The organism is Anaerocolumna sp. AGMB13025, from assembly GCF_029689925.1.
Lineage (GTDB): Bacteria > Bacillota > Clostridia > Lachnospirales > Lachnospiraceae > Anaerocolumna.
This window is the reverse complement of the sequence record NZ_CP121445.1, coordinates 235,344-293,014: the sequence shown is the minus strand read 5'-3', so window position 1 is coordinate 293,014 and position 57,671 is coordinate 235,344. Positions and strand designations below refer to the sequence as shown.

Annotated in this window: 49 protein-coding genes (2 of these 49 cut by a window edge); 17 read left to right on the top strand and 32 right to left on the bottom strand. The window is 37.7% G+C overall.

Translation table 11 applies throughout. The annotated features are described in order from the left end of the window. From QA584_RS01170 to QA584_RS01130, 9 genes are all read right to left on the bottom strand, one after another. Nucleotides 1–54, bottom strand: partial view of a WG repeat-containing protein gene (locus QA584_RS01170; RefSeq protein WP_278272697.1) — the 5' portion only. Its footprint begins 1,620 nt before the window's first position; 54 of the gene's 1,674 nt are visible here — the first part of the coding sequence; the start codon lies at nt 52–54; the stop codon falls past the left edge of the window. A gap of 797 nt (nt 55–851) precedes the next feature. Further along, nucleotides 852–1,193, bottom strand: coding sequence for a hypothetical protein (locus QA584_RS01165; RefSeq protein ID WP_278272696.1), 342 nt, complete (start codon nt 1,191–1,193; stop codon nt 852–854). A 2-nt stretch (nt 1,194–1,195) separates the two neighbouring features. Then, nucleotides 1,196–2,182, bottom strand: coding sequence for an ABC transporter ATP-binding protein (locus QA584_RS01160; protein ID WP_278272695.1), 987 nt, complete (start codon nt 2,180–2,182; stop codon nt 1,196–1,198). Nucleotides 2,183–2,199: 17 nt separating this feature from the next. Further along, nucleotides 2,200–3,234, bottom strand: coding sequence for an ABC transporter ATP-binding protein (locus QA584_RS01155; protein ID WP_278272694.1), 1,035 nt, complete (start codon nt 3,232–3,234; stop codon nt 2,200–2,202). Between the two features lie 121 nt (nt 3,235–3,355). Then, a complete protein-coding gene (locus tag QA584_RS01150) occupies nt 3,356–4,273 on the bottom strand; it encodes an ABC transporter permease (RefSeq protein WP_278272693.1) in 918 nt (305 codons plus the stop codon). Between the two features lie 15 nt (nt 4,274–4,288). Further along, the gene (locus QA584_RS01145; protein ID WP_278272692.1) at nt 4,289–5,245 is read right to left on the bottom strand and encodes an ABC transporter permease; all 957 of its coding nucleotides are present in this window, start codon (nt 5,243–5,245) and stop codon (nt 4,289–4,291) included. 99 nt (nt 5,246–5,344) lie between these two features. Next, the gene (locus QA584_RS01140; RefSeq protein WP_278272691.1) at nt 5,345–7,102 is read right to left on the bottom strand and encodes a peptide ABC transporter substrate-binding protein; all 1,758 of its coding nucleotides are present in this window, start codon (nt 7,100–7,102) and stop codon (nt 5,345–5,347) included. Nucleotides 7,103–7,711: 609 nt separating this feature from the next. Beyond that, on the bottom strand, nt 7,712–7,897 hold the full coding sequence (locus QA584_RS01135) for a hypothetical protein (protein WP_278272690.1): 186 nt from the start codon (nt 7,895–7,897) through the stop codon (nt 7,712–7,714). A 149-nt stretch (nt 7,898–8,046) separates the two neighbouring features. Continuing rightward, complete coding sequence (locus QA584_RS01130; RefSeq protein ID WP_278272689.1) at nt 8,047–8,322, bottom strand: CD3324 family protein; 276 nt, start codon at nt 8,320–8,322, stop codon at nt 8,047–8,049. Between the two features lie 552 nt (nt 8,323–8,874). Here QA584_RS01130 and QA584_RS01125 point away from each other — a divergent pair. Both QA584_RS01125 and QA584_RS01120 read left to right on the top strand, forming a co-directional pair. Beyond that, on the top strand, nt 8,875–9,507 hold the full coding sequence (locus tag QA584_RS01125; protein WP_331487809.1) for a helix-turn-helix transcriptional regulator: 633 nt from the start codon (nt 8,875–8,877) through the stop codon (nt 9,505–9,507). A 325-nt stretch (nt 9,508–9,832) separates the two neighbouring features. Continuing rightward, entirely contained in the window at nt 9,833–11,620 is a 1,788-nt protein-coding gene (locus QA584_RS01120) for a methyl-accepting chemotaxis protein (RefSeq protein ID WP_278272688.1), read from the top strand. A 241-nt stretch (nt 11,621–11,861) separates the two neighbouring features. On the opposite strand, the gene QA584_RS01115 is transcribed toward QA584_RS01120, so the two are convergent. Then, nucleotides 11,862–14,096 carry a WG repeat-containing protein gene (locus QA584_RS01115; protein ID WP_278272687.1) on the bottom strand — a complete coding sequence of 745 codons (2,235 nt, stop codon included), beginning with the start codon at nt 14,094–14,096 and terminating at the stop codon, nt 11,862–11,864. A gap of 393 nt (nt 14,097–14,489) precedes the next feature. Here QA584_RS01115 and QA584_RS01110 point away from each other — a divergent pair, with 393 nt between their 5' ends. Continuing rightward, on the top strand, nt 14,490–15,203 hold the full coding sequence (locus QA584_RS01110) for a ferric reductase-like transmembrane domain-containing protein (protein ID WP_278272686.1): 714 nt from the start codon (nt 14,490–14,492) through the stop codon (nt 15,201–15,203). A 182-nt stretch (nt 15,204–15,385) separates the two neighbouring features. Next, nucleotides 15,386–16,093, top strand: coding sequence for a beta-glucanase (gene bglS, locus QA584_RS01105; RefSeq protein WP_278272685.1), 708 nt, complete (start codon nt 15,386–15,388; stop codon nt 16,091–16,093). A 921-nt stretch (nt 16,094–17,014) separates the two neighbouring features. On the opposite strand, the gene QA584_RS01100 is transcribed toward bglS, so the two are convergent. The 11 genes from QA584_RS01100 to QA584_RS01050 form a co-directional block, all read right to left on the bottom strand. Continuing rightward, a complete protein-coding gene (locus QA584_RS01100; RefSeq protein WP_278272684.1) occupies nt 17,015–18,766 on the bottom strand; it encodes a DUF2326 domain-containing protein in 1,752 nt (583 codons plus the stop codon). Continuing rightward, nucleotides 18,753–19,001 carry an ABC-three component system middle component 6 gene (locus tag QA584_RS01095; protein ID WP_278272683.1) on the bottom strand — a complete coding sequence of 83 codons (249 nt, stop codon included), beginning with the start codon at nt 18,999–19,001 and terminating at the stop codon, nt 18,753–18,755. Before QA584_RS01095 ends, QA584_RS01100 begins: the two co-directional genes overlap by 14 nt. A gap of 33 nt (nt 19,002–19,034) precedes the next feature. Further along, complete coding sequence (locus QA584_RS01090) at nt 19,035–19,961, bottom strand: ABC-three component system protein (protein ID WP_278272682.1); 927 nt, start codon at nt 19,959–19,961, stop codon at nt 19,035–19,037. A 486-nt stretch (nt 19,962–20,447) separates the two neighbouring features. Continuing rightward, nucleotides 20,448–21,434 carry a hypothetical protein gene (locus tag QA584_RS01085; protein ID WP_278272681.1) on the bottom strand — a complete coding sequence of 329 codons (987 nt, stop codon included), beginning with the start codon at nt 21,432–21,434 and terminating at the stop codon, nt 20,448–20,450. Between the two features lie 230 nt (nt 21,435–21,664). Next, the gene (locus QA584_RS01080; protein ID WP_278272680.1) at nt 21,665–22,540 is read right to left on the bottom strand and encodes a hypothetical protein; all 876 of its coding nucleotides are present in this window, start codon (nt 22,538–22,540) and stop codon (nt 21,665–21,667) included. Nucleotides 22,541–23,375: 835 nt separating this feature from the next. Then, the gene (gene rpsR, locus QA584_RS01075; protein ID WP_442870345.1) at nt 23,376–23,660 is read right to left on the bottom strand and encodes a 30S ribosomal protein S18; all 285 of its coding nucleotides are present in this window, start codon (nt 23,658–23,660) and stop codon (nt 23,376–23,378) included. 59 nt (nt 23,661–23,719) lie between these two features. After that, a complete protein-coding gene (locus QA584_RS01070) occupies nt 23,720–24,160 on the bottom strand; it encodes a single-stranded DNA-binding protein (RefSeq protein ID WP_278272679.1) in 441 nt (146 codons plus the stop codon). Nucleotides 24,161–24,181: 21 nt separating this feature from the next. Next, entirely contained in the window at nt 24,182–24,469 is a 288-nt protein-coding gene (gene rpsF, locus QA584_RS01065) for a 30S ribosomal protein S6 (protein ID WP_278272678.1), read from the bottom strand. Nucleotides 24,470–24,883: 414 nt separating this feature from the next. Then, entirely contained in the window at nt 24,884–25,936 is a 1,053-nt protein-coding gene (locus QA584_RS01060; protein WP_278272677.1) for an NAD(P)H-dependent flavin oxidoreductase, read from the bottom strand. Nucleotides 25,937–26,213: 277 nt separating this feature from the next. Beyond that, nucleotides 26,214–27,458: a mechanosensitive ion channel family protein gene (locus tag QA584_RS01055; RefSeq protein WP_278272676.1), complete on the bottom strand. Its 1,245-nt coding sequence runs from the start codon at nt 27,456–27,458 to the stop codon at nt 26,214–26,216. Between the two features lie 260 nt (nt 27,459–27,718). Next, nucleotides 27,719–28,873, bottom strand: coding sequence for a tocopherol cyclase family protein (locus QA584_RS01050; protein WP_278272675.1), 1,155 nt, complete (start codon nt 28,871–28,873; stop codon nt 27,719–27,721). A 727-nt stretch (nt 28,874–29,600) separates the two neighbouring features. Between QA584_RS01050 and QA584_RS01045 the strand changes: the two genes are divergently transcribed. Continuing rightward, a complete protein-coding gene (locus QA584_RS01045; protein WP_278272674.1) occupies nt 29,601–30,515 on the top strand; it encodes a sugar phosphate isomerase/epimerase family protein in 915 nt (304 codons plus the stop codon). 478 nt (nt 30,516–30,993) lie between these two features. Beyond that, complete coding sequence (locus QA584_RS01040; RefSeq protein ID WP_278272673.1) at nt 30,994–31,869, top strand: ROK family protein; 876 nt, start codon at nt 30,994–30,996, stop codon at nt 31,867–31,869. 134 nt (nt 31,870–32,003) lie between these two features. On the opposite strand, the gene QA584_RS01035 is transcribed toward QA584_RS01040, so the two are convergent. Beyond that, a complete protein-coding gene (locus QA584_RS01035; RefSeq protein WP_278272672.1) occupies nt 32,004–32,153 on the bottom strand; it encodes a hypothetical protein in 150 nt (49 codons plus the stop codon). A gap of 379 nt (nt 32,154–32,532) precedes the next feature. Between QA584_RS01035 and QA584_RS01030 the strand changes: the two genes are divergently transcribed. The 7 genes from QA584_RS01030 to QA584_RS01000 all read left to right on the top strand — a co-directional run bounded on the left by QA584_RS01030 (nt 32,533) and on the right by QA584_RS01000 (nt 40,595). Beyond that, nucleotides 32,533–34,164 (top strand): transglutaminase domain-containing protein, encoded by a 1,632-nt coding sequence (locus QA584_RS01030; protein WP_278272671.1) that lies wholly within the window; start codon nt 32,533–32,535, stop codon nt 34,162–34,164. 177 nt (nt 34,165–34,341) lie between these two features. Continuing rightward, entirely contained in the window at nt 34,342–35,043 is a 702-nt protein-coding gene (locus QA584_RS01025) for an aspartate/glutamate racemase family protein (RefSeq protein WP_334306019.1), read from the top strand. A gap of 53 nt (nt 35,044–35,096) precedes the next feature. After that, on the top strand, nt 35,097–36,620 hold the full coding sequence (locus QA584_RS01020; protein WP_278272669.1) for an amino acid adenylation domain-containing protein: 1,524 nt from the start codon (nt 35,097–35,099) through the stop codon (nt 36,618–36,620). A gap of 181 nt (nt 36,621–36,801) precedes the next feature. After that, complete coding sequence (locus tag QA584_RS01015; RefSeq protein WP_278272668.1) at nt 36,802–37,029, top strand: acyl carrier protein; 228 nt, start codon at nt 36,802–36,804, stop codon at nt 37,027–37,029. 27 nt (nt 37,030–37,056) lie between these two features. Continuing rightward, a complete protein-coding gene (locus QA584_RS01010) occupies nt 37,057–38,634 on the top strand; it encodes an MBOAT family O-acyltransferase (RefSeq protein ID WP_278272667.1) in 1,578 nt (525 codons plus the stop codon). 332 nt (nt 38,635–38,966) lie between these two features. Then, nucleotides 38,967–40,049 (top strand): SGNH/GDSL hydrolase family protein, encoded by a 1,083-nt coding sequence (locus QA584_RS01005; protein ID WP_278272666.1) that lies wholly within the window; start codon nt 38,967–38,969, stop codon nt 40,047–40,049. Nucleotides 40,050–40,073: 24 nt separating this feature from the next. Further along, on the top strand, nt 40,074–40,595 hold the full coding sequence (locus QA584_RS01000) for a hypothetical protein (protein ID WP_278272665.1): 522 nt from the start codon (nt 40,074–40,076) through the stop codon (nt 40,593–40,595). A gap of 20 nt (nt 40,596–40,615) precedes the next feature. Here QA584_RS01000 and QA584_RS00995 read toward each other — a convergent pair whose 3' ends face one another. Further along, complete coding sequence (locus QA584_RS00995; RefSeq protein ID WP_278272664.1) at nt 40,616–40,807, bottom strand: DUF951 domain-containing protein; 192 nt, start codon at nt 40,805–40,807, stop codon at nt 40,616–40,618. 534 nt (nt 40,808–41,341) lie between these two features. Here QA584_RS00995 and trhA point away from each other — a divergent pair. From trhA to QA584_RS00980, 3 genes are all read left to right on the top strand, one after another. Then, nucleotides 41,342–42,013: a PAQR family membrane homeostasis protein TrhA gene (gene trhA, locus QA584_RS00990; protein ID WP_278272663.1), complete on the top strand. Its 672-nt coding sequence runs from the start codon at nt 41,342–41,344 to the stop codon at nt 42,011–42,013. 401 nt (nt 42,014–42,414) lie between these two features. Further along, a complete protein-coding gene (locus tag QA584_RS00985; RefSeq protein WP_278272662.1) occupies nt 42,415–42,810 on the top strand; it encodes a Fur family transcriptional regulator in 396 nt (131 codons plus the stop codon). A gap of 686 nt (nt 42,811–43,496) precedes the next feature. Further along, nucleotides 43,497–44,039 carry an NADH peroxidase gene (locus QA584_RS00980; RefSeq protein WP_278272661.1) on the top strand — a complete coding sequence of 181 codons (543 nt, stop codon included), beginning with the start codon at nt 43,497–43,499 and terminating at the stop codon, nt 44,037–44,039. A 378-nt stretch (nt 44,040–44,417) separates the two neighbouring features. Here QA584_RS00980 and QA584_RS00975 read toward each other — a convergent pair whose 3' ends face one another. The 9 genes from QA584_RS00975 to QA584_RS00935 all read right to left on the bottom strand — a co-directional run bounded on the left by QA584_RS00975 (nt 44,418) and on the right by QA584_RS00935 (nt 56,830). Continuing rightward, nucleotides 44,418–45,587, bottom strand: a complete 1,170-nt coding sequence (locus QA584_RS00975; RefSeq protein WP_278272660.1) for a glycoside hydrolase family 130 protein — start codon at nt 45,585–45,587, stop codon at nt 44,418–44,420. Nucleotides 45,588–45,832: 245 nt separating this feature from the next. Then, nucleotides 45,833–47,005 (bottom strand): AGE family epimerase/isomerase, encoded by a 1,173-nt coding sequence (locus QA584_RS00970; protein ID WP_278272659.1) that lies wholly within the window; start codon nt 47,003–47,005, stop codon nt 45,833–45,835. 504 nt (nt 47,006–47,509) lie between these two features. Beyond that, on the bottom strand, nt 47,510–48,517 hold the full coding sequence (locus QA584_RS00965; protein WP_278272658.1) for a hypothetical protein: 1,008 nt from the start codon (nt 48,515–48,517) through the stop codon (nt 47,510–47,512). Nucleotides 48,518–48,874: 357 nt separating this feature from the next. Beyond that, on the bottom strand, nt 48,875–49,858 hold the full coding sequence (locus QA584_RS00960) for a sialate O-acetylesterase (protein ID WP_278272657.1): 984 nt from the start codon (nt 49,856–49,858) through the stop codon (nt 48,875–48,877). Nucleotides 49,859–49,909: 51 nt separating this feature from the next. Then, complete coding sequence (locus QA584_RS00955; RefSeq protein ID WP_278272656.1) at nt 49,910–50,788, bottom strand: aldose 1-epimerase family protein; 879 nt, start codon at nt 50,786–50,788, stop codon at nt 49,910–49,912. A gap of 20 nt (nt 50,789–50,808) precedes the next feature. Then, a complete protein-coding gene (locus QA584_RS00950; protein WP_278272655.1) occupies nt 50,809–51,447 on the bottom strand; it encodes a hypothetical protein in 639 nt (212 codons plus the stop codon). Nucleotides 51,448–51,617: 170 nt separating this feature from the next. Next, nucleotides 51,618–53,753 (bottom strand): hydantoinase/oxoprolinase family protein, encoded by a 2,136-nt coding sequence (locus QA584_RS00945; protein ID WP_278272654.1) that lies wholly within the window; start codon nt 53,751–53,753, stop codon nt 51,618–51,620. Between the two features lie 333 nt (nt 53,754–54,086). Beyond that, the gene (locus QA584_RS00940; protein WP_278272653.1) at nt 54,087–55,364 is read right to left on the bottom strand and encodes a citrate transporter; all 1,278 of its coding nucleotides are present in this window, start codon (nt 55,362–55,364) and stop codon (nt 54,087–54,089) included. Between the two features lie 89 nt (nt 55,365–55,453). Beyond that, on the bottom strand, nt 55,454–56,830 hold the full coding sequence (locus tag QA584_RS00935) for an FAD-dependent oxidoreductase (RefSeq protein WP_278272652.1): 1,377 nt from the start codon (nt 56,828–56,830) through the stop codon (nt 55,454–55,456). A gap of 333 nt (nt 56,831–57,163) precedes the next feature. Between QA584_RS00935 and QA584_RS00930 the strand changes: the two genes are divergently transcribed. Then, nucleotides 57,164–57,671, top strand: the 5' portion of a protein-coding gene (locus tag QA584_RS00930; protein ID WP_278272651.1) for a MurR/RpiR family transcriptional regulator. The gene runs 350 nt beyond the window's last position; the window shows 508 of its 858 coding nt (coding positions 1–508); the start codon lies at nt 57,164–57,166; the stop codon falls past the right edge of the window.

Here is a 57,671-nt window from a genome sequence, read left to right as displayed (position 1 = left end):
GATTATCCCACTTAGGAGTATAGCCCTTCTTATGTAAGTTTCATATCGTTTCATTTCTTGTGCCTCCACCTTTTGTTTTTTCTGTTTTAATAAAAATACTTACTATACTATATTATAATCATATCAATGGAATTTTCATCTTAAGATAATTTTAACATTATTAAGATTTCATTTCAGAGCTTATATAAATCTTAAGCCTGATTAACTTCTCACACCATATCGTTCTTTCAAATAGCAGTATTTTAACTTACAAAGACAATTATAATCTTATTTACAGGGATTTCATCTCAAGAGAATTAAATATTGTTTAAGATTTTATATCAGAAATGTGATTGGAACGTAACAAAGTCCGTACTATTATAAATAGAGTAAACCAGGAAAGTGCTGAATTCAAGTATTAGAAGGTAAATCCTATACTTAATAAATACAGTCCGGGAAGCCCTTTAACCCTTACATCCTATTAGATAATTACAAAACTACAATGATAAAATATACCATGTAAATTAATACTTGATCCAGCATCATCTGCCCTGCCAAAAAGATTCAACATTGAAAAAAGTATTCATTAACATGGTATCGGTACAACATCGGTAAATATATTAGAAAGAGTCTGGCGCTGACGCGCGTCACTTTAGTGACAACTTCCAATAGCACGTCATGCGCATCCCGCCCGGAGGGCCTTTTCTTTCATACGAGGGAAGTTCGTAGAATTTTCCTATGAAAGAACAAAGTGCCAGGTTTACTGACACTTTCACGCCTGAGTGGATTACGCAGTAATAAACTTCCTCTCCGCGAGGTGTGCATCCATAGCGGAGCGTTTTTATGAAATAGGACGCAATTTTAACTGAAATTTATAACAACCCATCAAAAACAGAGGCTGCCCCTAATAAGTCCAGACATAAAACCCCCATCACTGTTTTATATCCTATTATCCGAAAATGCTTCCTCCAGCTTTCTATTTCAACAAACTGTTCCGGTTTCTTTCCTTTTGACAACAGCATTCCAGCTAAAAGAAACATTCCAAGGGAAGCAAGGATAAGCAGTCCGTCCTTCCCCACCTCCAGACCGTTTTCCACCTGGAAGCTGCCAAAAAGAAAACCACCCAGAAAAAGCAGTAACCCCATTGCCGCAGAAACTGCCAATCCAAATATTATCGCTTTTATCAAGTCCATAAATAACCCTTTTATCTTCATTCTTATAACTTCCTTTGCTGATCACAGTAATGGCAGGCTACAAAATGCTGATTCCCGATATCCTTAAGCTCCGGCATTCTCTCATCACACACAGGCATTGCATAGTTACATCTCTTGCGGAATTTACAGCCGGGTTTTGTATTAATCGGACTTGGAACTTCGCCTTCTAACTTAATTTTATTCTTATCCCGTTCCTGTTCAATCTCAGGGTCAGGAATGGGGATTGCGGAAAGAAGGGCCTGGGTATAAGGGTGATTCGGGTTTGCATATAATTGTTCAGAAGTAGTTAGTTCTACTAAAGTTCCAAGATATAGCACGGCTACCCGGTCTGATATATGCTTTACCATAGATAAATCATGGGCTACAAACAGATAGGTAAGACCCATTTTCTTTTGTAGCTCCACCAGTAGATTTACAATCTGGGCCTGAATGGACACATCCAAAGCAGAAATTGGTTCATCTAATACCATAAACTCCGGCTGCACAACGAGTGCCCTGGCTATGCCAATCCGCTGTCTTTGTCCGCCGGAAAACTCATGGACAAAGCGGTTTGCATGTTCACGGTTTAAACCTACCATCTCCAGGTAATTATAAATCATATTCTGGCGCTCGGTCTTGCCTGAAGCCAGATGATGTATATCAATTCCTTCCCCAATAATATCAGACACTGTCATACGGGGATCTAAAGAACCGTAGGGATCCTGAAATACCATCTGGACTTTTTTCTTAAATTCAAAACGCTCCTTACCCATTAAGGTATGGACATCCTTCCCCTTATAAAGCACCTGTCCGTCGGTTTTATCATATAAGCCAATACAGGTCCGCCCGCAGGTAGTCTTTCCGCAGCCGGATTCCCCAACCATTCCAAGGGTCTCTCCTTTATATATATCAAAAGAAATATCATCAACGGCTTTTAATACAGAGCCTTTCCCCACATTAAAGTATTTCTTTAAATGCTGTACGGAAAGGACGATTTCCCTATCTTCCATCTCAAAACTCCTATCTGTCAAAATTGTGACCTTACGCCTCTTAAGTCAGGCATGTTTATCTCTGGAGCCATCGCATGATGCAGCCAGCACGCAGCCTGATGTCCTTCGCCAAAATCCGTATTCTCCGGCATGGCTTCCCTGCATATCGGCATACAATAACTGCACCTGGTGCAAAAGGGACAGCCCACCGGAGGGTCTAAAAGATCCGGAGGTGTGCCGGGTATGGACATGAGTGTCTGTTTATTTTCCAGGTCAAGTCTTGGGACCGACTGAATCAGTGCCCAGGTGTAGGGGTGTTTTGGGGTATAGAATATATCCTTGGCACTTCCGCTTTCAACAATCCTCCCGGAATACATAACTGCAATTCTCTGCGCGATATTGGCAACTACACCAAGATCATGAGTAATCATAATAACAGAAACCCTGCGCTTTTCCTGTAAATCCTTAATGATATCTAAAATCTGCCCCTGAATGGTTACATCTAGTGCAGTGGTAGGCTCATCACAGATAAGCAGATTTGGATTACAGGCAAAAGCTATGGCAATCATGACTCTCTGGCGCATGCCTCCGGAAAATTCGTGAGGGTATTGCTGCACCCTTTTTTCCGGTTCAGGAATTCCCACTCTGCGAAGCATTTCCACGGCTTCCCGAGCAGCTTCCTGCTTATTCATCTGCTTATGGGCCATAAGGTTCTCCATAATCTGTTTCCCAACTCTCATGGTGGGATTTAAGGAAGCAAGGGCATCCTGAAAAATAATGGAACACTCTCCGCCCTTATATTCTTTCCATTGACTCTTATTATATTTTAAAATGTTCTTTCCATTATACCAGATTTCACTGCCTGCTTTCAGCTCTCCCTGAGGACCTTTAATCAGTCCCATAATGGCTTTCGCAGTCACAGACTTACCACACCCCGATTCTCCCACAATAGCCAGAGCTTCTCCTTTATTCAGATAAAAAGAAACGCCTCGTACTGCTTTTACCTCACCGGCATAGGTATGGTAAGAAACGTTTAAATCTTTCACTTCCAGAATATGTTCATTTCCATTCATTTACTCTGTATCTCCTTTCCGGCTAAAAATCTTTATAACTATTAAGATTAGCGTACTAAAAGCCCTAAATTGAATTAATAAACCAAAACCGGGCTTTTGTAACCCAATTCCAGTTCATTCCTTATCTGCGAAGCTTCGGGTCCAGGGCATCCCTAAGACCGTCTCCGAGCAGGTTAAATGCCATAACGATTATGCACAGGAGTAGACACGGGAAAAACAACTGATAAGGATAAAAATCCATAGACTGCTGCCCCATAGAAATCAAAACTCCCAGACTGATTGCCGGCGATTTTAAACCTATACCAAGAAAACTTAAGCCTGCCTCGGTAAATATAAAGCCGGGAATTGCCGTTGAAGCATCCAGAATGAGGATTCCAAGCATATTAGGAATATAGTGCTTAAAAATAATACGTATCGGTTTTGCTCCCAGCACTTCTGCCGCATAAACATACTCGGATTCCCTTAACTGCTTAATCATACCCCTGACCTGTCTTGCGGTATTGCACCAGGCGGTAATACTTAAGGCTACCAAAAGGGAGAACAGGCTGTTACCTAAAACCATCATAATTAAAATAGTGATAAGGAGGTTAGGAATGGAATTAATAACTTCAATAATACGCATTAAAACCTCATCTGCCCATCCGCCAAAATGTGCCATTACAGCACCGTACATGGTACCAAAAACCAACTTTAATACCGTTGCCACCAAAGCTATGATAATAGACGCCCTGGCACCTGCCCAGATACGGGAAAATAAGTCTCTTCCCAGGTTGTCCGTACCAAACCAGTACTTAGCGGTGGGAGTCAGATTCTTCTGTGCCACATTCATGGAAACATAATCGTATCCCCGTATTAAAGGACCAATTATAACCATTATTATCATGAAAATAAGTATTACTATAGAAACCATTGCTATGGGGTTTTTCTTTAGCCGTCTTAAAGCATCCTTCCAGTAAGAAATAGCCGGACGGGTGATTTTATTGATATCTTCTTGTTTGTAACCAACAATTTTAAATTTCTCCGGTGATAATTCTGTCATAGTTTCCCTCCTCCCTTAGCTGCTTTTGCCCATCAGTCCAATACGAGGATCCACAGCTACATACAGCAGATCCGTTATAAAAAGGACGATAATGTACAAAGCCGCCAGAATAACTGTCTCTCCCATTATAATAGAAAGATCCTGATTATTTACCGCAGTTACATAGTACTGCCCGATTCCAGGAATAGAAAAGATACTTTCAATAAAAAAGGAACCGGTTATGCACATTGCAACAGACATAGGAAGCTGAGTAATAACCGGAATAAAGGAATTCCGAAGGATATGCTTTCGTATAATGGTACCCTGGCTGAGTCCTTTGGATTCGGCCGTCAGTATATAATCCTGCCCGATCACATCTAACATAGAAGTTTTTAATAGTCTCGCATAAGAGGCTATATAACTGAAACACCCCGTCAGGGTAGGCAAAACCGTATACTGCCACCCGCCAAACCATAAATCTTTACCCACCGGCCATCCGATGGTTGGAAACCATTTCAGATTACCTGCAAATATCTTCTGCAATAACAGTCCAAATATCAAATGAGGCACCGATATCATCAATACCGAAAAAACCACTACCAGATAATCAAAAAACGTACCTCGTTTCATAGCTGCTAAAATACCAAGAAGCAGACCAACCGTGATTCCTACAAGGACTTGTTGGATTCCAAGGCGAGCCGAAACCGGCAGCCTGTCATGAATTAACCCCTGTACCGTCTGACCTGCATAGACAAAAGATTCTCCAAAATTACCGGATGCAATTCCTTTCATGGTTATTACATACCGTTCCATCATGGGTTTATCCAGCCCATATCTTTTGTATAAATTTTCTTTTACCGTTGGTCCCAGTTTCTCTGCTCTCTGGGTTAAGGGATCCCCTGGGACCGCCTCTAATAAAAAGAACGTAGCCGTAGCAATTAAAAACAGCGTAAGTAACATTTCCGCCAGCCGGCGTATTAAATATTTCCCCATTGCAGCACTCCTTTACAGCCAAATGATGTCTTATGTTTAACGGACAGCAGAAAAAGGGCTGAACATCTAAGCCCTTTTCTGCAATCTTAATGTATAGTTTTATTTACCAGAAATCGATGTTTTGTATACTTCCTGGCTTGCTCCAAAGGAAGAGGTATGAAAGTCTTTTACCCAGTTCTGGATATAATAATGTTTATCGGCGTAATAAAGAGGTGCTGCCCCGCAATCTTCCACCAATAACTTATTCTCAAGCTTCTGATAGATTTCAAAACGTTTTGCATTGTCCTTAAGACCGGTGAGGGAATCTAACAACGCATCATAGTCTTTATTGGTATATAAACCATAGGAATGATAAATTCCGGTTCTAAAGATATCAAGGTAATCCAGCGGATCATTGTAATCACTGTACCAGGCAGAAATCATAATATCAAAATTAAAGGCATCTCTTTCTGAGGTAAAGAGGGAAGAATCACCTACGGTATTCAGTTCCACTTTAATTCCCAGATTCTGTTCCAGGGATTGTTTCAGGTATTCACGTTCTGTCTGATTCTGAGTTGAGGAACCATAGGTAAGTAGTACAATAGAAACATCCTTAAGCGGGGTCTTTACGCCAACCTCATCCAGACCTTTTTGAAAGAGTGCCTGAAGTTTATCTTTATCTCCTGCATATTCTTTATATTCAGCACTAATAGGTTCTGCTGCCTGGGAGCGATAGGACTCTCCGTTAAAGGTAATTGCCGGTGAAATCAGACCATAAGCTGGTGAATATCTTCCATAAACCGCGCCAACCATTTCTTCTCTGTTAATACTGTAAGAGATTGCTTTGCGGATATTTACATTATTCATTAATCCGGATTTACCGCCGTTCTTAAATTCATAGCTTAACACTGCAGTTCCTGGATACTGGGTAGCAAGAGTCTGTATTTTACCTGCTTTTGCTTCTTCATCATACTTCTTGATGTAATCACCGGATCCGTCAATGACATCTAACTGTCCGTTATCAAACATAGTAGCCGCTGTTGCATCTTCTGCAACATCAAACCAGTTAACCTTATTAAGTTTTACATTGGCTGCGTCCCAGTAATAATCATTCTTCGTCCAGGTCATCTTATTGTCTTCTACCAGTTCAGATAATACATAAGGTCCGTTATAAACACTTAATCTCCAGTCTTTGCCCCAGTTGTCACCGGCGGCTTCCGCAATGTCTTTACGGGTCGGATAAAGAGGTGTTGCTACCAGTTTTGATTCAAAAGTAGGATCTGCAACTTTTAATTTAACTAAAAAGGTATAATCATCCTTAGCTGTAATTGCCACATCCTCCAAAGAACCAGTGCCGTTATAATATTCTTCTGCACCGACTACATTAAAAATAAAGGCTGCATAACTATATCCTTTTTCAGGATCAATTAAACGGTCCCAGCCGTATTTATAATCGTTAGCCGTAACTGGTTTGCCATCAGACCATTTTGCATTCTGTCTCAAATGGAAGGTATAGGTAAGTCCATCTTCTGAAACATCTATGGACTCTGCACCTGCTAGCTCAAATTTGTCTCCGTCAGGTCCTCCTACATCACGCAGCAGACCTTCATAGCACTCTGCCATCATCCAGCGCCAGCCCATGTCCTGGACGTCATAATTATTACCAAAGGAAGAGGCTCTTAAATTAAGCTCCTGTACCCCGCCATCAGTAGTATCTGTCGTAGCAGCAGTATCTTTTGTATCGGTTGTACCGGCTGTCCCTGACGTATCCCCTCCTGCTGTTGCTACTTCCGTTTCACCTTTTCCGCAGGCGGTAAGCATACCAGTAACTAAAATTCCTGCTAGTATCAAAGACAGATACTTTTTCAATTTTTTCATACTTTTGTCCTCCAAGTCAGTAATTCATACTATTCATACCTGTTTAGTAGTGTATGATTTGTTATCCGTAGTATATGCTTTTGGATTTACTTTGTCAATAGTAAAAGGCTTATTAAGTTATTTTTAGGTAAGTTAAATATTAATCACTTTAAAATATAGTGATATTAGTGCAATGTACCCAACACGGTTACCTTTTCCGTCAATTATTTGCTGGAATGAATAGGGCGCTTATTATCTTTAGAAAGAATTATTATTGTTACGATTATTTATATAAAGAATATGTTCTATTTTTACATTTAGTACTTGTTGTCATAAGTAAAAGATAAACTTATATTTGAAAACTGTAATACAAACTATAGCCACAGCTTCTGCCTTGTCAAAGACTTTAGGAAATAGCTGAAAAAAACAGCCGCCATATGACTTTTTAGTTTCATATAACGGCTGTTATTTTGGTTATTAAGTAAATAATGATGTAAAAATAGTTGCGTACCTAAACTAAATTGCAAACCCCTAAAATTTATCTTGTTAAAGCTAAGGTATGAGTTATATTAAGCTTTCCTTTACTGCACTTGAAAATTGTCCGAATCTATATCGAATCTTTACAACCCTTTACCGTGGATTAACTGAATCAATTTTTTTATTTTTACATCTTTTACATACGGTTGCTTTACTTCCATCCTCAGCAATTAGCGGATATAATACTTTAATCCTTTTTGTTTTGCAAACCGGACATGTTCCCCTGCCATGGGACGGTAAATTCCATAATGTTTTACCTCTATGGGGTTTTAATGCCATACTGTTTCATTCCTTTCTCAGAAAAGTCGTATCATCTTGTTGATACCTGCATCATCGCGTTGATACCTGTATCATCACGTTGATACCTGTAATTAACTATATAAGAAAGTTTTAATAAAAGCTATTACACGTTCTTTTCTGTAAAGAACTTAAACATAATATTTCATCTGGCTTAGAATCCGTCTGATACTTTGTTCTGACAAGTAATATTCCAGGGCTAGTTCTTCTGCGGTTTTTCCCTTTTTATATTTTTTATAAATTTCTTGATTTCTTTCCCGTAATAAACGTCTGGCTCCGCTCTTTTCCCCCCAGGTTCTCTTTTCTCCATCCTTGCGGGGTATATATAAATAATCACCATCAACGTATTCTTGTAATATTTTTATCAGTTCATCAGGCAAAATATCCTGGGCTTTTATATATTTCATATCTCTGCTCCTCTAATAATCACTTAATTATTGATGAAGCAAAGACCAAAAAAACTGCAGCCTGGCATTATCCCCCGCTGCAGTAAAGATTTAATATAAAATCCGATTTATAAAAATCCATATGTCAATCTGAGACCAGACAAGTGAAAACATAACAACTAGACCCTCCTTTCAGGATAAGGCTAATAAGGCGTTATATTATCACCAGCTACTATAGTATCAGATCTCCGAGCAAAGCATCGCCGACTATTTTATTTGTGGTCTTTGCGCGGAGATAAGTTTTCGGTCAACAGCTTTTAAAGATTTCATATGGAATTCCTCCTGAATAAATATTTTAAGGTAATTGGTTTTAATTCACATATTTCTATTATAGCATAAGCTTACTTTAATGCAAGTTCATAAATAGTTCTGTATTGTTTTTGATTACCCCCATTCAAAGGGTATCTTATATAGCAAAAGGAGTGTATAATTATCGTGTCAAAAACTTTTTACATATAATTTAGGGTAATGCAAAAGCCCTTAGATAGAACATATTTTAAGAATGTCATAAGATTGGTTCAGGTCAGGAGAACCAATCTATCAGGAAGGAGGCATTCTAAACTGAAACTGAATACTCAAATTAAAAAATACCGAACAGCCATGAATTTAACACAGGATGAGTTAGCTGAACAAATTTATGTAACCAGACAAACCATTTCTAATTGGGAAAATAATAAAAACTATCCTGATATTCATAGTCTGCTCTTGCTCAGTTCATTATTTAATATATCTCTTGACCAATTAATTAAAGGAGATATTGATATTATGAAAACAGAAATTAAAGAAGCAGATCTGAAAAAATTTGATCGAAATTCCAAGATTTTTATCGTATTACTTATTACAACCTTATTTTCGTGTGTACCATTTGCACTGTTATGGAACTACCTGGGATTATTAATCACCTTAATCCTGTTCTGCATTACCTTTTTCTACGCCCTGAAAGTAGAAAAGTTTAAAAAAGAAAATGATATCCAGACCTACAAAGAAATTGTAGCGTTCACGGAAGGTAAACGCCTTGACGAAATAGAAAAACAACAAGAATATGGTAAACGGCCTTATCAACAAGCTTTTTATATATTAGGAAGCGCTCTGCTGGCCTTCTTAGTTTCCATATCATTAGTATGGCTCTCTAAACACTTACTATAATAGCTTTAAAAAACTTCTTTCCAGAAGGAACGCTGTTCTTATATATTACTGAGTTGCAGCGTTTCTTCCTATGGAATGGGCTGTGCCATATCCAGATATCGCTTAATAAACTTATATCCTGCATCTGAAATCGAAGATTTTACTTCTGATTCCACTAATTTAAGTAATCATTAATCTTTTATACCTTATTAATAATAATTTCACATTTAACTGTAGAATAATGCTGGATAAATTTTCACTTTCAGTTATAATAGGAGTATACTGCAAGTTATACTTAAAGAAAAAATTGCGTCTGCTATCCATCAGATGCAGGATCGGAGCACACATGAAGCTTAACATGAATATAACACGCAAATTAATAGCAGGAACATCCTTAACACTGATCGTAGCACTGCTGATAATCTCTATCGTTGACTATATTATAGCCAACAAAGAAATGAACCGTTCCAATGGTATTTTATTAAAGAATTCCATTGAAATCTCCCTTTATGAAATTCAGAAGAATTATAATGATACCATAGGCGAGAATAGCCGGATGTCCGAGGAGGACGCCAAAAAATCGGCTCTAAATACCATAAATGAGCTTATGACCGGTAAAGAAGCTTCCCAGGCACTTGCTGATGCAGCGACAAGTGCAACGGTATCCGCAGAAGATATGGATCCGATATTAAGCCTTGGTAAAAACGGATATTTCTTTATCATTAATTCCAAGGGTGATATTATCACACACCCCTTTTTAACAGATAATCTTTATGACTTACAATCCAAGGACGGACGTCCTGTTATAAAGGACATGATCGAACTGGCCAAAAAGGGAGGCGGAGAATTAAAATACTCCTTATCCTCCACAAACAGCTCCGTTTCCGAGGGCCGAACTGTTTATACCATGTATTTTAAAGAATGGGACTGGGTGGTAGCCGCCGTTATTTATGATTCCGATCTTTTAAGAGGACCTGATATTATCTTTAAAACCAATATCCTATCCCTGGCAGCCATCCTTGTTCTGGCCATGATATTTATTGTAATCTTTGCCAATAGAATCACTTCACCAATCAAAAAAATTGCTAAGTCATTAGGACGCATCTCAGAAGGTGATCTGACCGTAAGTAAGATACATACCAAAGCAAAAGATGAAACGAAACTATTAAGTGACAGTGTGAATCTTCTCATAGACCGCTTTCACGAAATTGCCACATCTCTTGCCAGGTCCAGCAACAACTTAAGCAATTGTTCCTCAGAATTAAAAGCTTCCTATGATACCTCCACAGAAGCAAGTTCAGCCATAGCAGCTTCCATTGTACAGATTGCAGCCTCCAGTGACAGTCAGGTAGGGGATATCTACGAAGGTGTACAGGAGATGAATTCCCTGGGCGAGAATATTAAAGAAAGCGCTAAAATGAGTGAAGCCGCCAGAGAAAGTGCAAAACTTACCCTGGCACTTAAGGATACCGGTGTTGAATCCGTTGCAGCCTTAAAAGAGGCCAGCGAAGAAAATCATCACTCTTCCTCCCAATTAGAAACAACCATTGAAGCCATGTACCGCCAGACTCAGGAAATTGGAACCATTGTTACGGTAATAGCCCAGATTGCAGACCAAACCAATCTCCTGGCTTTAAATGCAAGTATTGAAGCCGCCAGAGTTGGAGAAGAAGGAAAAGGCTTTGCCGTCGTTGCCGGAGAAATCAGAAAGCTCGCGAATGAGACCTCAACCGCAGTGGAGACAATTACGCATATGGTGACTGAAGTACAAAGTCACTCTGCACTGGCTGAAAATTATGTGAAGAAAAATGCCTTAAGCGCAGAAAAAATCAATGAAACCGTAGAAAAGACAGAAACTTCCTTTTATCAGATTGCTGAGGAATTAAAGGCTTTGGTTGACAGTATTAACCACATTGCGGAATACAACACCTCCATCAACGGTAAGAAAGATGCCTTATCCCGTCTGTTAAAGGAATTATCCAAACAAGCAGAAGAAGTATCCAGTTCCATTGAGGAAATCAACTCCTCTACAGAGCAGCATAATCTTGTTATGGGCAATATTGCAGAAAGTGTAACCACCCTTTATGAAATGGCGGAAAACATCAATAGCATAACTGCTGTCTTTACCATATAGCATAAATGCGAAAGTATTAAGCCCCAAAAGGTCTGATAGGCTCCCTCCTAAGTGACAAGTAAAGTAATAAAACTAATCACTTAGGAGGGAGCCTATCATATAGTTGTCCTTGCACGATTTTTATATAGATGGATATTCCTTTTGAAGTAAAAATGTTGAAATATATCTTCATATAAATCATCAATATACCCTGACATTTTTAATAGAACCCTTTATTTGCAATAAGAATAGACTAACTTTCCTATCTAATTAAGTCATTCTGGTTAGTAATAAAATCTTCCATTAATTCATATCTTTTCTCAATTTTGTTATATTCCTCCCGGGTTACCTGTTTACCATTAACCTGATATTCGGTTACTGTATCTGCCTGCAAAACGGTGTCCTTATTATATGGCTTGTCGTTATCATCATAAAACAATTCTGCCTGTTTCATTAAATCACTTTTTTTATAATTCTCAGTTGATTGTGTGATACACTCATACGAAGCAATTTTTTTCGTTTTTTTGTTCTGATAATCATAAATATCACAGCCACTTGCATTTCCCATAAACCCGCCGGCATGATTGACACTGCCTACAAGGAGCTTATTTGTTTCGGTATCTTTAAAAATGCTTACCAGATCACCGCCTAAGGTACCGCCGCATTCATATCCCGTCACCAGTTCCTTAAGCTTGCCATTTTTTTCGGAATAAAGCCCACTGTAGGATAAGTGACCGGGGCCTCTACCAATTAGAGGTACCGCAACACAATAAAGCAGGGACTCTCCACTTCCATCTAAATCATACAATTTAAGATGAATAATACAATCCTTTATATCATCCCCCACAGATATCTCACTGGTTCTATTATCGCCGGCAGGAATATGAAAACTACCGGTTTGATAAAACTTACTATATGGCTTTATTCTGGGGGTGATTACGTTTTGCAAAAGCAGGTCTGATAAGTCCGCAGTCTGTTCCGGTCCTGTTTCAATCATATATTCTTTCTGTACATCACCGTAAACCGTAGCCACAAAGCTGCTGCTTGAGTTATACACCGTGTTATAACCTCTAATTGAAATAGAATCGTAAATTGGCGGAACTTTTTCCTTACCGGCATTGTCTATAATTCCATATTTGCCGTCTGTCTCAACGATATAAAAGTTCCCGGCTTCATAAATATTATCATATTCTTTATTTAGAATAATCTTTCCGCTGGCATCTGCCAACACATAGGTACCCTTTTTGTTAAGTGCAACGGTTCCGTTATGAAACATCTGAATATAATTATAGTTTAATGGAATTACTATATTCCCGCTCTTATCAATAACACCGCATTGATAGCCGCCGCCAGTAACTACGACTGCCTTCCCCTTAATAAATGATGAGGCCAGGTCATAAACCGGTGGTATAACTTCTTTAAAATCCCTACCGTCTAAAAATCCTGTCTTGCCTTTTAACTGAACCGTTATCATTCCATCACTGTTTTCACTGCCGTCATAGATTCTGCCATCGTAGGTTATTATACCGTCATAGGTAATATTGTCATAATTAGCCGTAGTCATTTTATTACCATTGAAATCTATAATCTCCGGCTTATCACCTTTATAAACTATGGCGGCATCTTCACTGGGCAGTATCGTTATCGTATCATACAAAGGTTGAAATATTAACTTCCCATTCTTATCAAAGCAACCATATTTGCCCTTAACCTTGTAGGTAATAAACCGACCATCATAGGATATCTCATCATATTCCACCGGAACTATCTCTGTACCAGTTTTATCTATAAGTCCATATTTTAGACCGATACGGACTTTTGCCAGACCATCCTTAAAATAATCTGCATCATCATAGATTGGTTTAATTACTATAGTACCGGTTTTGTCAATATAACCGTATTTGCCATTGTCAAAATAATATGCCAGGCCCTCTTTAAAAGAGCTGACACTGTCACAATTTAAAAGAAACGCCACCTCCCCGTTTTTATCTATAAAACCATACTTATCTCCTTTTGCAAAATATGCCAGGCCTTCGGAAAAAGGGGCTGCTTTATCATACTCAAGGGATATGCTTGTACTTCCTTTGTCATTAATGAAACCATACTTACCGCCTAGTTGGACACAGGCCAGCCCTTCGCTTAATGGATAGGCATAGTCGTATTGATATGGAGTTATTTCTACTCCGCTATCATTCATGAAACCATATTTCTTACCATTATAGATGCAATATACCCCTTCCGATTTTACGGCATACTCTATTTGAGTAGCAGAGTTTAGGGTTAATATTTTGGGATACTGAACCCTTTGTGAGGTTTCTGGACTTTCGATAGTTTCAGGACTTATACTAGTTTCAGCGCTTTGAGAAGTTCCGGGGTTTTGAACTTCTTGTTGGGATAGATTTATATTGTCTGTTGGTGCATTCATAACATTACTGCCGCCATTTGGGTAGACAGCCATCAAAATAGACATAAAAATGATAAATAAAAACTTGCTCATAAATTTTTCTCCCTCTCATTCGTTTTACACTCAATATATTCCTTTAATTAATATAATTCTAATATAAGTAAAGTTAATCGTCAAACCTATTTTACCAGATTAATACAATTGAACAAAGCAACTAATAAAAAACAGTTGTACAAATATTTAAATGTTTTAACTGTTCTCTCCAATCTTGTTGCCGTTATTGACCTGAAGAAAGTAACTCTAAATAAATGATAATGGCATGGGAATACCCTATTTTGTCAGTATTTAAGTCTAATTATGAGAAAAAATATCATTAGGGTTCTTTCCGCTAAATAGTCGTTGACACTTGTGTTTTAATCAGTTATATATATTTTAGTTAGCTTAAGCTAACCATCGTTTATTATTATTTTCATTAAAGGAGGCTTTATGCTATTTCTTATTTCCCTTGTTTTATCTCTTGTTTTTTTTGTAGTCTTTCATAAGCAAATCAAGAAAACGCCTGTCCTGTTTTATCTGCTGACTACTTGCGTGGTATTCTATCTCTTTGGCTCTTATCTGTTAAATGTTTACGATTGGTGGCCGGATTGGTTTATGGATTATGTGGTTCTTCAGTTTTCCCGTGGTTCCTTATCAACGGCAGTATTTGCACTTGTTATGTATCTTGGTGTTCTAAATCCGAAGAATCCTTATGTACGCAAGTTAAAATCCATACGTGGCGAGATGTCCATCATCGGCTGTATTCTGGCTCTTGGGCATAATGTATATTATGGAATTTACTACTTTGTTCACCTGTTTACTAATTCCGGTGAGCTGGAACTTCCTTATATTATTGCAACCTGTACCACCTTAATACTTATTCTCATTATGCTTCCTTTAATGATTACCTCCTTCCGCTCAGTGAGAAAACGTATGCCGTCAGCAAACTGGATAAAACTCCAGCGATTATCCTATGTATTTTATGTGCTTTTATATGTACATGTTATGCTAGTATTGGCGGCCAACATCCGGGGCTTCTCTACGGTCCTTAGCATTATTACATACTCTGTGGTATTCCTGCCTTACTATGTGCTGCGGCTGCATAAGTTTAATAAAGATAGGACTAAACAGTCTGTCCGTAAGACGGATTCCGTTCTGGAATAATTACAGCTAATATCCTTTTAAAGTATCCTCCTGCGCGGTATTTTATTTTACAGAATAAGTTTTTTATCTTACTAATAATTACAAAAAATCTATTCATATTTATATAATATTTAGCATCATTTTGATATTTCTAAAATTTGGAATACCTTATAATTATCGCATCAATAATAAGGAGGTTTCTTATGAAATCAAGAAAAAGGATTGTTTTACCTATTATCGTAAGCTTAATTCTAAGCTTTACGATAGCAATACCAGCTGGTGCGAAAACTCATTTGGGAGAGGCATTTGACAGTTATAATTCCTCCCTTTGGGAAAAGTCAAATGGGTGGACGAATGGCGGTATGTTCAACTGCACCTGGAGAGATAGTAATTGTAGCTTTAGCGGTGGTATTATGAATTTATCAATCACAAATGACAGTGGCTCCAAGCCCTATGCCGGCGGAGAATATCGTACAAGAAATACCTATAGCTACGGATTATATCAGGTAAGAATGAAACCCGCTAAAAACTCTGGTATTGTTTCGTCTTTCTTTACTTATAACGGGTCTCCCTGGGATGAAATCGATATTGAATTCTTAGGTAAGGATACTACGAAAGTCCAGTTTAACTATTTCACAAATGGTGTTGGTAATCACGAGAAGATCTATAATTTAGGATTTGATGCATCCGCTTCCTATCATACTTATGCTTTCAATTGGCAGCCCACCTACATTGCCTGGTTAGTTGATGGCAATGAGGTATACCGAGCAACCAGTAACATACCTTCCCATGCCGGTAAAATCATGATGAACATCTGGCCTGGTACTGGTGTAGACAGCTGGCTTGGGGCTTATAATGGAAGGACTCCCCTGACTGCATCCTATGACTGGGTATCCTATGACAGTAACTAAACTCCATAGTAATAAAACATCCTTTTAGAACAATGAGTCTGGACTTGCCTGACTCTACCGCCTGACTCTAGCGCTTAAGCGCTGTCACATCAGTGACACCCTCCTCTTAAGTGTCATGACGTGCCATGACCGGAAAATTATTTGATGTCTATTGTAAAACACCATCTATGAGTAAGAATTCAGTATTGCATATTCTTGGTCATAGATGGTGTTTATTATAATAATAGAGCAGTTTATTTCTTACATTTATAATTAATATATAGACGTACCGCATGACATTTTTGTCATTAAACTTTTGAATCACAGAGATATCATCTAATTTATGAAGTCTAATTAAGTGCATAAAATTAATATTTTTAAATTCAAATTCTAGATTTTGTGAACCTTCTAGCCCTATGATAAATTTCTTATGAAGTAAATTTTAATAATCAACTAATAATCCCCTTATCATAGTATCTCCTGCACTTTCCTTACTTAACGATTCATTTGTCGAAATAGTTCCTTTACTGTTGTGTATAAATTTCCTACACATTTCCAATAAACTTTTTATCATTCTTAATGAATGAGGTAAGTGTATAATGGATATCTTAGTTTTACATTTTTTTCATAATATATACTTATCTATATAACAAAAGACCACTACACAACCGAAGTCATGTAATGGCCATTTCTATTTCCATATTCAGAGTGTGTACTACAACTTTTTCAACTTCTGGAACCCTTGATTTGCAAGGCTTAATCCATTGTGTAAGACATAAGTACGATATGGACTGATACAAATTCATCATGCTCCATGTTACGCTGTGATGCCCTGTGTTACTACGTTTCTTATAATATCGACTATTCATCATATACCGTCTTTCTTCGTCTGTTTTTTTCAAATCGTGTACGCAGATGTGTATGCCTTCAAACACATAAATACTACATTAAATCATTTTCTTTCCCTTTGTCTTCCAAGTCAATATCAATTTGAATTCCTAACAGCTTACTTTCTGGTGCATCATCAGTTAATTCTAAACGTATATTATCTTGAATTATTTCTTTAAATTCATCAGCTTGCATCAATGTTTCAAATGATAGTAATGCATCTTCATTAATAGTACAAATATACTGAAAACCTTCTTGATTGCAAACGTCATTAGCAATTCTGAAAAGAGTCTCTCTTTGTCTAGGATCCATATTTGCAAATAGCCTACTGTCATGAGCAAGAAACTGTATTTTACTAATCTTATTCAATAAAAACAACAGGTCGAAGCAAAACATTCTAACTTCATTTACTCCATCTGAAGAATCATCTTCTATCCTAGCATCTACAACAAATCTTAATGTGTTTTCTCCAGAATTATTTTTAATAACAAATCCACTTTTCTTTTTAGGATAAAAACGTTTTGCAAAGTTCCAATACATTGTTCTTAAATTCGAAATATGTTGTACTTCACTATCCAAGTACAACTCAGTTTCTTTATCCTGCTCAATATACTTAGTTTTAATATCTATTTCCATATCCTTATAGGCTTTTAATATTTTTTGGTATTCTTCAATTCTAGCCAGCTCATTTTTAAGCCCATTTAATTGTTTGGTTAACGCTGTGTATTCCTCTAAAGCACCATAAGAATCTAAAAAGCCAAGTAGATCATCCATTCTAGACCCAATACTCATTATTTGACTATCGATATCTTCAAGTTCTTGCTTATACCTGTATAGTTCTTTTCTCAATCGTGTATTTCTTGCCGCTAATAGATTACTATGAAATTGTAATACATCTTCCACGCTCTTTTTTACCATTTCTGGAATTTCAATGTTTGCAGCTTCATACATTTTTATTATCTTTTCTTGCTTAATCTCAGCGGATTCCTTAAAAGCCTGCTCAATACTCGTTATATAATTCTGTATTAATACTCTTTCATTTTCAAGCTCTTTTTTCTTATAGCTTTTCTCATTTGCTTCCTTTTCTAATTCATGATAATTATTAGAAACCTTAAATTCAGATATCTCCTTTTCTAACTCCGCTATTCTATACTGTAATTCTGCTACATCAATTTCTGCATCATTTTTTCCCAAATAATATTGTTTAAACATTGGATCTTTTTTAATAGCTTTCTCGGTATCTTTAGCCGCTATTTGTTTATCTCTCAATTCTTTCTTTTCCACAATAAGATTTGTATCAATGCCTAACAGAAAACAATTATTTAAAATTTTACTATAGTCTGTTTCTTTAGGTACAAATGTATCATACTTAGTATAGCAACTTCTATATCTACGTGCAAATCTAGAAAACACTGTATTAAATGACATATTTTTAGGCAACTCTATATCTCCTAAAATTAAATCAAGCAATTTTCTTCTTAATTCTTTTACCGAAACAATTTCTCCATTAAAATCTATTTTTGACTGATTCTCTGTTCCTCTTGTCGTATAATATTCTATGCCTTCTATTTTAAATCTTAATGTAAATTCCCAACCCTGTAAATTTACAGAAAGTGCATCTATTTTATTTGAGCCTAAGCAAAAATGTATTAAATGAATAATAAGAGATTTACCAACTCCATTGTATGTGTTACCATCATTTTTATCATGAGGTGCAACCTGTTTTCCCACAATAATATTAATTCCATCTTTAAATTGTATAGGATGGAATGTATTCTTATTAGCTCCTAAACTAAGCAATTTCATAACAAATCATTCCTTCCCCATTTTGTTGAATAGCACCTATCATGTATAAATAGTCAATTACTGAAATAAATTGATCAAAGGAAAATTTAACCGGATACTGTTTTGCTGAATATGCATCTTTATAATAGTTCCATAATGATTCAATTGTATTCGGTTCTTCTAATTTCGCTAATAAAAATGCACCAAAGCCAAAATATGATTCACTTATAGACAGATGTTTTTTCGGCAATATCATATTTTCCCCTCCTCTCATACTATTCATAAATTACTATTCTATTGGCTCTTCAAATATATCACAACTAGCAAAATAGCAAGACATTAATGCTATTACACTATTTTGAATCGGTATAGTTTTTCTTACACAAGCTTTATCCAAAATATAAAAAAAGCGCATATCTGCAAAATTATCTTTATTATCGTCTATTACGGTCTTTGCCTCTATATATAGAGCATGAAATTTTTCTTGTAGTATTTCATCAATTCCAGGATTGGAATTAAAGTACTTTTTTAAAGAGCCGTCTTGATATCCAGCAGTTGCTAGCATTTTACCAACTGATGTACTAAGACCGTTAAATACAATCTTATCATCAAAATCAGGGACAATTAAGCCACTAGCTTCTACAAAAGGAACTTCAACGCTCATTAAATAATTGACTGTCTCACATAAAGCATCAAATCCAATTACAGTTGCTGCTTCATCAGGCAGATAACCCACAATTTCATAAACTTGAGTATCTTCTAATGTCTCAAATTTTTTCTCTAAATCTTTGGCCAGTAAAGTATCGATTACTATATCTTTATGCTCATTTCTAAGCGAAAGTATCTTTTCTTCAATGGGTGCAGGAACTCCCTCGTACTTATCATTTATAACAAAATAATACTTTTTTATAGGACACAACTCATTCCAGTGAATCAACAGCCCTTTAAAATCATTTTCTAATTTATTAACTGCTTCATATATTGTGTAATCCTTATTAATATCTTCTGGTGCAAAAACTTGATAATATGTTCCAGTCATACTATCAAAACCATCATTTTTATGATCACCAATCCTACCATATGCTTTTATAGGTTTAAAATTTACATTTTGCCTAGTCATTATAGCCACAAAAAAATCTTCATACGCTTGCCCTTTATATTGAAGGACTTTATTTTTATATAAAATTTTAGCTATGTAATGTTCTTTATTAGTCATTTGTAAACCCCTCACTTTTATTATGACTTGAGTATATAATATTATAGCACAAACTTTTTGTTATGGAAAACAATTTGCAGTAATTTACCATTAACTTTTAAATAGCGTCATTCAAACAAATGTTCTTATAGAGTAATTTAGCATATATAGATCTGAATATCAATCTTTTTCTGTTAAATCCTGTTAAAATAATCCTATAATCAATCTGCAGCCTTTTTATCATCTTATGCTATAATGCCCTATTTTCAACGTTTTTCTATACATTCACTTTTTCATCTTGTTTCATCATATCCCATCTTTTTTTTCGTAATAATTCTGCTTATTTATAACTATACTCCGCATATGGGTCATTAGCACACGACTCACTCCTTAAAATTATAGCTACTTCTTCACACTCCATCTCTTATTCCCATATTTTCATCAGACTCCGTCGTAACCCCATCTTTAGTTAAAACGTGTACGATATCGTGTACTAACAAACAATTATCAATAACGTTTATTCCTATAATTTGCATATAATTTCATAGCTTTAAACTTTCCAATCTTTTCAAATGCCATATTATACTTTTCCTCATTAATCTCAAGACACATCATTTCGTCTATATCATAATCAATAATCCAACTTTTGGAATATTTGCTAACATGAACCTGCTTCAATGCTACTCTGTCTTGAAACTCTTTACCATCTATAAAACACCAAACAAACAAAGGCAATAAGATTGGTAAATAGACTGCAACACTCATTAGACCATTTATCCATGCGTAACGCACCATTAAATAAAATGCTATACCTTCAACACATACATTTAAATAACTTAGTACAAATCTCTCCCATGCAGCTATTTTTCTATATATAATGATAAAATACTTTTTCCCCATAAAATCATAAAAATCATTATTGATAATAATATGTGTCATATTTTCTAAAAACAATGCATTTATATTATTCTTTATGCTCTCATCTTTATCATTTTTATTAATTTCAACATATCTAAAAAAAATTTCAGATTTGTTTTCACGATTAGTTATAACCTGATTAATAATAGTACTAGCAAAAATACTATAAGAAATCAAACTGGTTATTGTTATCTGCTTACGTGCAACTATAACGACAATTGCCAATATTGATAATAACAAAGAAATAATATCAAGACACGTCTCACCATACCCCTTTTTTTTAGCCAATATCTTTGCAGTAATTGTCTTATCTATGTCTAGGTCAATATTAATAATATAATTTCTATCATGCTTATTTAATGAGCAATCATCTATTTTTTTAATTTTCAAATACTCATGAACATAATATATTTTTTTACTTTTTAAAACCTGCTCTGTTAACATAATACCAATGCAAACACATGGTAATATAACCTCTGAAAATGCCGCCATTATATCATTACCATAGTTACCCAAAAATAAAATATAAAAAACACCTATAAAAATAGTAACTATGTATGTAAATACTTTTTTCATATCTCCCCCTTTCTTGCCTGAGTAGATGGTAGCATCAAGTCCAACTTAATCTTGCTCTTTTTCCCACTAACGTCAACGGCAATCACTTCACACTCTTTCAAATCCCTTTTTTATAATGATGTAAAATGGTATCATACTCTTGCATATTGAGGAGATAATAACAGCTCTTATATGGCAATATTGCATTTTGTTCCTCTGTATTAATACAATCGACAATAGTTATTTTATATTTATTTGCTATCCCTCGAAGACCAAAAAACTGTTACCATATCTGCTATTACTGATATATTTATGATAACTATAGCCCAAATTCTATCTGGAATTTTTAAGCTTGCTATAGTTACTATTAAGGATATGACCAATACAATTAGCATATTGCGTTTTCTTCCTGAAATCTTATCATCCTTTTGAGAGCTGTTATTCTCTAATGAAGCCTCATTTTGTATAAGAATATTGTTACACTCTTGAATTCTTAACTCTAAATTACTATCCTCAAAATACTCAACATTTTCATTAAAATCAATTACTGCTTTTAATCCAATATGTGTGCTGGCGTAAAAGTTATCAAGTACACTTCTAAATAATACTATTTTGTTTTTAAAAAACTCTTCTCCTTTCATCTTATAAAGTAAATTTCTTAATGCACGTAAATATTTAATCCGAGCTATTGTATTATCTCCACTTATTAGTAATATTTCCATCATCTTAATGTATTTGTCAATAGAGTCAATACAGCTTTGAACTATTATAACATATTGCATTTTTACCTTAAGTCCATTCGGATACTTTTCATTTTTAAAATAAAAATAATCCATAAACAATAGGTACAAGTATACCTGTAAAGATATATGATACTTTCGTAAAGGATTATGGAACATAACATAAAATCCCAAAGACACAAAGACTATGCCCATTACTGATATAACAGTATAAATCCAATCCAATTCATTGTATTGATTAATTAAACCATATACCAAATATGCAATGTCAAAAAAAAGTAAAATAACCCCTCCCCAAAGCCATCTCGTAAAATCATAACGTTTTTTAAATAGTTTGTCCTCAATGTGAGGTGCAATAATTACATTATATATTGTATCGTTATACATAGTCCTCCTTTATTCTAACTAATTCTATCCTCATCTACAATTTACCTTTATTCTACATTAATTTACCATATATTTCAAATCTGCTTCTATCAGAAAAACACCAGTATTAAAAAATACTAATGCTCTAATTGGAATACTATATGCTATTTTTATGTTCTATGCTCCCCATGCTTTTTCCATATCTGCTTTTAAAATATTAAAATCAGTATGGATACGCTCAATCCAAGCATTTGCCTACTTTAGGATTGTGTAACAAATGTATGTCTTTTACAATGTATCGAGAATATTGGAAGCAGTTTTTCTTTCCTCTCTTCTTCCTTAGCTCTTTTTCTTTCTTCATTATTATATACATTTAACGATTGCACGTACCATACGATTCAAAAATTCATTCGTTGGTATTGTTCCTTTACTGGTTGTAATACAAAACCTTTGCACATACCTATATATTTCTTATCGTCATCATATTTTGGGACCTCATAACTATTGTCTATTTCAAACTGTTCTTGATATTCTTCTTGTTCCAGCATAAATTATCCATAACCCCTAAATGCTAATTAATTATTTATCAGTTCCTTTTATACCTTTTATCAGAAATTTTAACATGTTTTTCGTTTATTTTTCAAAAGATCAGTTATTAGAATTACTCTTAGCTGGCGTTGTATTGATGTAATCAGAATGATTTTAGGACTTATTTCCTTTCATCTCTTTCCCCAATGATTTACAAATAACAAAGCCGTTACACAACTCTAAAGTCATGTAACGGCTATTTTAATTTTCTTTTCAAATCGTGTACTACGACCCTTCACAACCTATGCAACCCTAATAAAATAAGGGCTTAATCCATTGTATAAGGCATTAATGCGATGTGTCTTGCTCTCTTGATCGCTACTGTAAGAGCTCTCTGGTGTTTTGCACAGTTACCAGTAATTCTTCTAGGAAGAATTTTACCTCTTTCAGATACATATCTCTTTAACTTGTTAACATCTTTATAATCAATACCTGCATGGTTTTTATCAGCGCAGAATACACAAACTTTCTTTCTTCTGCGAGTGGTTCTTCTCTTCATTGGAGAATCGCCTTTATCATTTCTATCGTTTCTATCATTTCTATTATATGGCATAACTGACCTCCTTATCCGATGAATACAATTTTTTTGTATACTTATATTATTCTTAATGCTTAATTAAATGGCAATTCCTCATCTAATCCATCCGGTATGTTCATAAAACCATCTCCAACTGCCTGGCTTGGTGCCGGTCTTTGGGTCTGCTGGTAGTTTGAACCGGAATCTCCGCTTGCTGCTTTGCTCTCGGCAAACTCCTGCTCTTCCACTACAACGTCGGTAGTATAAACTTTTTGTCCGTCCTTATTGGTATAACTTCCAGTCTGAATACGTCCGGTAACTGCAATTTTTGTTCCCTGCTTTAAGTACTTTTCTGCGAATTCAGCAGCTTTTCCAAAAGATACGCAATTGATAAAATCTGCGTCTGGTTCACCGGGTCTTTTAAATCTACGGTCTACAGCCAAGGAATATCTTGCTATTGCTAAGGAATTCTCTCCCTGAGAGTATCTTACTTCTGGGTCTCTTGTGAGACGGCCAATCAAAATGACTTTATTCATATTAAGGAATACCTCCTTTTATTATGCGTCCTGTCTAATGCATAAGAATCTGATTACATTTTCCATAATGCGAATACGATCTTCAACTTCGCCTGGGCATGTTGAATCAGCATCGAATTTGATGAAATAATAAAAGCCTTCTTTCATTTTCTGAACTTCGTAAGCTAATCTCTTCTTACCCCATTCATCAACGTTAGTAACTGCTCCGCCAAATCTTACAATAAGTTCTTTCACGGCTTCTACTGTTGCTGTTCTGGCTTCATCTTCGATTTTTGCATTTACAACTAAGGCTAATTCGTATTGGTTCATAGTTGTCTGCACCTCCTTCTGGTCTCTGGCCCTTTAACGCAATGTAAAGAGCAAGGAAAATTTTGTATAACATATCACGAATATTTATTTTACCATAGATAGCAAGGCTTGGCAAGTTATTTTTCATATTTTGTTTAATATTTATTTCTTGAACAGCCTTATCACTTCTATTATTTTTTGTCCTTTTCAAAGCTTTTCATTTCTTTTAACCCCTTATTATCTCCTTCTACTTCTTTAATACGATAATGTTAAAATCAGATATCAATTTAAAAATACTACCTTGTATCAATTTAAAAAATGTATCCATATATCAATTTAAAAATATATTCTTGTATCAATTTAAAAATATATCCTTGTAAGTATTACACAAATATATTCCATAATCCCTTTTTCGGATTATTTCATTCCTTCCCCCTATGCAAAATAATCATCCAGTACATCCTGTACCGTTCTGATTTTATCTTCCATATAAGCATTGGCTCCGCAGAATAAGAGTGCTTCGTCTAAATTGCCCACTGCGGCATTGGATAACGCTTCAGTGATACAATAAGGGGTTTGGGCCGGATTACAGCTTTTAATGCAGTTATAGCAGTGCTTTATCGGGATTCGTCCGAAAAATACCTTTTCCATAAATTTATTTTTTATAGCTCGTCCCGGCATTCCCACGGGGCTTTTTACGATTACGATATCTTCCTGCTTGCAGTTAATATATGCCTGCTTGTAGTTTATATCCGCGTCACATTCTTCAGTGGTCACAAATTTGGTGGCTACCTGGATGCCTTCTGCTCCCAGATCAAAATAATGCTCCATATCCTGTTTGTTCTGTACTCCGCCGGCTACTATGACCGGAATGTCTTTTCCGTATTTCGTACCGTAATCTTTCGTTAATGCAATAATATTCTTGATTTCCTCATCATATGCCAGATCATCGATATGTTCTAACTGTTCCGTAGAAAATCCCAGATGTCCGCCTGCTTTTGGACCTTCAATGATAATAGCGTCAGGGGTTATATTATTCTTTCTATCCCACATTTTAAGTATAACACTGGCTGCTTTTAAAGAAGACACGATGGGCACCAGCTTCGCCTTGCTGCCTTTTGCAATTTCCGGCAATTCCGTAGGCAGACCTGCACCAGAGATAATTAAATCAATTCCATTTTTAATAGCTTCCTTTACGTATCTGGCATAATTCTGAGTTGCCACCATTATATTAACCCCTAAGATTCCTGAGGGTGCCAATTTTCTTGCCCGTTTAATATGTTCGCCAATCATTCTTAAGTTGGCTTCCAGCGGATTGCGGTTAAAATCCGGTTCCGAGAATCCGATTTGTGCAGTGGAGATTACTCCAATGCCTCCTTTGGCAGAGACAGCTCCGGCAAGTGAGCTTAAACTGATTCCTACTCCCATTCCGCCCTGGATAATGGGAAGCTTTGCCGTAAGATTTCCAATTTTAAGTGCTTTGTACATGTTACCTCTTTTCTATGCCTATTGCATACATATAATTCAATTGATTTCCGGGTGTCATCTCAATACGCCAGCTTAAACTTCACTTAATTCAGTACGGCTGTAAACACCGGCAATACTTGTGAAAACATCTCTGGCAGTATAATACTTTTTATCAGGTTAACCAGTTGATGTAGCGTTTTATTCTTTCTTACACAATTTCCAGAAATAAAGTTGAACTTTGGTTTCAATAAGCTATACACAGATTTTTCTCAAATCTTGCAGAGATCATTTTCATATATTATTGCCTGCCCCACATTCTTACGTCCTGACCGGTGGGATTTTGAAAAATCCGCAGTCCGAATTCGGGCGCTACCGATAAAATGTGATCAAAAATATCCGCCTGCAAACTCTCGTAACTGACCCAGTCGGTATATTTGGTAAATACGTATATTTCCAGGGGCAGACCATATTCGCCAGGAGGCAGTTGTCTAACCGTATGGGACATCCCACCATGGATTCCGGGGTAGTTTTCTAAGTAGTTTAAGATATACATACGAAATGTACCAATGTTAGTTAAATGTCTGCCATTAACCAGCATATCCGCCGTTACCCCGTTCTCTTCATTATATTCTCTCAGCTCTTCTTCTTTTTTTGTAATATAATCCTTCAGGTAATGAATCTTTTTAAATTTCTCTATCATTTCCTCATTGCAAAAGCAGATACTGGTGGTGTCAATATAAATAGCCCGCTTAATCCGCCTGCCGCCAGATTCCTGCATTCCCCGCCAGTTCTTAAAGGAATCGGAGACAAGGGCATAGGAGGGTATGGTTACAATGGTCTTGTCAAAGTTTTGAACCTTAACTGTATTCAAGGTTATTTCTGCTACTTCCCCATCTGCCCCATATTTGTCCATCTCAATCCAATCGCCAATTTGGAGCATATTATTGGAGGTAAGCTGAATCCCTGCTACAAATCCCAGGATAGAATCTTTAAACACTAAGGAAAATACCGCCGTCAAAGCACCAATCCCGCTTAGGAATACAATGGGACTCTGCCCCATCAGACCGGCAATTATGATAATTCCAGAAACAATATAAACTACAATTTTAACGATTTGAATAAGCCCCTTAATGGGACGGAGCTTTGATACAGGGTAGAGTTTATATATGTCATTTACAGAATCCAGCACCGAATTTAAAACCAGTATCCCGATTATAAATAGATAGGTTAGCGAAACTCTCTTAATAATAGGTTCATAATTACGGAAAACCGGTGCAAAATTGTACACAATAATTGCTGGTACCATATAGGAAATCCTGTGAAACACCTGGTTTTTCAACATTATATTATCCCATTTATACTTCGTGGTTTCGATATATCCCGCCAGGAGCCTTAGTACTACTTTCTTTATAATAAGGTTAATCACTATGCACAGCACAATAATAATCAGTATCATGATACCACCTGCTAAATACCGCGCGTAAACAGGTCTTAACCCCTGATCTACAAATAAATTCTTAAAATATTCCATTCTGCCTCCCATAGCATATCCTCCAATGAAAATCTGACTGTATCAGTTCGTCTATCTATGGAATATGCTGTTTGATTCCGGTTCATTCCTATTAGATTATGGTTTCTTTAAGCATTTTTATGCGAATGCCTTTTATATGAATGCCTTTTTATACGAATACCTTTTTATACGAATACCTTTTTATACGAATACCTTTTTATACGAATGCCTTTTTATACGAATGCCTTTTTTATAAAATTCATCCGTTCTTGGATAAAATTACAGCAAATACCTTACTTGTCATACTCCCCATATTCGCAGCCCGTATGCCTCATCTCAATCTCATCAATCAGCAGTCTTCTGCCTTTATCTTTTTTGTAAAGTTTTATTCTTCCATATCCAGTCCCGCCATTCCATAAGCGGTTATGAAGTTTCTTACCATTTGGCGCTTCATAATTAATTAACAGCATCTCCGTCTTCGGACACTTTAAAATCAATTCCAGCTCGGAGTCAATATTGGAAGCTTTTACTTTCCAAATATTCATATTTTCCCCTTCTCTAAACTGAAACCGGGTTTTCGATCCCGTCCAGACTTTAGAGAAATTATAGTCATACATTTTACCTTCATAAAATAAACCGCCCAAAAGTTTACCACCTAGAGGAATACCAAATGCCTTCGGTCTTCCCCCACCGAATTCTATTGCAGAATTCGCCAAGATTTTTCCTGTTATCCGGCTCCTAAGGTCACAACTGCTAATCCAAAGCCAGGGTGAAGTAAAGTCCCTCCCCCAGTTCTTATCTGCATAACCAAAGGACTTCTCCGGAAATACATCATAAATCTCACCATCTAAAATCACTACGCCGCTGTATTTAGTCTTGATTCCCTCCGCATGCCAGAACATCTCAAAAGCATTTAATTCTCTAAAAAACTTAGAAGCTCCATACCCGACATGATAGGCTATTTTTTTATGAATGGTTAGCTCCCACTCCATGGACCCTGCATCACTCATATATTCCGGATGTAATAAGGCTTCTTCCTTTGTAACCCTGCATTTGCCCTCCATCCGTTTCTCTGTTAAAATGCAATTACCTATTCTTACATTAAGAGAAGCCTCCGAAGCCGTAAATTCTGAAATCGGATAGAAATTATGAAGCTGTTTTGGCTCCCTTCCCCAAACCCCTGCCTTAATCATTGCATAGGATGGTTTTTTGTTTAAAATCTTATTTTCCGGCAACTGCCCCAATACCGGATTATCCCTACTAAGTGCCGGGTTACAGATATAGTACTCAATAAAAAACGTCCTTTCTTCACCTGTTCTTCTGCTGTACCCAGTAAAATTATGCCACCACCAGTCATAACCTGTGACCGCTAAAGGCCCTTTTAACATATATCCATTCCTGCTTAAATCTGATTTATTCATTCCCTCAATTACCTGTCCCTTTCTCAATCATGGATTTCCTAGAAGACCTGACTTCTTTCCTTTGTTATTGCCGGAAGTGCTGATTATAACCCAACTACCTTTGACAACCCGACAGCCTTTAATGACCTGCTCCTTTTAATGGCTTACTTCCTTTAAGGACTTACTTCCTTTAAAAAATCCTGACTTCCTTAAAAAACCGATTTACAAACATTTCGATTCCTTAAAATCCTGACTTCTACAGTCCATAACTTTACATAATGTCATTTTATCTTTCTATAAACCTTAATATCCTCATTTTAAAAGTTATATTAATCTTTTATGTCTTTTACCACTCTATATTATACCACGAAACCCACCAATTAGCAGTAATGGAATAAATACCAAATTAAGATAACCACATAAAGCAAAATAACCCCAAAGACTAAGGCAGTATCCTGGCAGGCTTGTAATTTTTTTGTATCGGAAAGGTTCCTCATGACACTTAAACTTAGAGAACTGCGTCAAGGAGGAAAAGAGCAACTGTTTGAACGAAGTGAGTTTTGCTCTTTTCCTCCTGCTATAAGCAGTTCTCTAAGTTTATAGTGTCATGAGGGTTCTTTCCCTACAAAAAAATTACAAGCCTGCCAGGATACTGCCGCCCCCTTTAAATATCCCCCCGTTTGCCTAAAGTCTTAGTTCCAAAACTATATAATTCACAAGATTGAATTAAACAGTAAAAAATGATACACTAAAACTACCAAAGGAGGTATTATTTATGAAATTAGGATTTGTAAGTGCAGTACTGGCGGATTATACCTTTGAAGAGGTTATCGATTTCGCTGCAAAACATGGCTTTGAATGTGTGGAAATGGCTTGCTGGCCCAAGGGCAAAGCAGAACGCAGATACGCAGGTGTCACCCACATCGACGTAGATCAATTAGGGGAAGCGGAAATTAAGTACATAAAACAGTACTGTTCCGATAGAAAGGTAGAAATTTCCTCTCTTGCATATTATCCCAATACCATGGATGGAGATCTAGAAAAAAGGGCGGTGTATATCGAACATTTAAAGAAAGTCATTACAGCTTCTGGAAAACTGGGTATCAGCATGGTTACGACTTTTATCGGAAGAGATTCTCATAAAAATGTGGACGAGAACTTTAAAATCTATGAAGAAGTATGGCCGCCTATCGTAAAACTGGCAGAAGAAAATCAGGTTAAAATAGCAATTGAAAATTGTCCCATGTTATTTACCAATGATGAATGGCCAGGCGGACAGAATCTTGCAACCACTCCCGCCAATTGGAGAAGAATGTTTGAACTTATACCAAGCAAAAATTTAGGTCTGAATTATGATCCCTCCCATTTTGTATGGCAGATGATTGACTATATCAAACCTTTATATGAATTCAAAGACCGTATTTATCACGTTCATTACAAAGATATCAAGGTGTTCCGTGACAAACTGGACGACGTAGGCATTATGGCTCCGCCCCTTAAGTTCATGTCTCCGAAACTTCCTGGACTTGGTGATGTTAACTGGGGTAACTATGTATCCGCTCTTACCGATATTGGCTATAAAGGATACACTTGTATTGAAATCGAAGATAAAGCTTTTGAAGGTTCTAAGGAAGAAATTGAGAATTCCCTGCTGCTTAGCAAACGATATTTACAACAGTTTGTTATCTAGCTGACAGAATACTTAATCGTTACGTAAAGCAGTTATTATGGCGGTGCATTTTGATTTTGCTGCCATTTTAACTGCTTTTTTTACTGGTTTAAACTTCTCAGTTTATATTTCAGTTATATTTGAAATACAGAGTTTTATTTCGGATTCTATTTGGCTTTCTATTTCGTCTTGATATTTCAGCTTTCTATTTTACTTTCTATATCGGCTATCTATTTCATCTATCTATTTAGCTTTCTATTTCTACTATCTATTTCAGCTTTCTATTTCGTCTTTCATTTTCAGTCTTTATTTCATTTATGAGTTGTTTTTATCAGTCGTTTTTCGATTTTGGAATTGTGAAATGTTCCTTCCATTTTTTATTACTATTTTAGTACTATATTTTTTACGAAACATGGGGTAAAATAAGAGAAAGTAATTTTGCCTTAATACAAACAGGCAGATAAAACAGATTTTTAGAATATGACTTGGAGGTTTTAACATGTTATTTGGTGCTTTAGAAGCCGGTGGTACTAAAATGGTACTGGCAATCGGCAATGAAAACGGGGAGATTCTTGAACAGGTTTCAATCCCTACAGAAACTCCTGATATTACGATTCCTAAAATAATTGATTATTTTAAAGGAAAAGAAATTGCTGCTCTTGGTATTGGTTCCTTTGGACCTATTGATTTGGATAAAAAGTCACCGACCTACGGATACATTACCTCTACCCCCAAATTAGCCTGGGCTAATTATGATTTTGTCGGCAATATTAAAAAATCTCTTGACCTTCCCATTGGTTTTGACACGGATGTAAACGGCTCCGCCCTTGGCGAAGCAACCTGGGGAAGCACAAAAGGAATCGACTCCAGTATTTACATAACAATTGGTACCGGTGTCGGTGTTGGTGTTTTCCAAAATGGCGGATTGCTTCACGGAATGCTGCATCCCGAAGCCGGACATGTTTTACTAAGCAAACATCCGGAGGATCACTTTGAAGGTGCATGCCCTTACCATCCAAACTGTTTTGAAGGTCTGGCCGCAGGTCCTGCTATTGAAAAACGCTGGGGCAAAAAAGCCATTGAATTAAAGGACAATGAAAAAGTTTGGGAAATGGAAGCTTATTATATCGCCCAGGCTTTAGTTGGGTATATTTTAACCCTTTCTCCTCACCGGATCGTATTAGGCGGCGGTGTTATGCATCAGGAACAGCTCTTTCCTCTGATACGCCAGAAGGTAGTAGAACTGTTAAATGGTTACGTAAGAACTGCCCAGTTAAGCGATATTGACAATTATATTGTTCCGGCTGCCCTTAATGATAACCAGGGTATTATGGGTTGTATCCAATTGGCTAAGATGGAATTGGGCATACAGTAGGGTTATCGAACCGACTGTTTAATAATATAAAACTTTACTAACCGGCGAGGATTGGGATGCATCTTGATGGATCTCAATCCTCGCCAGATTTTGTTCACATACTCAGATATTTTTTAACATACTGACAGTTTTATTTAGTTTTTACAGTTTTTATCTTTCTTGTTCCTTTCTCTTCTTGTTCCTTTCTCATTCTTGTTCCTTTTCTCTTTCTTATTCCTTTCTCTTCTTATTCCTTTCTCTTTCCTCTTCTTTAATTTTATCTTTGCATCCGCTTTTCGTATCAATTATATCTCTTACTGCTTAAACATTTAATATAAGAAAGTATTCTTGTAAGAAAGTAATATCTCATACTTCCCTAAGTGAATAAAGGCGAAGAATACTACGCTTAATATACTATAATCCGTGCTTTCTTTCATTACGTGTTGATTTAATCAAGTAATCAATACTTATATAATTACGAGATTTAATATTAAACCAATTTTAATATTAATTTTTCCTTTAAACTCACAAAAAAACTCACTGAACATTAATTAATATTAATTTCCCCTGCATTTTCCATGCCAGACAGTGCCCTATTTTTATCATTCCATGTTTATATTTTAATGGATAATCATATAATACTTTCATTATTTGTCCACTAAAAATAGTTATATGGAGGTATACATGAAACGACGACACAGACGAAACAAAACCGTAATCCTTCTAATTACGTTATTCTGTATTGCAGCCATTGCCATAGGTATATTCAGCTACCAGTTTTTTTTACCCAAAGTAAAGAAATCACTTACTTTAGAAGCCGGCAGTAAACCGCCGGAGGTCAAAGAATTTTTAATTAGCAAAGAGGAAGAGGCAGCCTTTGAAACCGATATTACCACCCTTAACCTGAATGCTCCGGGGATTTATCCGGTTCAAATCAGGACCAATGGTAAAATCTATACTTCAAATCTAACTATTGTTGATACAAAGCCGCCTGCTGCCGAGGTAGTTAATCAGGTCATACCGGCAGGTGAAAAGATAACCCCCGACCGGTTTCTTACTAAAGTAACGGATGCTACCCAGGTAACAACCGCATATAAATCACAGCCTGACTTTAATAAAACAGGGGATCAGTCCCTTACTCTGGTGCTTTCCGATACCAGTAATAATAAAACCGAACTGCCCGCTGTCCTATCCATTATAGATATTAAGAATAAAGTACAGATCGAAGCCGGCTCACAGGTTCCTAATGTAAATGAATATCGAAATACCACAAATTACAGCCTTTCCTATAAAACGGATATGAATAAAATTAATATAAATAAACCAGGTGTGTATGATATCCAAATTAAAGCAGATAATAATACCGTTACCAGTAAGCTTGAAGTCGTCGATACCACTCCACCTAAAGCTACCGCTGTAGACTTGGAAATCTGGACCGGAGAAACCATAGAAGCCAAGGACCTGGTAAAAGATATTACGGATGTCTCAAAGGTCACCGTATCCTTTAAAAACTATCTTAATACAAAAAAAGCAGGTATCTATAATCCGATTATCCAGCTAAAAGATACCAGCGGAAATATCAGTGAATTAACCGCAAATCTAACAATAAAAGAGGATACCATTGCGCCTGTTATAACCGGAGCCATGGACAAGACAGTCTATATTGGTGACAAGATTTCCTACAAGGCCAATGTATCGGTAGCGGATAATAAAGACAAAGAGATCGAGTTAAAAGTTGACAGCAGTGCGGTAAATTTAAGAAAAGTGGGTTCATACCCCGTTATTTACAGTGCCGAGGATTCAAGTGGCAATAAAACCCAGAAAACCATTACCGTTACCATAAAGGAATATGTGATTGATAAGGATTTACTGGATGCAGAAGCCACGGATATCTTAGATAATATTACCACTTCCTCCATGACCCAAAAGGAAAAAGCTTATGCCATCTATAAATGGGTCAAAGGCCATATATCCTACACCGGATATTCCGATAAGAGCGATTGGGTGAAAGAAGCCAACAACGGAATAAAAAAAGGAGTAGGTGACTGCTTTACCTACTTTGCCGTATCCAAGGAATTATTGACCTTAACCGGAATTGAAACTATGGATATTACCAGAGTCGGCGGTACCACCAGACATTACTGGAGCCTCATCAATACCGGAAACGGCTGGTATCACTATGATTCCTGTCCTAATGTGGACCACCGGGAATCTTTTATGCTAACGGATACCGAATTAGCAGCACTGTCTAAAAAACGCGGGAATAACTATTACAATTACAATAAGACTTTATATCCCTCAACACCAGAGAAATAGCAAGAACAAAGAGTCTGGCTCGCCAGACTCTAGCACTGACGCTCTGTCACGACAGTGACAATCTTCCTTAAGTGCGTCATGCGCATCCTGCCTGGAAGGCTTTGCAACAGGTGATTGGCAATTACCTGGTAATCTGCGAAAGAGAAAGGAGAATGTCCTACGAAGAAATTAGGAGTTATCGGGGGACTTGGTCCCTTTGCCACAAACTATTTTTTTGAATTGATTTTGAAAATGACAGAAGCAGCTACTGACCAAGAGCACCTGGAAATGATTATTTATAACTGCCCCTCCATCCCCGACAGGACTTCCCACATTCTTGGTAAAAGCAAAAGAAACCCTGTAATCCCAATGCTTGAAATAGCTAATAAATTAGTTTCCCTGGACGTTGATTATATCGCTATTCCCTGTATAACTGCTCATTTTTACCATTCCCTTTTATCTCAGAATATTGCGGTACCAATCCTTAACATGATTCGGGAGACTGCACTGTATCTGAAAAATAATAACGTAGAGTCAGCCGGGTTATTGGCTACGGAAGGAACCGTTTTCTGCAAACTATTTCAGGAGGAATTACGGTTACACGGAATCCGCCTGGTCACTCCCTCAAAAAAAGGTCAGGAAGCAGTCAATCATTTAATCTATGATACTATAAAAGCAGGGCAGCCGTTTCAATTGGATCAATTCAGTTACGCCTCAGACGAGTTAAAACATCAAGGCTGTGAGGTTATCATAATCGGCTGCACAGAGTTATCGATTGTCAAGCGGGATTATGAACTTGGAGCCGGTTATTTAGATGCTCTGGAAGTATTGGCGGCACAGTCGGTATTATCCTGTGATATGGGGCTAAAAGAAGAATATAAAGATTTGATCACAAGATAAAGTTTTGTTACAAACAATTAACTCCATTATAGACCCATCAGGAAGGAGAAAACATGCAGCATAATGTCCTGGAATATTTAGAAACTACCGTGAACTTAAAACCTGATAAAACTGCATATGCCAATGAAACGGTAAGCCTTACCTTTCGCGAAGTTTATAACCGGGCAAGGGCTGTAGGGACTTTTTTAGTTCGGGAAGAACTCTATAAGCAGCCTGTCATCGTGTTTATGAGAAAACACCCGGATACCATTACTGCCTTTTATGGAATTGTGTACAGCGGCAATTATTATGTGCCTCTGGATGAGGAGATGCCAAAGGAACGGATTCAGTTGATATTGGAACGGTTAAACCCCAAGGCTGTAATCTGTGACGATGCTACCAGGAATTTAGTCCCTGTCCGAAAGGAGAGTCACATTTTTTTATATGAGGATCTGATTAAAACTAGCATAGATAAAGAGGGGTTAGACGCTGTCCGGGAAAAAGCTATCGATACGGACCCAGTCTATATCGTATTTACCTCCGGTTCCACCGGTATTCCAAAAGGTGTAATAGCCTGCCACCGGTCGGTAATCGATTATATAGAAAGCCTTTCTACCGTACTTAAGTTTAGCGAAACTACCATCTTTGGAAACCAGACTCCCTTATATGTGGATGCCTGCTTAAAAGAACTATACCCTACTTTAAAATTCGGCGCTACCACCTACCTGATTCCCAAAAGCCTGTTTCGATTTCCGGTAAAATTGGTTGAATTTTTAAATCAGTATAACATTAACACTATTTGTTGGGTCGTATCAGCCCTCACCATGATTTCTGCTTTTGATACGTTTGAAAAATTAATACCGAAGACCCTTCATACCATTGCCTTTGGAAGCGAGGTATTTCCCATAAAACAGTTTAATCTGTGGAAAGAGGCTCTGCCAGAGGCCCGTTTTTTTAACCTTTACGGTCCTACAGAAGCCACCGGTATGTCCTGTTACTTCTATGTAAACCGGGAGTTTGGACCAGAGGAAGTAATGCCCATCGGAAAACCCTTTCCAAATACAGAAATTCTTCTACTAGATGAACAAAATCAGGTTCCTGCCCATGGAAATCCAGGCGAGATCTGCATCCGGGGCACCTCCCTTACCTTAGGTTATTACGGTGATTTTGCAAAAACGCAGGAGGTATTTACACAGAATCCGTTCAATCAGATCTATCCTGAACTAATCTATCGAACCGGTGACCTGGGTAAGTATAATGACCGGGGAGAGCTTATGTTTATCTCTCGTAAGGATAATCAGATTAAGCATATGGGCCACCGTATAGAGCTTGGGGAAATTGAACATGCTGCTAATAATATCGAGGGTATTAAAAGTGCCTGCTGCTTATTTGATGATGTTAAGAAAAAAATCCTGCTGTTTTATGTGGGGGCTTTAACTGCCAGGGAAATCATAGCCGGTCTAAAGGATAAACTACCCAGGTACATGCTTCCCAATGTAATAGAAAATCTGGCAGAAATGCCTCTGACCCCCAACGGTAAAATAAATCGGGTGCTGCTGCGGGAACAGTATAGGAAAGGGACTATACTCCCTATGTAATCGATAGAAGTTTATCGAACCCAATCGTTGTAATAGATAGAAACTGATTAAGCCTAAGTTATAATAGAGTATGCCTTTTAGAGTGACTTTGTAATGATAAAAACCAGCCTTAGAAACTGGGGAATAAACGTTTAAAACCTCCCATGTTTAGCGGCTATAGCAGAAAGAAAGGAGTTAACCTATGGAACAGCTGATAGAAATATTAAAAAGTTTACATCCGGAAGTTGATTACGAAACCTGTGATACCTTAATTGAGGATAATATTATAGATTCCTTTGATATCGTAACCCTTATCTCTGAGATAAATGATGAGTTCGATGTGGCCATTCCGGCTGATGAAATCATACCGGAGAATTTTAATTCTGCACAGGCACTCTGGCAATTAGTCGAACGGTTACTTGATGATTAAACTACTAAATAAGAATGAGGGGGTTTCATGCTTTTTACATCCCATAATTTCATCATTTTCATAATACTGTTATTTATTATATATTACCTGATTCCCAAACGATTACAATGGCCGGTGCTGTTAATTGCCAGCTACACTTTTTATTACTTTGCAGGTATCAGATATCTGGTATATATCCTCTTTACAACCCTATCCTCCTATCTGATTACCAGAAAAATGGACAGCCTTAGAGGCGCACAGGAAGCCTATCTAAAGGAACGAAAAGATTCCCTGCCCAGAGAAGAGAAAAAAGCCTACAAGGCACAGATGAAGCGTAAGCGTTTTTTTTGGCTTAAAATCTGTCTCTGCCTTAACTTTGGCATTCTTGCAATACTAAAGTATACGGACTTTGCTATTTATAACATTAATATGGTCTTTAACCGGGAAATGTCCTTTTTTCAGTTCACCCTTCCCCTTGGTATCTCTTTTTATACCTTTCAGACCATGGGGTATGTCATTGATGTTTACAGAGAAAAATATCCGGTTGAAAAAAACCTTGGAAAGCTTGCCCTCTTTATTTCCTTTTTCCCTCAACTGATCCAAGGTCCGATCAGCCGGTTTGATGACCTGAAAGACACTATGTTTTCAGAGCATCATTTTGACAGAGAACGGATTACCTTTGGTATTACCAGGATTTTATGGGGGTACTTTAAGAAGCTGGTGATTGCGGATCGTCTGTTAATTGCTGTAAATACCATTGTCGGTAATCCAGATACTTATCAAGGCGCTTATGTCCTGCTTGGGATGTTTTATTATGCCCTCGAATTGTATTCGGACTTTACCGGCGGTATTGATATTACCATAGGCATTGCCCAGGTTCTTGGAATACGGGTAAAAGAAAATTTTATCAGACCTTATTTCTCCAAATCCATCGTAGAATACTGGCGCAGGTGGCATATTTCTTTAGGTACCTGGTTTAAGGAATATATGTTTTACCCAATCTCCGTATGTAAACCCATGCTTAACCTTTCGAAAGCCTGCCGTACACGGCTTGGGGAAAATATCGGGAAGCGGATTCCGGTTTACCTTGCAACTCTGGTGGTCTGGTTTACCACGGGTTTCTGGCACGGCGGAAAATGGAACTTTATTGTATGGGGTCTGGGAAACGGTATTATTATCCTCATATCCCAGGAATGTGCCCCTCTATATGAAAAATTCCACAACAAATACCATATACAACATACTTTCTATTATCGCCTGTTCCAGGTTATCAGGACCTTTTGGCTTATGAGCTTTTTAAGGACTTTTGACTGCTACCGGGATGTAACTACTACGTTTAAAATGTATGGCTCCGTCTTTTCAGATTTAAATTTGGCAGACGTATTAGGCGGTGGTTTTATGGGTCTCGGACTTAAAGTATCCGATTATATCATCCTTTTACTCAGTGTAACTATCCTGCTGATTATCAGCTTAATACAGCGAAGGGGAAGTGTCAGGGTGAAACTGGCCTCAAAACCGATTTTGTTCCGGTACGCAGTGTATATCATACTGGTTTTCTCCATCTTGATATTCGGAGCTTACGGTATCGGCTACGATGCGAGTCAGTTTATTTATAGTCAGTTTTAAGATAATACAATTGGCAGTTATTTCTGTAATAGTAGTTATTTAAAGATAGTTAGTTTTATAATTAGGCACTGCCTTTTGTCACTTTACGTTATTCGTAAGTGCTGTTTTTTAGATTGAGCTGTTTATGATAATGCTGTTTTTTATAATGCCGTTTTTTATAATGCTGTTTTTTATAATGCTGTTTTATAGAAAATGACAGTTTATAAAAATATGCAGTTTAATAAATAATTATGAGTTAAAAGATAAAGACTATTTAAAGTATACGCGTTTATTATATATTCCAAAGTTTTGCTATTAATATTTTAAAAAGCCTCAGGAGATTGGAGGATAAGATGAAAAAGAAATTTCTTTATAATTTCGCTGTCATAGGTCTTTGCCTGGTATTTCTTTTATTTTTACAGCGTTTGTTTATGCCCAAGTATGTATCCAAAATCCATGAAGGCAATTTAATTGAAGAATATTATTCAGAGGAAAAGAATCACGATGTAATATTTATCGGAGATTGCGAAGTGTTCTCAAACGTATCTCCCGTTACCTTATGGAAGGATTACGGTATTAACAGCTATATCAGAGGCAGTGCACAGCAGCTTATCTGGCAGTCCTACTATTTGCTTATGGAAACTCTAAAATATGAAAAGCCGAAAGTCGTCGTATATAACGTATTGGCTATGAAATACAATGAACCCCAAAAGGAAGCCTATAACCGGATGACCTTGGACGGTATGAAATTCTCTGCAATTAAGTTAAAGGATATAAAGGCCTCCATGACAGAAGGTGAAACTATGATTTCCTACCTGTTTCCATTTTTAAGGTACCATGCCAGATGGTCCGACCTTACTTCCGAGGATTTTAAGTACCTGCTTAAACGAAAACAGGTCTCTATTAACGGTTATCTGATGCGGGTGGATGTAAAACCGGTCACCCTTGTCCCAACGGGTAAAAAGCTTGCAGATTACCAGTTCGGAGATAACAGCTATGATTACCTGAACCGCATGACAGCTCTGTGTAAGGAAAACGGCATTCAGCTTGTTTTAATCAAGTCTCCCAGTGTATACCCTTACTGGTATCCAGAGTGGGATAAACAGATGACGGATTATGCCAGTAAAAATAATCTGGTCTATATTAATTTTCTCAATTATATTGATGATATGGGCATTGACTTTACAAAGGATACCTGTGATGCGGGTTTGCATTTAAACCTTGCAGGCGCTGAAAAATTCTCAGATTATTTAGGAAATATCTTAAGCAAAGATTTTAAGCTGAAAGACAAACGAAAAGACCCTGCATTAAGTAAGCTTTGGAAAGAAAAAATAGATTTATATTACGCCACCGAAAAAGCACAGCAGGAAGAATTAAAACAATACGGCTATCTAAAGAGCCTTGGGGCCCAGGCAACCACCATAGATAACGATTAGCACACAAAAATAGGAGGCATACACATGAAAAATTTTGTATATATCGTAATTATAATTGTATTATTAACGTTTCTGTACGGCTGCGGTACCACAAACGGTGACAATGCCGCCAAAGGAAACAATCCCCAGGGTACGGTCACTGCCCAGCCTGGCTTTGAATTTGATTATAACAATATCGCCATTCATATGAATGATAAAGCGGATACGATTGTAGAAGCCCTTGGAAAACCCCAGGATTACTTTGAAGCGCCTAGCTGCGCTTTCCAGGGGCTGGATAAAATCTACTATTACAGTGGTTTTAACCTGTCCACCTATCCGGGGTCAGATGGTGATTATGTTTCTGCTATTGACTTTTCAGATGACAGTGTTTCAACCAAAGAAGGCATCACCCTTGGGGCTGCCAGGGACAAAGTGGTAGAAGCATATGGAAAAGACTATACAGAAGATAACGGCTCCCTGATCTATACCAAAGGCAAAACAAAGCTGACCTTTCTAATGGAAGGGGAGGCGGTTACCTCCATTAATTATGAGTTTATTACGAACTAAGAATTCTTCTACCTTGTAACCTATTCTTTCGGCTCAGGTTTTGTAATCTGCCGGATACTTTTTTCGGCCTGTTTTCTGGGTATCATAATCTGATGACCGCAGCCCAGGCATTTTAAGCGAAAATCCATGCCCACCCTCAGAACTTCCCACTGGCTGCTGCCGCAGGGATGCTGTTTTTTTAATTTTAAAATATCTCCAACCTGGATATCCATTGTATGCCTCCATAAATCTATTTTAGACTTGATTAACTAACAGATAGTTATTTTTGTATATCATTACATAATTATGATAACTTATTTTTTGTAAATTATTTTTGTTATTATTTTTTGTATTAAATTAATATTTATATGTTATTTTTTTAATAAGCCTTTTTTATAATCAACTATTTTTTACTAATAAGCTACTTTTTGTATTTAATCTATTTCTATAAGCAAACAAAATTTTATTAATACGCCATTTTAAAATAATTAAGTTATTATGATTCGTATTTTTTACAACCAAAATCTATTTATTTAAACCTTTTACAAATGAAATATTTACAAATTAATTTTAGTAAATATTTCCTTTTAAAAAAATAAAATTAGCCCTTGCAATTTTATTTTATATGATGTAGTATACCTTTATAGATGATGTAGTTTTAATTACTACTTGATGTATTTTCCTTATCTAATTGGTAATTAAAATAATACTACTGCAAATACTAATGTAGAAAATAAATAATAGTTAAGAAAGAAAGGATTGATATTATGGCAAAATATGTTATGAAACCCAAAGACCCTGGCAGTGCTATCACTCATTTGATCGGAATGCTTATGGCAGCTTTTGCAGCTCTCCCGTTATTAATCAAGGCTTCTAAAGCTCCCGATCCAGTACACTTTATCTCCCTCGGTATCTTTGCACTGAGTATGATATTATTATATACTGCAAGCACAGTATATCATACCTTTGATTTATCTGACAAGATTAACAAGCGTTTAAAAAAATTTGATCATATGATGATTTTTATTTTAATCGCCGGTACCTACACCCCTGTATGCCTCATTGTACTAAACGGAAGAGTTGGTATGGTATTACTGGCAATTATCTGGAGTATGGCACTGTTAGGAATTGGTTTAAAAGCTTTTTGGGTATTTTGTCCCAAGTGGGTATCTTCCATTATCTATATTGCCATGGGCTGGACCTGTGTGCTTGCATTTTCTCCGTTGCTCAACGCCCTGCCAAAAGATGCCTTTAACTGGCTGCTTGCCGGTGGTATCATCTATACGGTGGGTGGAGTAATCTATGCATTAAAACTCCCTATATTTAATAACAAACACAAGTATTTTGGTTCCCACGAAATCTTTCATCTGTTCTGCCTGGGCGGAAGCGCCTGCCACTTCATATTAATGTATAAATTTGTAGCACTTATGCCTCTGTAATTGTTTCGTTTATCACAGATATTATACCTTTACGGTTTTCCATTTCCGTTCAGATTAAAAACATGAATTTAAACATGAAGTAGTATAATCCAACGAATGAGGTAATATCCTGGTAGGCTTGTATTTTTTTGAATTAGACGGTTTCTTATAACACTTAAACTTGGAGAACTGGGTTGGGAAGGAACAGAGTAACTTTTACTATACTCTTTTCCTCCCGCCATAAGCAGTTCTCCAATTTTTAATGTCATGAGGAACCTTTCCCTTTAAAAAAATACAAGGCTGCCAGGATATGCTGTATACTCACCAATACATTCATCCTAACTTTGCCATCGCAATACACCTTGACTTCATATTCCGCATATGCTAGAATTAATAATGATTACTATTATTGGAGGTGAGATATGACAACTACTAAGTTCAGCCGTCAGCGTGAATCCATTAAGGAATACCTGTCTCATACAAAAGAACATCCTACTGCAGACACCGTTTATATGAGTATACGTGAAAAATTTCCTAATATAAGTTTAGGTACCGTATACCGTAATTTAAACCTGTTGGTTGATCAAGGCGAGATAATCAAGTTGTCACCTGGCAACGGATGCGACCGATTTGATGGTAATCCCCATCCGCACTATCATTTTGTTTGTACAGAATGCTCCTGCGTACAGGATCTGGATATTGCACCCGGAGCTCTCGATCATATTAACCGTATAGCGGAAGCTGGTTTTGACGGAGAGATCAAGGGTCATTCCACATTCTTCTATGGTAAATGCTCTAAATGCAAGGAACACATCTGATATTCCTTTTGGTTATTTATTCAAGTGTACTGACCACCTGACATCATACCTTACAGCTTGCTAAATCCGTTCATGACCACTGATTTTAACCTTAAGGATATCCGAGTAAAACTGCCCTTTCTGATCTTTGATGAAAGAATCAAAATCGTGAAAACGGGCAGTTTTTCTGTGTTTTTCAAATTAATATCTAGGTATAAAATATCAATCCTGCTGTCCCCCGGGTCCTTTTCTGCCCGACGGGCATTTTTATGAGGATCTAATAAGTGTGGAACTATATGAAGTAGATAATAGATAGTTGATGATATTGAAGCACTAATTTATGGAAGATGATAATAGATAGGTGGCAAAATGAAGCAGTTAACCTTGTGGAAGATGGTATTTATGTCCGACTAGAGACTCAGCAAAAAGCTGAGCAGTGCGATGCTTTTTGCATCTATGAGGCTCTACAAAGGACATGCCGCAGGAAGGTAAGGTAGACAAAATAAATATATATACCGGGTTATTCATTTTACAACCTAAATTAGGCTTTTGACTCTCAAATCAAAAATTTAAAATATAAAAAAATACAAAAATTTAAAATATAAAAAAAGGTATTGACAAATCCATCAATGTATTATAATATAATATCAGTAATCGTTACTATTATTAATATTAAAAATAAATAAACCTAAAGGAGATTTTTAAGTATGAAAAAATTTGTATGTCAAGTATGTGGTTATGTTTACGAAGGAGATACAGCACCAGAAGCATGTCCAATCTGTAAAGCACCTGCATCAAAATTTGCAGAACAATCCGGAGAATTAACCTGGGCAGCAGAACACGTTGTAGGTATTGCACAGGGTGTCAGCGAAGACATTTTAAAAGATTTAAGAGATAATTTCAACGGAGAATGCTGTGAAGTTGGTATGTACCTTGCTATGGCAAGAGTTGCCCACAGAGAAGGTTATCCTGAAATCGGTTTATATTATGAAAAAGCTGCTTTCGAAGAAGCAGAACATGCCTCAAAATTTGCTGAATTACTTGGTGAAGTCGTAACTAACAGCACAAAGAAAAATCTTGAGTTAAGAGTTGCTGCTGAAAACGGTGCTACTGCCGGCAAGTTTGATCTTGCTAAACGCGCCAAAGCTGCTGATCTTGACGCAATTCATGACACCGTACATGAAATGGCAAAAGATGAAGCAAGACATGGAAAAGCCTTCAAAGGCCTGTTAGACAGATACTTTGCATAATACTATAACAAATTTTTAATAAATTTAGCCTATTTCGTTTGTCTTAAAGAAGGTGTTTTATCTAGCTTTAAGTCCTCCTTGCAAGCAATACAAGCAGATAAAACACCATTACTTACTATAGAAAAATACCGAATCATTATAATGCCAATTTCTTAATATATATAATCCTCCCCAAGTTATATATATTATATTTGATCCCTACATATATTTTTTAACAAAAGAATCGGAAGTGATTTCCCCAAAATCACTTCCGATTCTTTTGCTCTATTCTATAAGATCAATTTTATTTTTATTGACTATTTTTATTAATTAATTATTTTCATTAGCTATTTTACACCCTATTACCGATCACTATTTCCGCTCTACCATCCATACGATTTATTTTTTACCCAGTAACTCCAGGTTTTTCGTAATCAAGTCACATCTTTGCTTTACGCATTCTACGGAACGAAGAGGATCAACCGGTGTATGAAATGTATAATCCAGTAATTTATCTATGGTAGTTGCAGCCACATGAAGCCTGGTATCAGAAGAGGCATAATAAATGTAAACCTCTCCATTATCCTTAGCAATTGCACCGTTCGTGAAGGCTACGTTGGAGACGTCACCGACTCTCTCCTCTCCAAGGGGTGCAAGAAAGAAACCAGAGGGTTCTGCTATGACCTTGGCAGGATCTAAAAGGGAGGTTGCAAATACGTAGATAACATATCTAAGACCTGCCGCTGTATTCCTTACACCATGGGCAATATGGATCCAACCTTTTTCCGTCTTAATGGGTACGGCTCCGGCTCCGTTTTTCGCTTCGGTGATGGTGTGGTATTTTCTCTGGCTAGTGATGATTTCTTCATCGATAACCGCATTGGTGATATCTTCACATAAGCCAAAACCGATACCGCCGCCGGAACCGGTATTAATAAAATCATCCATGGGTCTGGTATAAAAAGCATATTTGCCGTCTATGAATTCCGGGTGAAGTACTACATTTCTCTGTTGGGGAGAATTTAAGGTCTTTAAATTGTTTAACCGTTCCCAGGTTTTAAGGTCTTTTGTCCTTACTATTCCGGCTTCTGCTTTTGCTGCGGATAAATCATTACTAGAATAGTCCTTGCTTTCGGAGCAGAATACACCATAAATATAGCCGTCTTCGTGCTTCGTAAGCCTCATGTCATACACATTGGTTTCTTCCTTGCAGGTATCCGGCAGTAAAATCGGATAATCCCAGAATTTAAAACCGTCTACCGGGCTGTCGCTCTCTGCTACACCAAAGAAAGATTTTCTGTCATTTCCTTCAATACGTGCCACCAGGTAGTATTTCCCGTTTAATTCAATAGCACCGGAATTAAATACGGCATTTACTCCCAGGCGTTCCATAAAGTAGGGATTGGTTTCTTCGTTCAAATCATATTTCCAGAACAGGGGAATATGTTCGTTGGTTAATACAGGACTTACATAACGGTCATAAATACCATTATATATCGGGCTTACCTCATTCTTTTTATTAATTAATTTATTGTATTTTTCTAATTGTACATAATAATTCGGATGCATATTGCGACCAGCCTTTCTCTAATAAAAGTTGCTAATTTTATGTTTTATTCCTTAGTCTTTATTATCTGCTCTGCCCTTCTTGAATTTATTGTGATTGTATATCTCCTTAATCAATCTAGGTTATACTTAATCTAGGTTTTACTTCATCTAGGTTTTACTTCATGAAGCTACCTATCTATCTGGCAAATGTTCTTCTTAATCATACTGTCACTTTACCTACGAAGTTTCTCGTTATATGGCTTTCATTACCAATCTACGTTTCTCTTCATTACTTCAAAGCACATTCTGCCATTGTGATATGGGCATTTCCAGGGACCGGCAATTTCTTTTTTGCTTACCGGGACACCGTTTTTATCGAGGTCATAGAACCATTCGGAGCCTTTTCTTTTATCAATCATATATTCTTTTATAAAATCCCAGATTTTTGCTGCTGCTTCCATATATTCTATTTTTGAGGGGTCTTTCTGATAGCCGTTGATATAGCCTAAAACCGCTTCTGCTTCCACCCACCAGATTTTAGTTGTATCCACCTCGCCTTTAAAGCTTTCGTTATTGAGGGAGGTACCATCAAAGCCTTCTTCTAAGATATGATCTCTTAAGGCATCTGTAACTTTTCTCATCTTTACGGTATAGGTTTCATCCGAAAGGACCTCACAGCCCCGGTCAATAAGCCAGGAGGCTTCAATATCATGACCATAGGAGTTAAGATCGGATAATGTCTTCATATTTTCATCAAAGAATACTTCTAACATCCTTCTCTTAGGATTGTACAATACCTCTGCAAACTGATCCAGCATCCACTTTAAGCAGCTGCCAACTTTTTCATTCTTGTCTACCCGGTATAGTTCTGTATAAGCCTCAAATACATGAAGCAGGGTATTCATAGTTTTACTTGCCATTAAACCGTTTTCTGATAATTTTTCATTATCTACGGGATGAAACCTGCGGTCAAAGGCTTCCAGATAACCGATATCATCCCTGCATTTTGTTTCTACCAGATCATATAGATCATATGCCAGCTTTAAAGCCTGAGGCTCCTTAGCGGCGTCATAATAAGAAGCTAAGGCATAGATTGCAAATGCCTGATTATACGTGTGTTTCGTTGTATCCTCTGGCTTTCCATCATAGGTAATAGACCAGTATACACCGCCAAATTCCTGATCTAAACAGGATTCCCTCAAGAACTCGTAAGCATGCTTCGCATGATCTAAACAGTCCTGATCTCCTGTGGTTGTATATGCATTGGTAAAGAACCAAAGAATTCTGCTATTTAATATCACACCTTTTATTGCTTCTTTGTGCAATTTCAAGTTAAAATCATAATATCCGTAATAACCACCGTTCTGATTATCTCTTAAGTTTTTCCAAAAAGGAATTATATTATTAACGAGACTATCCTTTACTTCCTTGATAAACATGATATATCCGTCCTTCCATAGTAAATTTGCATCTTTATTATAACATAACCAAATGCTAATACAAGCTGGGAAAGTGCTTTTTATGCACATTTCATGCATATTTTTTGTGCATTTATCGTGCATTTTAGTCTTATGCTATCAATAACAATTCCTGTTCAATTACATAGCTTTCACTTTAGTATACCTCGGGACTTATTTTTTATTATCAGTATGTACTTAATACTGTATGTCATAATTCTATAATGACACAAACCATTACTGATACAGCGCTGCATCGCCAAATCTGATAGACCGTGAACATATATAAGGGATATCTCATTTTTATAAAAGAGGTTTATTTGGACAAAATAATAATCAGGCTGCAAGGGCGTATCTAAACACCCTTGAGCCTGATTAAGTTCTATAATTTATGGATTTTATTCGTTGTTGCCGCTGACTCTATGATTTTAACCGGACTTTTAAATCATAAACCTGAATATCGTAAGGCTTACCAATCAATCATATCTATATCTGTTCATCCACTGTCAGACCTTTTAAGTCTTCCAAAAGCAAGTTTGCCTTATCTGCTGTGGCCTTCGCCTCCAGCTTAAGTTTTTCCCAGTCAATCTCCCGCTCCACAGTCTCAGTGGGTACTTCAGCATTGTTTGGTTTTTTTGCCTTCTTGGCCTCCGACTTTTTATTGGCGGCCTTAGCAGCTTCCTCCTGGGCTTTCTTGTCCTTATCTTTTACTTCCTGTGCTTTATCAGAATCATCCCCAATCTTATCGTCTATGGTATCTTTCGCTTCACCCACCAGTCCGTTTACTAATTCTTTGCTGGCGGACTCTAACAGGTCTTGGGATTCTTTCTTCGCATCAATGAGGGGGTGATATTTTACACGTCCCAGCTGTATTGATTCAATTGTCCTGTGTTCATTGAATATTTTATCGTTGGCCTTCGTAAGCCTTTGACGCCAGACCAACTCCATGTCATGATAATTCAGGGCTGCCTGCTGGTATTCTGTTAAAGGTCCCATATCCTTTAATCTTTCCTCTTCCTCCTTAGTAAGGGTGGAATTAGAAAAACCCATTCGGATATCCTTACTTTTCTCCAGAAGTTCCAAATCCTTTTGCTCATCGCTGTCAGCATCTATGCTGTAGGATTTTTGTAAATTCTGCTTTAACTCCCTCATGCGGTGTATCTCACCGGAGGCTTCATCAGCCTGCTTTGCAAATTCTTGGGCTTTATCCATGTGTTCCTCAACATTTTCATCAAGCTTTGTATCACCGGCAAAGGCATCTAATATGACCTGCATTGCAGTCTTTTGCATCTGTTCTTTTTTAGCCAGAAGATCATTTTGTCCGAGATTTAACTCTCCGGCAAAGATGGTACCTTTACCTTTTTTATCCTGTTTGTCATTCACACCGTCTTGCTTTACCTGCTTACTGCCATCCTGCTTTTCCCGGGTCTTATCATTCGTCGACACATTCTGATTACCTGCCCGGTTGTTGTCCTGTCTGCCTATTCTTACCATTGCTTTATTTATCCCCCTTTTATACTTGGTTTTTATCTGAGTTTACAAATAGATCTTTCCATGTTACCCTTGAAGTTTTTAGAAATATCCTTATGTTTTTTCCATTTCCTACCGTTATTATCGGCCAAGTAATAAAAGAACTTTACAATATTAAGAAAATTGTAACACTTTCGATGTGATTGGATTTCGCGGAGAAATTACAGAGCAACGTTTACGTGCTGTCACACTAATGACACCTTCCTCTCTAGTGTCCTGCACATCCTGCACGGAATGCTTTTTACAGGATAGTTCAGAGAACTTTCCTCGTAAAAAAAATACACTCACAATCCTTTCTGAATTTTAAGTGTATTTCCGTTGTTATAAATAGTTTAAAAGTGCTTTCGCCCATAGCTTACCATGGGCCTGTAATCCAGGTAAAGTAAAATGTGCGCTGTTTGCTATCCTGAGTTCTCCCTGCAGCGTATCACTGTCCGGTCCTTCCAGAATATCCTTCCCATTGCAGCAAAGCAGCTGTGCTGTCTTGATTGCGGTTTCCTTATCCCTTTCCGCTTTAGGGTGATAGGCTGCCCGCGCTACCATAAAGGGGATGTTCCATCCACTGTCTGTTCTTGTACGGCTGATTAAATCCAGTAACAGAGCTTTATACTTTTGCGTATCCGTAGCATACACCGCATCGGTTTCTCCCTGATGCCACAGTACCGCTCTTACTCCAAAGGCACCAGCCTTACTTACTGCACTTAGGAGCCTTTTATATTTTACCGTTTCCCTGCCAAATTCCTCCAGCGCAGCTCCCCCCCAGCCCGTTGCATAAAATCCAATGGGCATCTTTAACTGTTCGGCCAACAAATCTCCCACCGTTGGCCATATGGAACCGCCTTCTCCCATATCCACTTCCGGTCCGGCTTCACAGGGCTGGGGATCCCTGCAGGCTTCCCAGTTATGTGACCGGGGGTTAAAGCATGTCACCAGATTACTTTCTGCTTTTGTAAGTGCTTCACCAAAATTCAGAGAATTGGACTGCCCGCAGGTGATAAAGACTTCCCCGGCACCGATTCTGTCTATCTTATCTTCTTCCACTACCTTACCGGTTTCATCCACCGCCTCCATGAAAAGAGTAAACCAATCCCCTGCTGGCAGGGTCATACTGCCTGAGGCTGTTCCGGAATACAGTGTTAGATCGGTCCATTCCGAGATATAATCCTGACGCACCGCTTTTATACGGATTCTGCATACAGGTCTTGTATATAATACCTCCAATGGAATATGGGCGTAATTATTCCCATCTCTTTGGTAAACAGCATCATTAAAAGGTTTTGTAATTAAAGTACAGCGTGGTTTCATCTGACTCCTTCCCGAAATTCCTTACGCTTATTTTACAGCCAAAGTATTTCCTTATAAGATTTTTACCTGATATTGCAAACATTTTTCTGCATGAGGCTGCAAAGAGATAATATAGGGTTTCTCTGAGAATAGAGGTCCATCCTCCTCCATAGCTGGCAATCCATGCCAGGGTTCCAGGCACAGATACGGTGCCTTTTTTCTTCCAAAGGTCCATAAGGCAAGTACCGGAAACCCGTCATACCAAAAGCAGATTCCCCTGCCGCTATGCTTATTCTTTAGCATTAAGGAATGACTGGCAATTTGGTCAATGATCAGAGGACCTTTCTCAAATAAGTCATAAGACAGAGAAAGCGTGTCCTCTCCCACTAACAACTCCTCATACCACTCGGAGATAATGGGATCATCATTTGGCGGGAAGCAGGCCCGGACTGTAAGAGGTCTGTCAAATACAATCTCATAATCCTCAAAAACCTCCTGTTTAAAGACCGGGCATTGCACCCCCACATGTCCCCCGATATTAAAATACAGTTCCTCTTCCCCTTCATTTACAAGCTTATAAGAAGTCGTAAATCCACCTGGCACCAGTGTATGGGTAACATAAAAAGAGAAGCGAAAGGGATAGACTTGTCTGGTTTCTGCACTGTCACGGAGGACAAACGTTATAAAATGCTCACCGGTATCATAAATATCAAACTCGCCATTTCTTGCAAATCCGTGCTTTAACAGGGAATACTCTTTTCCCTGTATACAGGTCTTTCCGCCTTTTAAAGTCCCAATTATAGGAAACAGATGAGGAGACCGGCCGCTCCAATAACGATCATCTCCGTTCCACAAATATTCTGTCCCACTGCCGTCTCTGTAAGATATCAATTCGCCGCCCATGGTATCGGCCACTGCCTGGGCATCCTGATAATTTAACTTCACCAGCATAACTTATCCTCCGTTATCTATCAGTTAATATTCTCTAAATCGGCCTCAAAACCTTTCACCATTTGAAGAAATTGGTCTTTCTTCATTTTGTTACTGTTTATCAGGTAAATGTAATCATAGATGTTTGGAAGTTCCTTTAAGCCAAGGAATTCTTTGGCAAAAGCATGGGCAGCCACTTCACTGCTCCGCTGTATCCGCGCTTTCCTTGTGAAAAATGGCAGCTGCAGGGTGACGACTTCCTCTAACTGTTCAGCTACAAAATGCTGACTGGAATATTCCAGGTAATGAAAAAATTCATGGCTAAGGTGTATCTTTAAAGCTTCTTCATAGGTAAGGGTTTTTCTTTCCTCATACCCTGAGTTTTTAGCAAGTTCTTTGATGGAACCTTCATACAGCCAGATTTTCGTATGTTTTTTATCCATTTCAGCCTGAGCCCGGAACGATACCCCATAGGTTTTTTTGCTTTCTTTGATATACTCTATTTCAATCCGGTTTTCTTCACATAAAGCTAAAATATCTTTTCCCTGATAAGCTTTTGCCGCTTCTCTTCCGTGCCGTAAGGATTCTTTGATATAGTAAGCCAGTTTTTCTTTTGGTATTTTATGATAAAGTAAATCGTTGGATAATTCGCATAATGCCAAAACCTCGTCTTTTATCATGATAACCTCTTCCTTTTTTCGCCTTTTATGGACCTATAACTGTTATAAGCCAGTTCCAAAAACTGTAGAAATATACTGCCTGTATTATATCTAACTGTATACTGGCGCAGCACTGTTTGTAAACATCTTTCGTTAATATCCCATCTTGTCAGGTACTCACATTATTTCTTTTATTTATACGCAACAGCTATAATCTCTTCCTGGTCTGCCAGGGCTTCTGTTTCCACATTCAGAATGGAATAGAGCTGCTCAGCAGTCTGCATGCCTGTAAGATCCAGCATTTTTTCACGGTAAAATACAAATACCTTGGGGATGGTGGCATTGGCATCCGAATAAATGGTGTTTTCATCTAAAAACCGGTTGAATTCCGTTGTCCGGTTTCCTTTCATGAATTTGATGCTAAAAGCTTTTTCCTTCTTAAGTCTCACAACCCCTTCTCTGTCAGTGACACACAGGCTTACTTTCTTGGTGGAGAAAATCCCCAATATTTTTTTCTTTGTTATTGCCTTGTATACATTCCAGCGACCTGTTTCAAACAAAAAGGAAGTATCCTCTGGCTGAACTCCCAGGGCTTCTGCTGATATAACCTGTAACTGCTCTTTGCTTATATCAGAGGAACTTAAGTCCTTTTGTCTCAGTTCCGTTGCACCGGTGGCGATGGCTCTTAATATATTCTTCTGGGAATCAATTTCTATGGAAACGTCTACCGTATCTTCTTTGGCACCAGACTGGACTATTTTCTCTATAATATCCAATCGGATCTTTTTAATATCTTCATCCGTAGGATTTACAATGGTTCGTTCAAACTGTTCCCTTACCATGGCAAGGGCAACTCCTATGGTTGAAATGTAAGGAGCATTTTTAGCAAGCTTCCATTTAAAACCCATATGCTCTGCCAGGGCATTCACTACAACGGCACCGCTTCCGCCGCCGCCGACTAAAGTGATGAACTTCCGGTCCAGTTCATATTCTGATACTAATTCGTTTACTACTGTCTCTAACTTCTTTAGAGCCAGTTTCATTACCTGACCTGCCGCTTCTTGGGCACTGGTTCCAAGATAATCGCCAAGCACCTTCCAGGAGGCTTTGGTACAGCTGTCATTTCCTCTTGCATAATCCCCTTCCGGAATATAACCAAGAAGATTGGCTGCCCCGGCAAGAGTATAGGAATATTCCCCGCCATCCTGTGCTTTAACTAATACATATTCTGCCGGATCATCTTTTCTTGGACTTACAAATTTCACTTCCCCGCCGGTTATGACTCCGTCGTTCTGGAAGCATTCATATTCTACACCGGCAATATGAGCGCTTCTTGGCCCGATATCCACGATTTTTTTATCTCTGACCCGGACCATACTGCCTCCGGCAACACCTAAGGTCCTTACATCCAGGGACTGCAGATATGTCTTATGTCCCCCTACCTGGGCATATTTAATCATTACCTTTCCGTTTTTAATTACGGAGATATCCACACTGGTTCCCCCTACTTCAAAGAAAATACCTTCTGATATTTTTTCGTACATAAGGGCCCCGGCTACTCCAGCCGCCAGACCGGACAACATGGTAAGTATAGGTCTTTTTCTTACTTCATTGATGCTCATGACACCGCCGTCACAGCGCATAATCATTAAATTGGACTTAATCTTCATATCCAAGACAGCCTGCTCCGTCATATTGGCTGTCTCCATCATTTTCGGAATCAGACTGGCATTAACAACGGCGGTCCTGGTTCTCATTTTTAATCCATAGAGCTGGGATATTTCGTGTCCCCCGGTATAGAATAAGTTCTTATCCTCTGCCTTTTTCATAACCTTTAATTCATCTTCCGGATCATCAACACTGTAGGCCCCAGAGGCCACAATGACTTCTGATTTTTTTGACAGCAGCTCTTTTATAGCCGCTTCAATGGACTGATCATTTAGATCTTTGGTATCAATAAACGTATGATTGGAGCGCAGGTACTTTCCCGGTGCCAGTTCAATATCTTCTACATTGGTTTCATTCTTAGCACTTCTGGCATCCATTCCGGTACCCATACCGATTACTCCAACCGATGCCACATCACCTTCAAGCAGGGCATTGGTGGCTTGGGTGGTTCCGTGGGCGATAAATACCACATCCTCCGGTGAAATACCGTTTTCCTCCATCAGCTCCGATATGATTTTTACTATCCCTACCGCAACACCTTCCTTATGGGTCGTAGGTATTTTCCGTTTCGCCATAACTTCATAGGTATCATTATCAATAAGTACTGCGTCTGTAAAGGTACCGCCGACATCAATACCGATTCTAACTTTTTTTCTCATGTTTTCGCACCTCTTTTTGGGTCTATCGATACTTACCGTATCTTTTATTGTGTTAAAGGGTTACTGATTTATCTATATAATAAACGTAATAAATACTGTTATTTTCCTGTTCATTGATAAAACAAAGGACTTCCATAAAATTGGTATTCACTGTATTTATTTTGAACTTGTGTTTATGTTTTCAAGGATCCGCTGTCGGAAGACAGCTTTTTACCCAGCTTTTCCCGTAAGCTGTCTTCCTTCGGCAGATAAATAACTTTTAATCAAGGTGTCTTAGCTTTTACTCACCTTTTATAAAATTCCTGTCACTGTAAATCAACATTTTTTAAAGCACTATAATGTTATAATAAAACTTGCTGCAATTAAACCAACAAAGGTAGATACCATAATCCAGATAATGGTCTTTTTGGTAAACTCATTGACATCGGTTTTGGTGAAATCAGCTACCCATACATTATGGGAATTGGTTGGATCACAAACTGCCTGTACATTGGAATCCAGTCTTAAGGCTACCATGGCAGCGATGGGGTTCATGCCGCTGGCTGCAAGCAAGGCTACGATACCACTTCCTAATCCCCATACATTAAGAGGTCCGCGGTAAATAGCAAGAGGAGATAACACTCCAAAGATCAAGATAAAGAGTAATTTGTTGGTAGGTATAATACCTTTAATCAAGGGTTCCAGTACGGTAGCTACTTCAGGTGCCATAACCGCTTTTAAAACCATACCAATTCCGATCATAAGAGCTGCAGCGCCTGCGGTTTCCTGTATTCCTTCTACAAAGGCACTGGAGATAACCTGTACCGCATTCTTTGGTGTAGCCAGAATTAATGTTACAAGTATTCCGATTATAATGGAAGAAACTAATGGTAAATGCCAAACAAATACAAGTACTACTGGTATTATTGGGCTGATTAAAGCAATGGAACGTACATTCTTTTCCGATGACAGATCACCGGCTGCAGGCATAGCCCAGGCTTTTCTGGTTTTATTACCGAATTTGGTAAATATAATAATCATTACAAGTGCCACAATAATTAACGGAATACCGCAAAGCAGGGAATAAGAAGTAACTGTCTCCTGAGGAAGACCTAATACATCAATATAAACTGCCAGTGTGCTGACACTGAAATTAACGCCGATACCATTGGCTAATAATAATACGGTACCAGCCACCATAGGGCTTAATCCGGCACTAATCATAATAGGTACAATGATAGTACCAACTAAGATAATCATTCCAAGCCCGTTAGAAGCAGCAAAAATAATAGAACATACTACCAAGAACACCAAAGCGATGGGCAGGGGTTTATCTCCAGCCATCTCTGCCGCCTTGCGGATAATAGTACGTGTAACCCCAACTTTAGACAACACCTTGCCAAAAAATCCTCCGAAGAAAAGTCCTGCAATTGCAGTGCTCATCCTCATGGCACCCGCTTCCACTACATCAGCGGTAATGCTGAATTCCCCTCCCTTAAAAGGAATCCCTGCTATGAATGCAATTCCCACCGCCATAATAGGCAGTGCCAGAAGTGTAGGTAATTTGCGGGCCATCATCAATGCGACCATAAGCGCAAATAAACCAAGAATTCCAATAATCTGTAAAGTCATAAAAAATCCTCCTTCTATTTATTCATGGCTGTATCAGGCACTCTGCCTGCACCGCCTATGACTTTCAATATTCTGCGGTACAGTTTGTCTTACCCTTCAAGGCAAAGATCCAGATATGCGTTTTGTACCCTTAACTCTTTCTGTAATTCTTTTATGTTAACGTTTTTGGTATCCACATTCTGTTTTGCAGCCAGCGCTCCGGCCAGTCCGGCGGCCTGCCCCAGGGCACCTGCGGTAGGTGTGGTTCGTATTGCTGCCTGGGCTTCAAACGTGGCAGAAACACATCTGCCGGTCACCAAAAGGTTCTTGATCTCATCACATACCATTACCTCATAAGGGATGCTGTAATAAGTACCCGGTTCCGATATAAATGAGCTGTCTGTTCCCTCCCCTTTCGGATTATGGATGTCAATGGGGTAGGCGGAATGTACAATTACGGAATCAAAACTCTTCCGCTTCAGGATATTCTCAGCAGTCAGGGTATACTTACCTCTTAACTGCCTGGAACCCCGGATGCCAACCGAAGGTCCTGTAAATTCCAGGACAGCCTTATGAAAGCCCGGAATCTTCTTTTTTAAGAAGCGGTCTAATTGTTCGCACTGCTTCCTGCCCGTGATTTCCGCTTCCGACAGGCTTACGGCATCGGTTCCATCCTGATTTAATATCCTTGTAGTATTTACAATGAACTCACCGGGAGTATTGGTCTCAAAACACAGAATTTCTTCCCTTTGGATATCCAGCTCTCCCATGTCTCTGGCTTCCTTAAATTCTTTGGTAAACCCGGCAAAGGAAAGCCTGACCGTCTGGTACATAAGGTCAATGTTATGAACCATCCGGGGGAACTCCTCCTTATGCACTTTAATATGTTCCCTTAGTGCCTCTGCATCCACATTACAGTATTTCATATTCATGGTCATGGGCTGCATGGCTCCGTCACTTTCCCTTCCTTTGCTTACCGGCGCACCTGCAAAGGCAGCAACATCCCCGTCACCGGTGGCGTCAATATAGACTTTACCTTTTATTTCATTAAGACCGTCTTTATTGCAAAGAGTCAGGGACTTTATACTTCCTTCTTCTGTCTTTGCTCCACCAATAAAGGTATGAAATAAAATATCGCAGCCGGCTTCTTTTACCATCTCATCCAGTACGATCTTTAGACCTTCCGAATGAAAGGGCGTCAGGTAACTGATATACTGAGTCGTGTCCTTAATATGACCGGGGCTGTAACCTCTTTGTACCATGCGTTCCACGATTTCTTCCATGATTCCCTTTATAACCTGCTTCTCCCCAGCATGAAAGGTCATCATCGGTCCTACGCCGCAGCCGGTAAGACTTCCGCCAAGATATCCGCTTTGTTCTATAACTAAAACGTCAGCCTGACTTCTTCCTGCTGCAATTGCCGCAGCAGCACCTGAAACACCTCCACCGGCTATTACTACATCATATAGCTTGTCGTAAACACCCATCTTTCGCTTTTTACCTCCTGATTGATATTGATCTTTCAACTATTTACTTAATCAGTAAATACTTTTGTTTATGAAAATAATTTTCTTGTTTTTCATATTATTGAATATTATTTTCATATTCTTTGTTCATTTCTAATAAATTTTCTTATATATAACCCGCTTTTATGTTATAATGCTAGCATGCATTTCATTTTATGTCAATAGTATTGACGTATATTTTTATATTTTTTGATGTTTTTTGAAAATGATTTTCACAAAAATGGTTTCCGTTTGCTTTTTAAATTCCATTGTAGTATAATATGGAATATTAAATAAAAGGCAGGGTGTCTTTCGATGGTGTCAAATGTTATCTCTAAAATCGTTTCCATGCAGCATAATTTTACCATGAGTGAAAATGAAATCAGTCAGTATGTTATTAATCATCCGGATCTGGTTGTTTCCAATACAATTACCACAATTGCAAAAGAAACCGGCACCTCCGAAGCCAGTATTAACCGTTTCTGCAAGAAAATCGGTTACAAAGGTTTTAACGGTTTTAAAATCGCCCTTGCACAGGAAAACTTCTATAATAATGTTATGAAACAGAATTCCTACTCCGGTGACAACGGTTTTATTTCTTCTGTAACCGCCGATTACAGGCAGATGCTTATGAACACTTCCGCTATGCTGGATGAGAATACGGTAACAGAAGCGGTTGCAGGTATACAGGCCGCTAAGAATATTCATATATTTTCCCTGTCCAACATAGCTTTAATCGCCAGGGAACTGCAGTTTAAATTTGACCAGGTAGGAATCCGCTCCAAAACCTCCACGGATATTATTGATATGCGGATAGAAGCCA

Excerpts from the sequence above, each read along its gene's own strand:
- QA584_RS01165 (WP_278272696.1), bottom strand. The coding sequence starts at position 1,193 with ATGAAGATAAAAGGGTTATTTATGGACTTGATAAAAGCGATAATATTT.
- QA584_RS01160 (WP_278272695.1), bottom strand. The coding sequence starts at position 2,182 with ATGGAAGATAGGGAAATCGTCCTTTCCGTACAGCATTTAAAGAAATAC.
- QA584_RS01155 (WP_278272694.1), bottom strand. The coding sequence starts at position 3,234 with ATGAATGGAAATGAACATATTCTGGAAGTGAAAGATTTAAACGTTTCT.
- QA584_RS01150 (WP_278272693.1), bottom strand. The coding sequence starts at position 4,273 with ATGACAGAATTATCACCGGAGAAATTTAAAATTGTTGGTTACAAACAA.
- QA584_RS01145 (WP_278272692.1), bottom strand. The coding sequence starts at position 5,245 with ATGGGGAAATATTTAATACGCCGGCTGGCGGAAATGTTACTTACGCTG.
- QA584_RS01140 (WP_278272691.1), bottom strand. The coding sequence starts at position 7,102 with ATGAAAAAATTGAAAAAGTATCTGTCTTTGATACTAGCAGGAATTTTA.
- QA584_RS01135 (WP_278272690.1), bottom strand. The coding sequence starts at position 7,897 with ATGGCATTAAAACCCCATAGAGGTAAAACATTATGGAATTTACCGTCC.
- QA584_RS01130 (WP_278272689.1), bottom strand. The coding sequence starts at position 8,322 with ATGAAATATATAAAAGCCCAGGATATTTTGCCTGATGAACTGATAAAA.
- QA584_RS01120 (WP_278272688.1), top strand. The coding sequence starts at position 9,833 with ATGAAGCTTAACATGAATATAACACGCAAATTAATAGCAGGAACATCC.
- QA584_RS01115 (WP_278272687.1), bottom strand. The coding sequence starts at position 14,096 with ATGAGCAAGTTTTTATTTATCATTTTTATGTCTATTTTGATGGCTGTC.
- QA584_RS01110 (WP_278272686.1), top strand. The coding sequence starts at position 14,490 with ATGCTATTTCTTATTTCCCTTGTTTTATCTCTTGTTTTTTTTGTAGTC.
- bglS (WP_278272685.1), top strand. The coding sequence starts at position 15,386 with ATGAAATCAAGAAAAAGGATTGTTTTACCTATTATCGTAAGCTTAATT.
- QA584_RS01100 (WP_278272684.1), bottom strand. The coding sequence starts at position 18,766 with ATGAAATTGCTTAGTTTAGGAGCTAATAAGAATACATTCCATCCTATA.
- QA584_RS01095 (WP_278272683.1), bottom strand. The coding sequence starts at position 19,001 with ATGATATTGCCGAAAAAACATCTGTCTATAAGTGAATCATATTTTGGC.
- QA584_RS01090 (WP_278272682.1), bottom strand. The coding sequence starts at position 19,961 with ATGACTAATAAAGAACATTACATAGCTAAAATTTTATATAAAAATAAA.
- QA584_RS01085 (WP_278272681.1), bottom strand. The coding sequence starts at position 21,434 with ATGAAAAAAGTATTTACATACATAGTTACTATTTTTATAGGTGTTTTT.
- QA584_RS01080 (WP_278272680.1), bottom strand. The coding sequence starts at position 22,540 with ATGTATAACGATACAATATATAATGTAATTATTGCACCTCACATTGAG.
- rpsR (WP_442870345.1), bottom strand. The coding sequence starts at position 23,660 with ATGCCATATAATAGAAATGATAGAAACGATAGAAATGATAAAGGCGAT.
- QA584_RS01070 (WP_278272679.1), bottom strand. The coding sequence starts at position 24,160 with ATGAATAAAGTCATTTTGATTGGCCGTCTCACAAGAGACCCAGAAGTA.
- rpsF (WP_278272678.1), bottom strand. The coding sequence starts at position 24,469 with ATGAACCAATACGAATTAGCCTTAGTTGTAAATGCAAAAATCGAAGAT.
- QA584_RS01060 (WP_278272677.1), bottom strand. The coding sequence starts at position 25,936 with ATGTACAAAGCACTTAAAATTGGAAATCTTACGGCAAAGCTTCCCATT.
- QA584_RS01055 (WP_278272676.1), bottom strand. The coding sequence starts at position 27,458 with ATGGGAGGCAGAATGGAATATTTTAAGAATTTATTTGTAGATCAGGGG.
- QA584_RS01045 (WP_278272674.1), top strand. The coding sequence starts at position 29,601 with ATGAAATTAGGATTTGTAAGTGCAGTACTGGCGGATTATACCTTTGAA.
- QA584_RS01040 (WP_278272673.1), top strand. The coding sequence starts at position 30,994 with ATGTTATTTGGTGCTTTAGAAGCCGGTGGTACTAAAATGGTACTGGCA.
- QA584_RS01030 (WP_278272671.1), top strand. The coding sequence starts at position 32,533 with ATGAAACGACGACACAGACGAAACAAAACCGTAATCCTTCTAATTACG.
- QA584_RS01020 (WP_278272669.1), top strand. The coding sequence starts at position 35,097 with ATGCAGCATAATGTCCTGGAATATTTAGAAACTACCGTGAACTTAAAA.
- QA584_RS01015 (WP_278272668.1), top strand. The coding sequence starts at position 36,802 with ATGGAACAGCTGATAGAAATATTAAAAAGTTTACATCCGGAAGTTGAT.
- QA584_RS01010 (WP_278272667.1), top strand. The coding sequence starts at position 37,057 with ATGCTTTTTACATCCCATAATTTCATCATTTTCATAATACTGTTATTT.
- QA584_RS01005 (WP_278272666.1), top strand. The coding sequence starts at position 38,967 with ATGAAAAAGAAATTTCTTTATAATTTCGCTGTCATAGGTCTTTGCCTG.
- QA584_RS01000 (WP_278272665.1), top strand. The coding sequence starts at position 40,074 with ATGAAAAATTTTGTATATATCGTAATTATAATTGTATTATTAACGTTT.
- QA584_RS00995 (WP_278272664.1), bottom strand. The coding sequence starts at position 40,807 with ATGGATATCCAGGTTGGAGATATTTTAAAATTAAAAAAACAGCATCCC.
- trhA (WP_278272663.1), top strand. The coding sequence starts at position 41,342 with ATGGCAAAATATGTTATGAAACCCAAAGACCCTGGCAGTGCTATCACT.
- QA584_RS00985 (WP_278272662.1), top strand. The coding sequence starts at position 42,415 with ATGACAACTACTAAGTTCAGCCGTCAGCGTGAATCCATTAAGGAATAC.
- QA584_RS00980 (WP_278272661.1), top strand. The coding sequence starts at position 43,497 with ATGAAAAAATTTGTATGTCAAGTATGTGGTTATGTTTACGAAGGAGAT.
- QA584_RS00975 (WP_278272660.1), bottom strand. The coding sequence starts at position 45,587 with ATGCATCCGAATTATTATGTACAATTAGAAAAATACAATAAATTAATT.
- QA584_RS00970 (WP_278272659.1), bottom strand. The coding sequence starts at position 47,005 with ATGTTTATCAAGGAAGTAAAGGATAGTCTCGTTAATAATATAATTCCT.
- QA584_RS00965 (WP_278272658.1), bottom strand. The coding sequence starts at position 48,517 with ATGGTAAGAATAGGCAGACAGGACAACAACCGGGCAGGTAATCAGAAT.
- QA584_RS00960 (WP_278272657.1), bottom strand. The coding sequence starts at position 49,858 with ATGAAACCACGCTGTACTTTAATTACAAAACCTTTTAATGATGCTGTT.
- QA584_RS00955 (WP_278272656.1), bottom strand. The coding sequence starts at position 50,788 with ATGCTGGTGAAGTTAAATTATCAGGATGCCCAGGCAGTGGCCGATACC.
- QA584_RS00950 (WP_278272655.1), bottom strand. The coding sequence starts at position 51,447 with ATGATAAAAGACGAGGTTTTGGCATTATGCGAATTATCCAACGATTTA.
- QA584_RS00945 (WP_278272654.1), bottom strand. The coding sequence starts at position 53,753 with ATGAGAAAAAAAGTTAGAATCGGTATTGATGTCGGCGGTACCTTTACA.
- QA584_RS00940 (WP_278272653.1), bottom strand. The coding sequence starts at position 55,364 with ATGACTTTACAGATTATTGGAATTCTTGGTTTATTTGCGCTTATGGTC.
- QA584_RS00935 (WP_278272652.1), bottom strand. The coding sequence starts at position 56,830 with ATGGGTGTTTACGACAAGCTATATGATGTAGTAATAGCCGGTGGAGGT.